The sequence below is a fragment of the Thioalkalivibrio sp. ALE17 genome (assembly GCF_000425605.1).
GTDB lineage: Bacteria > Pseudomonadota > Gammaproteobacteria > Ectothiorhodospirales > Ectothiorhodospiraceae > Thioalkalivibrio.
Map to the genome: position 1 here is coordinate 1 of NZ_AUDT01000013.1, position 55,675 is coordinate 55,675.

At 66.3% G+C, this 55,675-nt stretch carries 55 protein-coding genes, 2 tRNA genes and 1 pseudogene (1 of these 58 cut by a window edge); 32 read left to right on the plus strand and 26 right to left on the minus strand.

The window, feature by feature from the left end:
* Positions 1–313: 313 nt before the first annotated feature.
* The 9 genes from H609_RS0109090 to H609_RS0109130 form a co-directional block, all read right to left on the minus strand.
* Positions 314–919: a DsrE family protein gene (locus tag H609_RS0109090; RefSeq protein WP_028484797.1), complete on the minus strand. Its 606-nt coding sequence runs from the start codon at positions 917–919 to the stop codon at positions 314–316.
* Positions 920–986: 67 nt separating this feature from the next.
* A complete protein-coding gene (gene phoU / locus H609_RS0109095; RefSeq protein WP_018867282.1) occupies positions 987–1,709 on the minus strand; it encodes a phosphate signaling complex protein PhoU in 723 nt (240 codons plus the stop codon).
* A 26-nt stretch (positions 1,710–1,735) separates the two neighbouring features.
* Entirely contained in the window at positions 1,736–2,566 is an 831-nt protein-coding gene (pstB, locus tag H609_RS0109100; protein ID WP_018867283.1) for a phosphate ABC transporter ATP-binding protein PstB, read from the minus strand.
* Between the two features lie 420 nt (positions 2,567–2,986).
* Entirely contained in the window at positions 2,987–4,654 is a 1,668-nt protein-coding gene (pstA, locus tag H609_RS0109105; protein ID WP_028484798.1) for a phosphate ABC transporter permease PstA, read from the minus strand.
* Positions 4,655–4,681: 27 nt separating this feature from the next.
* The gene (locus H609_RS0109110) at positions 4,682–6,952 is read right to left on the minus strand and encodes an ABC transporter permease subunit (RefSeq protein ID WP_028484799.1); all 2,271 of its coding nucleotides are present in this window, start codon (positions 6,950–6,952) and stop codon (positions 4,682–4,684) included.
* A gap of 238 nt (positions 6,953–7,190) precedes the next feature.
* Complete coding sequence (locus tag H609_RS0109115; RefSeq protein ID WP_028484800.1) at positions 7,191–8,159, minus strand: PstS family phosphate ABC transporter substrate-binding protein; 969 nt, start codon at positions 8,157–8,159, stop codon at positions 7,191–7,193.
* 302 nt (positions 8,160–8,461) lie between these two features.
* Positions 8,462–9,805: a phosphate regulon sensor histidine kinase PhoR gene (phoR, locus tag H609_RS0109120; protein WP_018867287.1), complete on the minus strand. Its 1,344-nt coding sequence runs from the start codon at positions 9,803–9,805 to the stop codon at positions 8,462–8,464.
* Between the two features lie 15 nt (positions 9,806–9,820).
* Positions 9,821–10,510: a phosphate regulon transcriptional regulator PhoB gene (gene phoB, locus H609_RS0109125; RefSeq protein ID WP_018867288.1), complete on the minus strand. Its 690-nt coding sequence runs from the start codon at positions 10,508–10,510 to the stop codon at positions 9,821–9,823.
* A gap of 132 nt (positions 10,511–10,642) precedes the next feature.
* The gene (locus H609_RS0109130) at positions 10,643–11,422 is read right to left on the minus strand and encodes a 3',5'-cyclic-nucleotide phosphodiesterase (protein WP_028484801.1); all 780 of its coding nucleotides are present in this window, start codon (positions 11,420–11,422) and stop codon (positions 10,643–10,645) included.
* A 548-nt stretch (positions 11,423–11,970) separates the two neighbouring features.
* On the opposite strand from H609_RS0109130, the gene H609_RS0109135 reads away from it, so the two are divergent.
* Positions 11,971–12,046: transfer RNA gene (locus H609_RS0109135), tRNA-Ala, on the plus strand.
* A 49-nt stretch (positions 12,047–12,095) separates the two neighbouring features.
* Here H609_RS0109135 and H609_RS13395 read toward each other — a convergent pair.
* The 9 genes and pseudogenes from H609_RS13395 to H609_RS0109180 form a co-directional block, all read right to left on the minus strand.
* Positions 12,096–14,561, minus strand: a pseudogene (locus tag H609_RS13395) (putative bifunctional diguanylate cyclase/phosphodiesterase).
* Between the two features lie 130 nt (positions 14,562–14,691).
* Positions 14,692–15,138: a cyanase gene (gene cynS, locus H609_RS0109145; RefSeq protein WP_018867291.1), complete on the minus strand. Its 447-nt coding sequence runs from the start codon at positions 15,136–15,138 to the stop codon at positions 14,692–14,694.
* A 36-nt stretch (positions 15,139–15,174) separates the two neighbouring features.
* Positions 15,175–16,086, minus strand: a complete 912-nt coding sequence (locus H609_RS0109150; RefSeq protein WP_019558879.1) for an ABC transporter ATP-binding protein — start codon at positions 16,084–16,086, stop codon at positions 15,175–15,177.
* 29 nt (positions 16,087–16,115) lie between these two features.
* Positions 16,116–16,964, minus strand: a complete 849-nt coding sequence (gene ntrB / locus H609_RS0109155) for a nitrate ABC transporter permease (protein WP_028484802.1) — start codon at positions 16,962–16,964, stop codon at positions 16,116–16,118.
* Between the two features lie 3 nt (positions 16,965–16,967).
* Positions 16,968–18,422: an ABC transporter substrate-binding protein gene (locus tag H609_RS0109160; RefSeq protein WP_018877848.1), complete on the minus strand. Its 1,455-nt coding sequence runs from the start codon at positions 18,420–18,422 to the stop codon at positions 16,968–16,970.
* 185 nt (positions 18,423–18,607) lie between these two features.
* Positions 18,608–20,251, minus strand: a complete 1,644-nt coding sequence (locus H609_RS0109165; RefSeq protein ID WP_018867295.1) for a sigma-54-dependent Fis family transcriptional regulator — start codon at positions 20,249–20,251, stop codon at positions 18,608–18,610.
* Between the two features lie 199 nt (positions 20,252–20,450).
* Complete coding sequence (locus H609_RS0109170) at positions 20,451–21,290, minus strand: ABC transporter permease (RefSeq protein WP_028484803.1); 840 nt, start codon at positions 21,288–21,290, stop codon at positions 20,451–20,453.
* Complete coding sequence (locus H609_RS0109175; protein ID WP_028484804.1) at positions 21,287–22,570, minus strand: ABC transporter substrate-binding protein; 1,284 nt, start codon at positions 22,568–22,570, stop codon at positions 21,287–21,289. Before H609_RS0109175 ends, H609_RS0109170 begins: the two co-directional genes overlap by 4 nt.
* Positions 22,571–22,613: 43 nt before the next feature.
* Positions 22,614–23,474, minus strand: a complete 861-nt coding sequence (locus H609_RS0109180) for an ABC transporter ATP-binding protein (protein ID WP_028484805.1) — start codon at positions 23,472–23,474, stop codon at positions 22,614–22,616.
* A gap of 414 nt (positions 23,475–23,888) precedes the next feature.
* Here H609_RS0109180 and H609_RS0109185 point away from each other — a divergent pair, with 414 nt between their 5' ends.
* From H609_RS0109185 to H609_RS0109200, 4 genes are read left to right on the plus strand one after another with little or no spacing between them, the layout of a single operon-like run.
* Positions 23,889–24,437, plus strand: a complete 549-nt coding sequence (locus H609_RS0109185; protein ID WP_018867299.1) for an OsmC family protein — start codon at positions 23,889–23,891, stop codon at positions 24,435–24,437.
* Positions 24,438–24,471: 34 nt separating this feature from the next.
* Positions 24,472–25,611 carry an acyl-CoA dehydrogenase family protein gene (locus H609_RS0109190; RefSeq protein ID WP_028484806.1) on the plus strand — a complete coding sequence of 380 codons (1,140 nt, stop codon included), beginning with the start codon at positions 24,472–24,474 and terminating at the stop codon, positions 25,609–25,611.
* Positions 25,612–25,665: 54 nt separating this feature from the next.
* On the plus strand, positions 25,666–26,046 hold the full coding sequence (locus H609_RS0109195) for a DUF302 domain-containing protein (protein WP_018876837.1): 381 nt from the start codon (positions 25,666–25,668) through the stop codon (positions 26,044–26,046).
* Complete coding sequence (locus H609_RS0109200) at positions 26,046–27,479, plus strand: FAD-dependent oxidoreductase (protein WP_019558883.1); 1,434 nt, start codon at positions 26,046–26,048, stop codon at positions 27,477–27,479. The genes H609_RS0109195 and H609_RS0109200 overlap by 1 nt, the downstream gene beginning before the upstream one ends.
* A gap of 37 nt (positions 27,480–27,516) precedes the next feature.
* Here the strand turns inward: H609_RS0109200 and H609_RS14250 are convergent, their stop codons facing one another.
* Together H609_RS14250 and H609_RS0109210 are read right to left on the minus strand one after the other, a co-directional pair.
* Positions 27,517–27,681 (minus strand): hypothetical protein, encoded by a 165-nt coding sequence (locus H609_RS14250; protein WP_012983248.1) that lies wholly within the window; start codon positions 27,679–27,681, stop codon positions 27,517–27,519.
* A 3-nt stretch (positions 27,682–27,684) separates the two neighbouring features.
* On the minus strand, positions 27,685–28,731 hold the full coding sequence (locus H609_RS0109210; protein WP_019558884.1) for a folate-binding protein YgfZ: 1,047 nt from the start codon (positions 28,729–28,731) through the stop codon (positions 27,685–27,687).
* Positions 28,732–28,919: 188 nt separating this feature from the next.
* Between H609_RS0109210 and sdhC the strand changes: the two genes are divergently transcribed.
* From sdhC to H609_RS0109240, 6 genes are all read left to right on the plus strand, one after another.
* On the plus strand, positions 28,920–29,300 hold the full coding sequence (gene sdhC, locus H609_RS0109215) for a succinate dehydrogenase, cytochrome b556 subunit (protein WP_019558885.1): 381 nt from the start codon (positions 28,920–28,922) through the stop codon (positions 29,298–29,300).
* Positions 29,297–29,635 (plus strand): succinate dehydrogenase, hydrophobic membrane anchor protein, encoded by a 339-nt coding sequence (gene sdhD / locus H609_RS0109220; RefSeq protein WP_018867305.1) that lies wholly within the window; start codon positions 29,297–29,299, stop codon positions 29,633–29,635. Before sdhC ends, sdhD begins: the two co-directional genes overlap by 4 nt.
* A gap of 10 nt (positions 29,636–29,645) precedes the next feature.
* Positions 29,646–31,421: a succinate dehydrogenase flavoprotein subunit gene (gene sdhA / locus H609_RS0109225; RefSeq protein ID WP_028484807.1), complete on the plus strand. Its 1,776-nt coding sequence runs from the start codon at positions 29,646–29,648 to the stop codon at positions 31,419–31,421.
* Between the two features lie 80 nt (positions 31,422–31,501).
* Entirely contained in the window at positions 31,502–32,203 is a 702-nt protein-coding gene (locus tag H609_RS0109230; RefSeq protein ID WP_018882387.1) for a succinate dehydrogenase iron-sulfur subunit, read from the plus strand.
* Positions 32,204–32,339: 136 nt separating this feature from the next.
* A complete protein-coding gene (locus H609_RS0109235) occupies positions 32,340–32,594 on the plus strand; it encodes a succinate dehydrogenase assembly factor 2 (RefSeq protein WP_028484808.1) in 255 nt (84 codons plus the stop codon).
* On the plus strand, positions 32,548–33,504 hold the full coding sequence (locus tag H609_RS0109240; RefSeq protein WP_081659436.1) for a NifU family protein: 957 nt from the start codon (positions 32,548–32,550) through the stop codon (positions 33,502–33,504). The genes H609_RS0109235 and H609_RS0109240 overlap by 47 nt, the downstream gene beginning before the upstream one ends.
* Positions 33,505–33,513: 9 nt before the next feature.
* On the opposite strand, the gene H609_RS0109245 is transcribed toward H609_RS0109240, so the two are convergent.
* Positions 33,514–34,446 carry an AraC family transcriptional regulator gene (locus H609_RS0109245; RefSeq protein WP_019583601.1) on the minus strand — a complete coding sequence of 311 codons (933 nt, stop codon included), beginning with the start codon at positions 34,444–34,446 and terminating at the stop codon, positions 33,514–33,516.
* A 171-nt stretch (positions 34,447–34,617) separates the two neighbouring features.
* Between H609_RS0109245 and H609_RS0109250 the strand changes: the two genes are divergently transcribed.
* From H609_RS0109250 to H609_RS0109270, 5 genes are all read left to right on the plus strand, one after another.
* On the plus strand, positions 34,618–35,253 hold the full coding sequence (locus H609_RS0109250; RefSeq protein WP_018867311.1) for a DoxX family protein: 636 nt from the start codon (positions 34,618–34,620) through the stop codon (positions 35,251–35,253).
* A gap of 117 nt (positions 35,254–35,370) precedes the next feature.
* Entirely contained in the window at positions 35,371–35,664 is a 294-nt protein-coding gene (locus tag H609_RS0109255) for a hypothetical protein (protein ID WP_018867312.1), read from the plus strand.
* Positions 35,654–36,538, plus strand: coding sequence for a DUF692 domain-containing protein (locus H609_RS0109260; protein WP_026279281.1), 885 nt, complete (start codon positions 35,654–35,656; stop codon positions 36,536–36,538). The genes H609_RS0109255 and H609_RS0109260 overlap by 11 nt, the downstream gene beginning before the upstream one ends.
* Positions 36,531–37,301, plus strand: a complete 771-nt coding sequence (locus H609_RS0109265; protein ID WP_028484810.1) for a DUF2063 domain-containing protein — start codon at positions 36,531–36,533, stop codon at positions 37,299–37,301. The genes H609_RS0109260 and H609_RS0109265 overlap by 8 nt, the downstream gene beginning before the upstream one ends.
* Before the next feature lie 272 nt (positions 37,302–37,573).
* Positions 37,574–37,996, plus strand: coding sequence for a hypothetical protein (locus H609_RS0109270; protein WP_028484811.1), 423 nt, complete (start codon positions 37,574–37,576; stop codon positions 37,994–37,996).
* Positions 37,997–38,012: 16 nt separating this feature from the next.
* Here the strand turns inward: H609_RS0109270 and H609_RS0109275 are convergent, their stop codons facing one another.
* Positions 38,013–39,008, minus strand: a complete 996-nt coding sequence (locus H609_RS0109275; RefSeq protein ID WP_028484812.1) for a serine/threonine protein kinase — start codon at positions 39,006–39,008, stop codon at positions 38,013–38,015.
* Positions 39,009–39,068: 60 nt separating this feature from the next.
* On the opposite strand from H609_RS0109275, the gene H609_RS0109280 reads away from it, so the two are divergent.
* From H609_RS0109280 to H609_RS0109335, 12 genes are all read left to right on the plus strand, one after another.
* On the plus strand, positions 39,069–39,764 hold the full coding sequence (locus tag H609_RS0109280) for a TVP38/TMEM64 family protein (RefSeq protein WP_028484813.1): 696 nt from the start codon (positions 39,069–39,071) through the stop codon (positions 39,762–39,764).
* 152 nt (positions 39,765–39,916) lie between these two features.
* Positions 39,917–40,900, plus strand: coding sequence for an MBL fold metallo-hydrolase (locus H609_RS0109285; RefSeq protein ID WP_028484814.1), 984 nt, complete (start codon positions 39,917–39,919; stop codon positions 40,898–40,900).
* Between the two features lie 96 nt (positions 40,901–40,996).
* Positions 40,997–41,947, plus strand: a complete 951-nt coding sequence (locus H609_RS13400) for an IS481 family transposase (RefSeq protein WP_081659437.1) — start codon at positions 40,997–40,999, stop codon at positions 41,945–41,947.
* Between the two features lie 423 nt (positions 41,948–42,370).
* Positions 42,371–44,287, plus strand: a complete 1,917-nt coding sequence (gene thrS / locus H609_RS0109295) for a threonine--tRNA ligase (protein WP_028484816.1) — start codon at positions 42,371–42,373, stop codon at positions 44,285–44,287.
* Positions 44,288–44,309: 22 nt separating this feature from the next.
* Positions 44,310–44,828: a translation initiation factor IF-3 gene (gene infC, locus H609_RS0109300; protein ID WP_081618407.1), complete on the plus strand. Its 519-nt coding sequence runs from the start codon at positions 44,310–44,312 to the stop codon at positions 44,826–44,828.
* 102 nt (positions 44,829–44,930) lie between these two features.
* Positions 44,931–45,128, plus strand: a complete 198-nt coding sequence (gene rpmI / locus H609_RS0109305) for a 50S ribosomal protein L35 (protein ID WP_017942014.1) — start codon at positions 44,931–44,933, stop codon at positions 45,126–45,128.
* 20 nt (positions 45,129–45,148) lie between these two features.
* Complete coding sequence (rplT, locus tag H609_RS0109310; RefSeq protein ID WP_017925358.1) at positions 45,149–45,508, plus strand: 50S ribosomal protein L20; 360 nt, start codon at positions 45,149–45,151, stop codon at positions 45,506–45,508.
* Positions 45,509–45,651: 143 nt separating this feature from the next.
* Positions 45,652–46,680 (plus strand): phenylalanine--tRNA ligase subunit alpha, encoded by a 1,029-nt coding sequence (gene pheS, locus H609_RS0109315; RefSeq protein ID WP_018876827.1) that lies wholly within the window; start codon positions 45,652–45,654, stop codon positions 46,678–46,680.
* On the plus strand, positions 46,680–49,040 hold the full coding sequence (gene pheT, locus H609_RS0109320; RefSeq protein WP_028484817.1) for a phenylalanine--tRNA ligase subunit beta: 2,361 nt from the start codon (positions 46,680–46,682) through the stop codon (positions 49,038–49,040). Before pheS ends, pheT begins: the two co-directional genes overlap by 1 nt.
* A gap of 4 nt (positions 49,041–49,044) precedes the next feature.
* Positions 49,045–49,344 carry an integration host factor subunit alpha gene (locus H609_RS0109325; protein WP_018867323.1) on the plus strand — a complete coding sequence of 100 codons (300 nt, stop codon included), beginning with the start codon at positions 49,045–49,047 and terminating at the stop codon, positions 49,342–49,344.
* A complete protein-coding gene (locus H609_RS0109330; protein WP_018867324.1) occupies positions 49,328–49,684 on the plus strand; it encodes a MerR family transcriptional regulator in 357 nt (118 codons plus the stop codon). The genes H609_RS0109325 and H609_RS0109330 overlap by 17 nt, the downstream gene beginning before the upstream one ends.
* A gap of 287 nt (positions 49,685–49,971) precedes the next feature.
* Positions 49,972–50,048: transfer RNA gene (locus H609_RS0109335), tRNA-Pro, on the plus strand.
* A 72-nt stretch (positions 50,049–50,120) separates the two neighbouring features.
* On the opposite strand, the gene H609_RS0109340 is transcribed toward H609_RS0109335, so the two are convergent.
* The 4 genes from H609_RS0109340 to flgA form a co-directional block, all read right to left on the minus strand.
* Positions 50,121–50,837, minus strand: a complete 717-nt coding sequence (locus H609_RS0109340) for a flagellar brake protein (RefSeq protein WP_028484818.1) — start codon at positions 50,835–50,837, stop codon at positions 50,121–50,123.
* An 83-nt stretch (positions 50,838–50,920) separates the two neighbouring features.
* Complete coding sequence (locus tag H609_RS0109345; protein WP_018867326.1) at positions 50,921–51,406, minus strand: flagella synthesis protein FlgN; 486 nt, start codon at positions 51,404–51,406, stop codon at positions 50,921–50,923.
* 15 nt (positions 51,407–51,421) lie between these two features.
* A complete protein-coding gene (gene flgM / locus H609_RS0109350; RefSeq protein WP_018867327.1) occupies positions 51,422–51,736 on the minus strand; it encodes a flagellar biosynthesis anti-sigma factor FlgM in 315 nt (104 codons plus the stop codon).
* Positions 51,737–51,842: 106 nt separating this feature from the next.
* Positions 51,843–52,532 (minus strand): flagellar basal body P-ring formation chaperone FlgA, encoded by a 690-nt coding sequence (flgA, locus tag H609_RS0109355; protein WP_028484819.1) that lies wholly within the window; start codon positions 52,530–52,532, stop codon positions 51,843–51,845.
* A 295-nt stretch (positions 52,533–52,827) separates the two neighbouring features.
* Here flgA and H609_RS0109360 point away from each other — a divergent pair, with 295 nt between their 5' ends.
* The 4 genes from H609_RS0109360 to flgC all read left to right on the plus strand — a co-directional run.
* On the plus strand, positions 52,828–53,766 hold the full coding sequence (locus H609_RS0109360) for a chemotaxis protein CheV (protein WP_018867329.1): 939 nt from the start codon (positions 52,828–52,830) through the stop codon (positions 53,764–53,766).
* Between the two features lie 205 nt (positions 53,767–53,971).
* The gene (locus H609_RS0109365) at positions 53,972–54,787 is read left to right on the plus strand and encodes a protein-glutamate O-methyltransferase CheR (RefSeq protein ID WP_026279283.1); all 816 of its coding nucleotides are present in this window, start codon (positions 53,972–53,974) and stop codon (positions 54,785–54,787) included.
* Positions 54,788–55,005: 218 nt separating this feature from the next.
* The gene (gene flgB / locus H609_RS0109370) at positions 55,006–55,413 is read left to right on the plus strand and encodes a flagellar basal body rod protein FlgB (protein ID WP_038028802.1); all 408 of its coding nucleotides are present in this window, start codon (positions 55,006–55,008) and stop codon (positions 55,411–55,413) included.
* A 27-nt stretch (positions 55,414–55,440) separates the two neighbouring features.
* A protein-coding gene (flgC, locus tag H609_RS0109375; RefSeq protein ID WP_028484820.1) for a flagellar basal body rod protein FlgC crosses the window boundary here: on the plus strand, positions 55,441–55,675 show its 5' portion. 185 nt of this gene lie beyond the right edge of the window; the window shows 235 of its 420 coding nt (coding positions 1–235); the start codon lies at positions 55,441–55,443; its stop codon lies beyond the right edge, outside the window.

Sequence of the window (55,675 nt, forward strand, 5' to 3'; positions counted from 1 at the left end):
CAGCAAAGCATCGGGAATCGTCTTCGAATCGGTCATCGCATACTCCTTGCTCAGGTCTGCTAAATGACCACTTACACAGTTCCTTGTACACCCTCGTTTTGAAGGCCGGTGGCTGAGTGGGCGCGGGCGGGGGCTTCGCGGGCAAGCCCGCTCCCACAGGGGGTTGCCCGGTGCGTTTGCCGGGTTCCGGCCGGTTCTGGCCGATCCATCCTTCGCATCTTCCAGCCTTCCTGTGAACTGCCTTTGACTTTGACCTGGCCCTTCTTCGTGCCTTCGTGCCCTTCGTGGTGAAAAAGGTCTTGCAAGCGGCAGGTCAGGGGGTGCCGAAGTCGAACTGCCAGGGGTCCTGTTCGGGGGCGTCGAGCAGGGAGGGGCGCAGGCGGATGATCTCGAAGCCGAGCGCGCGGTAGTCGTCGAGGCGATCCGGGGCCAGATCGGCGACCTCCACGAAGTCGGCGAAGGCGTCGGCCTCGATGCCGCGCCAGTCTGCGAAGGTGCCACAGACGGCGACGCTTACGTCTTCGTCGCGCACCAGTGCCTCGACCTCGGCGTGCAGGCCGGGGTGCTGGCCGGCCTCGCCGCGGGTGAGGGTGAACTGCTCCGCGCCGTGGGCGACGATGGCCACCGGGAAATCCGGGTCGTCTTCGCGCAGCCGGGCGATGTTCGCGCGGATCTCGGGAAGCAGCGCGGCGAGTGCCGCGCGGTCATTCTCGATGATCTCGAAGACCACGCCGGCGGGGCGTTCGTCGCGCTCTAGCAGCTCGAGTACGGCGGCCGAGGGTTCTCCCGCGGGCGCCGCTTCGGGTGCGCCGAGCGGGCTCGCGGCCAGCGCCGGCATCGCGCTCAGGATGCACAGGCACAGAGCGACAAGCCCCCCGGAGCGGGACGCGAACGACTTGAGGAGGCTGTAGATGCGCATGCCCCCATTGAAGCGGGCACCGGACCGGGACGCAAACGACCGTGTCCCGGGTGCGACGGGACCTGGCTCAGTGGCGGTCGCCGGTGGCCTCTTCGGCCATCTGGTCGTAGCTGGTGTGGCGCACGTCCTTGCCCTTGACGAAGTAGACGACGTATTCGCAGATGTTGCGGGCGCGGTCGCCGATGCGTTCCAGGGAGCGCGTGGCCCAGATGATGTCCATCAGGCGCGGGACCGAATCGGGCGAGGCGGTCATCTGTTTCATCAGCTTTTGGGTGATGATCTCGTACAGGCTGTCGATCTGGATGTCCTGCTGCGCCACACGCACGGCCTGTTCAACATCCATACGGGCAAAGGCATCGAGAGCGCCGCGCGTCATCTCGCGGGCGTGTTCGCCCATGCTGGCGATGTCCGCCATCGGGGCGCTGTTGCGGTCCGCGTCCAGCAGGTGCAGGCCCATGCGGCCGACGCGCTCGGCCTCGTCGCCCATGCGTTCCAGGTCGGTGATGGTCTTGATCACCGCGATCACCAGGCGCAGGTCGGAGGCAGTGGGCTGGCGCCGCGCGAGGATGTGGGTGCATTCCTCGTCGATCTCGACCTCCTTGGCGTTGATCTGGTAGTCCGAGGTCATCACCTTTTCGGCGAGTTCGACATCCCCCTCGACCATCGCGTGGACAGCATCGGCGAGCTGCTGTTCGACCAGGCCGCCCATGGCCATCACCTGCTTGATGATGTCCTCCAGCTCGGCGTTGAACTGCTGCGAGATGTGCTGTTTGAAGAAGCTCTTGTCCATTGTGGTATCCCCTTGCGGTCGCGACGTCAGCCGAAGCGGCCGGTGATGTAGTCCTCGGTCTGCTTTTTCGCGGGCGAGGTGAACAGGGTGTCGGTGTCAGCGTATTCGATCAGCTCGCCCATATACATGAAGGCGGTGTAGTCGGATACGCGCGCGGCCTGCTGCATGTTGTGGGTGACGATGACCAGCGTGTAGTCCTTCTTCAGCTCGATCATCAGCTCCTCGATCTTCAGCGTGGCCAGCGGGTCCAGCGCGGAGCAGGGCTCGTCCAGCAGCAGAACCTCGGGGTCGATCGCGATGGCGCGGGCGATCACCAGGCGCTGCTGCTGGCCGCCGGACAGGCCGAAGGCGTTCTCGTGCAGGCGATCCTTGACCTCGTCCCACAGCGCCGCGCGCTTGAGCGATTTCTCGACTACCTCGTCCAGCCGGCGCCGGTTCTTGACCCCCTGCAGGCGCAGGCCGTAGGCCACGTTCTCGTAGATCGACTTGGGGAACGGGTTCGGCTTCTGGAACACCATGCCGACGCGCCGGCGCAGCTCGGGGATGTCCACGGTCTTGTCGTAGATGTCCGCGCCGTCGAGCCGGATGGTGCCCTCGATGCGGGCTGCGTCGATCAGGTCGTTCATGCGGTTGAAGCAGCGCAGGAACGTGGACTTGCCGCAGCCGGACGGTCCGATGAACGCGGTGATGCGGTTCTTCGGGATGCGGATGTCGATCCCCTTGAGTGCCTGGTCCTCGCCGTAATAGAGCTTGAGGTCCTCCGCGGTCAGGCAGATGTCCTCGCGGTCGAGGTTCAGGCCGCGCGGGGCCTGGTTGTTCTGGGCCACGTTCACGGCGTGGGTCTGGGTGTCACTCATTTCGGGTACTCCATGGGGAATAGGGTTCGACACATCGCGTCGACGCGAAGCGTGCGGCGCCGGTCCGGAAAAGCACCGTCATCGCGAGCGCCGCAGGCGCGTGGCGATCGGCGTGGTCGGCGCCGACGCGGCCCGGGGCAGGCATCGGGGTTGCGTCGGGAGATAACTCGCTGCGCTCGCCCTTCGGGCCGGCCTGCGGCCGTTCAACGCGCTTCGCGCTTTTGTGCCACGGGTCCTGCGGACCCTCGCAATGACGGGAGAAGCCAGGCGTCATGGGGAGGCGCGCAGCGCCGTGGCGATCTCTGTGACGGACGCCGCAGGCGACTGGAGCGAACGTCGGGGTTGCGTCGCGAGGTTGCCGCGGCCCCTGCGGGGCCTCGCAATGACCGTGCCTGAGAGAGACGTTGTGCATGGCGCGTCTCAGTCGCTGTCGGCGCGGTACTTTTCGCGCAGGTGGTTGCGGATGGAGATCGCCGTGAGGTTGAGCACGATGATCAGCAGCACCAGGACCAGCGCGGTCGCGTAGACCAGCGGCCGGCCGGCCTCGACATTCGGACTTTTGAAGCCGACGTCGTAGATGTGGTAGCCGAGGTGCATGAAGGCGCGGTCCAGGTGGAGGTACGGGAAGTTGCCGTCCACCGGGAGGTTGGGCGCCAGCTTGACCACGCCAACCAGCATCAGGGGGGCCACCTCGCCGGCTGCGCGCGCCACCGCCAGGATCAGGCCGGTCATCATGGCCGGGGCGGACAGCGGCACGATCAACCGCCATAGCGTCTCGGCCTTGGTGGCCCCGAGGGCCAGCGAGCCATGGCGAATGCTGCTGCCGATGCGGGTCAGGCCTTCCTCGGTGGACACGATCACCACGGGCAAGGTCAGCAGGGCGAGGGTCAGCGAGGCCCAGATGATCGCCGGCGAGCCGAAGGTCGGCGAGGGCAGGGCGTCCTGGAAGAAGACCTGGTCGATGTTGCCGCCGATCAGGTAGACGAAGAAGCCCAGGCCAAACACGCCGAACACGATGGAGGGGACCCCGGCGAGGTTGTTCACCGAGATGCGGATGGTGCGCACCAGCGGCCCCTGCTTGGCGTATTCGCGCAGGTAGATGGCGGCCAGCACGCCGAACGGGGTCACCACGATGGACATCAGCAGCACCATCAGCACGGTGCCGAAGATCGCCGGCAGGATGCCGCCCTCGGTGTTCGCCTCGCGCGGGAAGCCGGTCATGAAGTCCCAGAAGTTGACCACGTAGTGGCCGAGCTTCTGCACGGTGCCCATGTCGTTCGGCCACCAGGCGTTCACGATCTGGGACAGGCTGATGCTGGAGCGCTGGCCATCGGCGGTCTGCAGGGTGAGCGCGTAGCGGGCGACCTCCTGGCGCAGGCGGTTGCGCTCGGCCTCAAGCTCGCTGTACTCCGCATCCAGTGCCTCGCGCTCGGCCTGCAGGACCTCATGGCGTTCGGAACGTTCCGCGTCGGAAAGCGTGGTGTCGCGCTCCAGGCCGCGTTCGGCCAGGCGGACCTGTTCCAGCGCGTGGTTGATACGGCCGATCTCGATGCGCTCGATGCGCTCGATCTGCTGCACCAGGGAGCGGGTTTCCGGGATGCGCGCCTCGAAGGCCTCGCGGGCCGCGCTGCCCTCGGCCACCACCTCGTCGTCCACTCGGAACTCGCGGATGTAGCCGTAGAAGTTGCCCCACTGCAGGCGCTCCAGGGCCACGGCATCGCGCGGGCGTTCCCACTCGGACATGAAGTCTTCGATGTACCAGCGGAAGTCGCGCGAATCGAGGTCGCGGTTGCCGCGCTTGATCAGGTGGCGGACCACGATCTCCTGGCCTTCCGGGACATCGAAGCCGGTCTCGCGCATGGCCTGGGCGGTCATGGTCTCGGAGCGTGAAAGCTCGCCCATCACCCGAACGGGCTCGCTCTGTTCGGTGGTCTGGTACTCGAACTCGATGATATTCGAGGGCCAGAAGAACGACAGGCCGTTGACCGCGATCATCAGGATCAGCCCGAAGACCATCGTCAGCGACACCGCCACGGCGCCCGCGTTGAGCCAGATCCAGGGGGTGCCCGTTTTGAACCATTTATTCATCGGATCGGAGCCTGTCGTCGATGCGGTTTAGAGGGAGCTGTACTTGTTGCGCAGGCGCTGGCGCACGATCTCGGCGACCGTGTTCACGAAGAAGGTCAGCGCGAACAGCACCAGGGCGGCGAGGAACAGGATGCGGTAGTGCGTGCCACCCACCGCAGTCTCGGGCATCTCCACCGCGATGTTGGCGGAGAGCGTGCGCATGCCCTCGAAGATGTTGAAGTTCACGACCGGCGAGTTGCCGGTGGCCATCAGCACGATCATGGTCTCGCCCACGGCGCGGCCGAAGCCGATCATCACCGCGGAGAAGATCCCCGGGCTGGCGGTCAGCAGCACCACGCGAACCACCGTCTGCCAGGGCGTCGCGCCTAGCGCCAGCGAGCCCTGGGTCAGGTGCTTGGGTACGTTGAAGACCGCGTCCTCGGAGATCGAGTAGATGGTCGGGATCACTGCGAAGCCCATGGCGATACCGATGACCAGGGCGTTGCGCTGGTCGTAGGTGTATCCGGCGTCGGTCAGCCACTGGCGGGCGTCGCCGTTGAACAGCCAGACCTCGATCAGGGGGCTCATCGACGCGGAGAACCAGCCCACCAGGATCACCACCGGGATCAGCACGGCGGCCTCCCAGCCCGCCGGGATCATGCGGCGCACACCCTCCGGCAGCAGCCGTGTCCAGACGAAGGCGACCACCAGCATCATCAGCGGCATCAGGATCAGGATGCTGGCGACCGCCGGCAGGTTGGATTCGATGTACGGGGCCAGCCAGAGCCCGGCGAGGAAGCCGAGGATGACGGTCGGCAGGGCCTCCATCAGCTCGATGCTGGGCTTGGTCAGGCTGCGCATGCGACTGGACATGAAGTAGGCGCTGTAGATCGCCCCCATGATCGCCAGCGGGGTGGCGAACAGCATGGCGTAGAAGGCGGCCTTGACCGTGCCGAGGGTCAGCGGCACCAGCGAGAACTTCGGTTCGAACTCGTCGGTCGCGGAGGACGACTGCCAGACGTAGTCGCCGCTGGAGCGGCCCTCGTACCAGACCTTCTGCCACAGCACGTGGAGCGAGACCTCCGGGTGCGGGTTCGACAGGCGGTGCAGGGTCCAGGTCTCGGCGGTGTCGATCGCGACGAGGAGGCGGTTGCGCGGGTCCATGTAGACCCGGTGCAGGGGCGTGGTGCCCACCTGGTGCTGGACCAGCGTGCGCTGCGAGGTGGGGTAATGGATGGCCAGGGCGCCACTGGCATCCGCCGTGGCGAAGCCCTTGCGGATATATTCCGGTTGGGTGTTGGTCACCGGCGCCGCGTGACGGGGAAACTCGCGTACGCGGGTAATCCGGTTCACGTTGTCGGCGTCACGCACCAGCATGTACTGCGTCACGGAGCCGTCCGACCCGCCGACGATCACCGAGACCGTCCCCAGCAGGTACTCCAGCGAGGTGACCTCGGCGTCTTCGCCCTCGATCACCCGCTGGGTGTCGATACGCCGGGCATTGCGCGGGCTGGAGATGTCGTAGAAGTGGAGTCGGCCCTGGTTGTCGCCCACCAGCATGTTGCGCCCGGTGATGTCCAGCAGGATGCGCGACGGGGTGGCGCCATCCAGCAGGGACGGCAGGTCGTGGGCGGAGCGGCGAACTTCGACCTCGCCGGTCATCATCGAGGTGCGTTCCTCGAAGTTCACCAGGCGCAGGCGGCCATCGGCTGTGGCCGCGGCGACGCGGACGCCGCTGGAGCCGCGCTGAATGCCGACGACCTCGATGGCCTGGCCTTCGCCATCGACATCCAGCAGGGACGAGCTCTCGTCCCCCAGCGGGTAGACCAGGCCGGGCTCGTAGGCGCGGCCTTCGGGCGTGAAGCTTTCGTTGTACTCGTACTCGATGGCGAGGACCTGACCATTGTCCAGACCAATCGCGACCAGTCGGGTGCGCGGTTCGGCGGCGGTGAAACTGGTGACCCGGGCATCGTCGGGGATCGGCAGTGACTGTTCCTGCACGATCTCGCCGCTTTCCGGGCGGAAGAAGATGGCCCGCCGGTCCTCGGTCAGGCGCACGGCCATCTCCCGATGCCGGTTCACGGCCAGGTGGACGGTCCCCGTGTCGGCGCCGCCGGGGGCGCTGTACTGGGTCTGTTCCTCGAGCTCCGCGCCCAGGAACATGGGCAGCGTCTCGCTCAGCAGGTAGACGAACATCAGGGTTAGCGCACCGACCACCGCGACGCCGAAAAAGCCGATCAGGTAGCGCGCCGAGGTGTCCTTGGCGCGGCGCCAGCGCTGGAAGCGGCCAAGGGTGGAGATCGCATGAGGTCCGGACATTCGGGATTCCCCTGAGGGTCGGCAGGCGGAAGGCTTGAGATGGCGTGCATGCTACGGGCGGTTCGTGACAGAACGGTGACAGCTACGTGACAGCCGTTTGAACGCCAATGGGAAGGGTTGGCGGCACAAAAAAGGCCCGGACGGTGTCCGGGCCTTGTGCGGTCTCGGCCGTGGCCGATGATCGCGGTGGGAGCGGCCTTGGGGGTGAAGCCCCGCCGGCAGGCTCCTGTGCCAGTGTTTATTCGAGGCCGAGGGCTTCGCGCTGGCGCTGGGCGACGGTCTCGGGCAGCGGCACGAAGCCGTCACGCACGACCACTTCCTGGCCTTCCTTGGACAGCACCATCTTCAGGAACTCGGCCTGGCGCGGGGCGAGGCCGTCTTCCGGATGCTTGTTGACCGCGACGTACAGGAAGCGCGAAAGCGGGTAGTCACCGGAGGCGGCGTTCTCGCCGGTCGGCTCGAAGTATTCACCCGGGTTCTGGCCCAGCGGCACAGTGCGCACGCCGGAGGTCAGGTAGCCGATGCCGGAATAGCCGATGCCGTTCAGGGACTCGGCGACCCCCTGGACCACGGAGGCGGAACCGGGCTGTTCGTTCACGGCGTTCTTGAAGTCGCCGTCACACAGGGCGTGCTGACGGAAGTAGCCGTAGGTACCGGAGACCGCGTTACGCCCGTAGATGGTGATGTCGCGGTTGGCCCAGGAGCCTTCCAGGCCGAGCTGGCCCCAGCGGTTGATGTCTTCGGCACCACCGCAGCGGCGCGTGGAGGAGAACACGGCGTCCACGTCGGCGATGGACATGCCCTCGACCGGGTTGTCACGGTTGACGTAGACCGCGATGGAGTCGATGGCGACCGGCACCAGGGTCATCTCGTAGCCGTGACGCTCTTCGAACGCGGCCTGCTCGCTGTCGCGCGGCTGGCGGGACATCGGGCCGAAGTCTGCGGTGCCTTCGGTCAGGGCGGGCGGGGCGGTGGAGGTGCCGGCGCCCTGGATCTGGATGTTGACGTTCGGGTAGAAGTCCTGGAACTCCTCGGCCCACAGCGCCATCAGGTTGTTCAGGGTGTCCGAGCCTTCGCTGGACAGGTTGCCGGAGATCCCGCTGACAGCCTGATAGGCCGGCAGGTTGGGGTCGACATCGGCCATCGCCGGGGTGATGGCGAGGGCGGCGGCCGCGGCGGCGGCGAGAATCGTGCGCTTGAACAGCATGGGTGTACTCCCTGGTGCTTGCTTTGAGGTTTGTTCGGAGCCGATCGGTCGGTCCTTGATGCGGGATTATCGGGAGGCTTGCTTGCAGTTGCGTGACGGCAACATGACAGCGGTGTGACATGTGGCGGGCTACTGCGGCAGCGCGGCGATCGGGGATGTGGGTCCGGCCAGACCCGGGCTATGCCCGGTAGATTGCTTCGCTGCGCTCGCAATGACGGGTTGCTGTAGCGGTCATTGCGAGGAGCGCAGCGACGCGGCAATCGGTCCGGATGGCCCGGGACCGTGAACCTTGTGGATGCTCGTCAGGCGCCCGCCGGGTCTTCCTGGCTGGACCGGTCGGCGGCTTCGGCGTGGCGAATGCGGCTCAGAGGGAACAGGCAGGTGAAGCGGCTGCCCTGGCCGACCTGGCTCTCGATCGCGAGGTGGCCGTCGTGGCGGGCAAGGACGTGCTTGACGATGGCAAGCCCCAGTCCGGTGCCGCCGCGGGACTGAGTGCGTCCGGCGTCGACCCGGTAGAAGCGTTCGGTCAGCCGACCGAGGTGATGGCTGGCGATGCCGGGGCCGGTGTCGTCGACGATCAGGCGCGCACCGTCAGGATCGGCTCGCCATTTCAGGGTGATTGTGGTCCCGCCGGGGGTGTACTTGACCGCATTGAACATCAGGTTCGCGCAGGCGGAACGCAGCTCGTCCGAATTCCCCCGGAATTCCAGCGTGGGGTCGGCGTCAAGGACGATCCGATGGGCCTCCGTGCCCGACAGCAGCCGTGCCTCCTCGGTCAGTTTCTGCAGCATCGGTAGCGGGTTGAACCAGTCCTGCGGGCCGGTGGTTTCGCCGGTTTCCAGGCGCGAGAGCAGTAGCAGGTCGTCCACCAGCAGCTTCATGCGTTCCGACTGTTCGCGCAGCATCTGCACCGAGCGGGTCAGTTCCGGCTGGTCCTCCAGTGCGTCTTCCAGTGTCTCGGTAACGCCGTAGAGCACGGTCAGCGGCGTGCGCAGCTCGTGCGAGACATTCGCGATGAAGTCGCGGCGCATCACCTCCAGCCGGTGCAGGTGAGTGGTGTCGCGCGCCAGGAGGAGGTACTGCGCATCGCCGTAGGGGAGCATGCGCATCTCCAGCTGGCGCTCGTCATCCAGCGGCGACGGCACGGTGACCCGCGCCAGCGACTCGCGGGCGCGTTCCATGAAGGTGAGGAATTCCGGGTGGCGCAGCAGGTGGGTGATGCGCTGGCCCTCGTCACGCGGCCACTCGAGCCCGAGCAGCTGGCAAGCCATATCGTTGATCCACTCGATGCGCAGGTCGTCGTTGAGGACCACGACCGCGTCGGGCATCGCGCGGGCCGAGTCGCGGTAGCGTTCCAGGAGCTGGCGCAGCCGATGCACCCGATTCTCGTGGCGTTTGCGGCGGCGGTAGAGCTGATCGAAGATCACGCCCCAGAGCCCACGCACATCGGGGGGCTCGGCGCGCCCGCCACGGCGCAGCCAGGTCTCCAGCCACAGCAGGTTGGCGATATTCCAGGCCAGGGCCGCGCCCAGCAGGAAGGCCACCGTGGGCCAGAACTGGCCGGTTGCCCAGCCAAGCGCCAGGATCGGCAGCGCGATCAGCAGGCTGGTAATGAGGATGTCGGGCCAGGTCTTGCGGGGCTGCACGGGGACCGCCGAAGGTCAGGGGTGTTGCGAGAAACGGTACCCCGAACCGCGCACGGTCTGCACCAGGTGATCATGGCCGGTGTCGGCCAGCGCCTTGCGCAGGCGGCGGATGTGTACGTCTACCGTGCGTTCCTCGACGTACACGTTGGTGCCCCAGACTTTGTCCAGAAGCTGTTCGCGGCTGAACACGCGGTCCTGGTGGGTCATGAAGAAGTGCAGAAGGTTGTATTCCGTGGGGCCCATGCTGATGGGTTCGCCATTGCCGGTGATGCGGTGCGAGACCGGATCCAGGCGCAGGCCCTCGATCTCGACCGGTTCCTCGCTGGTAGTGGGCGAGGTGCGTCGCAGCACCGCCTTCATGCGCGCGACCAGCTCGCGCGGCGAGAACGGCTTGGTCACGTAGTCGTCGGCGCCGACATCCAGGCCGCGCACGCGGTCTTCCTCTTCGCCGCGCGCGGTCAGCATGATCAGCGGGATGTCCTTGGTGACCGGGCTTGCCTTCAGGGTGCGCGCCCAGTCGATGCCGCTGATGTCGGGCAGCATCCAGTCCAGCAGGATCAGGTCCGGCGGGTCCTCCAGCAGCAGGGACTTGGCGCTGCGCACGTCGCCGGCCTCGCGTACCTCGTAGCCCGCCTTCTGGAACGGCAGCTGCAGCATTTCGCGAATGGCGGTGTCATCCTCCACCAGCAGAATTCGAGTGGCCATGGCCCCGTCTCGTGATTGCCTGGTCGGCATTAGATAACAGCCATGTTACAGACATGTGAACCTGCGGATCGTGAATGGTCCCGAAGGTGCAGGTTTGGAGGCCCGTTGGCCTGCGCGCTGGCGGCCACGCTTTCAGGTGCCGAGTACGAAGCGCTCGTCGCCGTGCAGGAAGATCATGCCGTCGTGGTGAGGGGAGCGGGCCAGTTGCTTGCGGATCGCCTGCTCATGGCCGGGCTTGAGGTGGGTGATGGCGATACGCGGGCGGTGTTCCAGCATGGCCAGATCCTCGCCCAGATGCTGCGGGGTGTAGTGCTTGGCCAAGTCGGCCATGCCCTCCATCTCGTCCGGGAGACCGGTCTCGATCATCAGCAGGTCGAGGTTGGGCAGGGCGTTGAGAGCCGGCCAGAGCTGATGCGAGGAGGTGGTGTCGCCGCTGAAGGCGAAGGCCGCGCCGTCGCGATTGGTGACGCTGTAGCCAACCGCGGGAACGGTGTGACGCGCCGGCAGCACGCAAATCTCGCGCTGGTCCACCGCGATGGTCTGCCCCGGCTGCACGGTCTCCAGCCGGATCAGGGGCTGGTCGGGCCGGGGCAGTCGGGTGAAGTCCGGCCAGATCACCCAGTTGAACACGTGGTCGCACAGGGCCTTCAGCGTGGCGGGCAGTCCATGCACATGAATGGGTGCGGCATCCGGGCCGTAGACCATGTCGGCCAGCATCGGGAGGAAGGCGATGTGGTCCAGATGCGAGTGGGTCAGGAACACGTGGCGAATGCGGCGGAGTTCGTCCAGGCTCAGGTCCCCGACGCCGCTGCCGGCATCGATCAGGACATCGTCATCGATAAGGATCGACGTGGTGCGCCGGCCCGGGCCGATCCCGCCACTGGCGCCCAGGATGCGAACGGTCAAGCTCATGCGGCGTAGTATATCCAGCCGGCGGCGGGCCGTCCCGCGGCTGGATTGGGGGAGTGCGAGCCGACGCCGGACACCCCTAGGGAAACACGGATCCATGTACACGCTCGCGCTCGAGTCGCTTTTGCGTGCGAACAAGGCGCGGTGACTGCGGTGCAGTCATTCTGCACAAGGGAGCCGCAACGCCGTGCGCGCGCCCGTTTTTGGTCACAACGGGCGGCCGAGCCCCTTCGGGGTTGGCACCCCAGGTTCCCCGATCCTGCGTTGCGGCCCGCATCCATCAAAAACGGGCCGGTAGAACCATTACCGGCTGCGCACCGCGCCTTGTCTCGGAAAACCTGGGGTGCCAACGCGAGCGTGTACATGGATCCGTGTTTCCCTGGGTGCTGGAGGTGGCTGACGGACATGCCTCAATGCTAGACCCAGTCCAGCCCCGGCTTCCGTGACGTGTCGCTCGAAAAGGCGATTTCGCGGGCGATATGCGCAGACGAAAGTTGCACCGACGGGTCTTCCCGCCACCCGGTGGAGTTGCTAGAATGCGCGACCTGTTTGGGGCGGTAGCTCAGCTGGGAGAGCGTCGCGTTCGCAATGCGAAGGTCGGGAGTTCGATCCTCCTCCGCTCCACCAAACACCTGAAAAAGGCCTGCTTTCGCAGGCCTTTTTCTTTTTGGGCGGGTTACGGGCCCGCGTGGCGCCGGGGCAATGTTCGTCTGCGCGGTGCGGTCCGGCGGGCGAAGGGCTCGGGCTCGTGCTGGCGCACGAGTGCGGCGAGGGCATCGGCCGGCAGGGGGTGGCTGCACAGGTAGCCCTGCCAGGCATCGCAGCCCTGGGTGGCGAGAAAGCCGAGTTGCGCGGCGTTTTCCACCCCCTCGGCGAGAACATCCAGCCCGAGGTTGTGCGCCATGCCGATGATGGTCACGGCCAGTTCGGCGTCGCTGCGATCCTCGGGCAGGTCGCGCACAAAGGTCTGGTCGATCTTCAGGATGTCGATGGCGAATTCCTTCAGGTAGGCCAGCGACGAATAGCCCGTGCCGAAATCGTCGATGGCCAGTGCCACGCCCAGTTGCTTGAGCTGTTGCAGGGTGCCGCGGGTCGTCTCGGCCTGTTCCATCAGCGTGCTTTCGGTCAGCTCGAGGGTCAGGCGTCGGGCCGGGAGACCGGTTTCCTGCAGGACCTGTCGGACCTGGTGAAGCAGGCCCGGTGCGGCGACCTGGCGGGCCGACAGGTTGACCGAGATCTCCAGCGGCGGCAGTCCGGCCCGGTCCCAGTCAACGACCTGACGACAGGCCTCGCGCAGGACGAACGCGCCGACATCCACGATCAGCCCGGTCTCCTCGGCTAGCGGGATGAAGGTATCCGGTGCGATCAGACCTCGTTCCGGATCGCGCCAGCGTACCAGGGCCTCGATGCCGGTGATCACGCCGGATGTCATCTGGATCTGGGGCTGGTAGTACACCTCCAGTTCGCCCTGTGCCAGCGCGCGGCGCAGGCGGTTCTCGATCTCCAGGCGCTGGCTGGCCGCATCGGTTAGGGCGGTGCGGTAGAAGCGGAAGGTATTGCGTCCCGCGTCCTTGGCCTCGTACATCGCGGCGTCGGCCTGGGTGATCAGTTCGCCGGCCTCGGTGGCGTCGTCGGGATACAGGGCGATGCCAATGCTTGCGCCCACCTGGAGGTCGCTCCAGCCCCCGACGGCGAAGGGTTCCGCGATCAGCGCCAGCAACTGGCGGGCGCGCGCCTCGAGTTCCCGGTGATCGGCCGCGTCTTCGATGATCACAACGAACTCGTCGCCGCCGATGCGCGCGTTGGTGCGCGCCTCGAAACGCGTCTTCAGGCGCTCGCCGAGGATTTGCAGCAGGTCATCGCCGACCCGGTGACCCAGGCTGTCGTTGACGGTCTTGAAGCGGTCGAGATCGACGAACAGGATGGCCAGGCATCCGTTCGCCTCACGGGCCTGCTGCATGGCATCGTGCAGGCACTCCTGCAGCAGCGTGCGGTTGGGCAGGCCGGTAAGCGGGTCGTGGCCGGCCTGGTAGGCAAGTTCGGCCTCGTGCGTGCGCAGTCGGGCCTCGGCCGCCCGGCGCTGCTCGACCTCCAGCGACAGCCGGGTGGTGAGACGCCGGTAATAAAGCGCGGCGAGGCCGCTCAGCAGCAACAGGCCCGCCAGTAACCCCAGCAGGACCTCGGGTCGGGCCTCCCAGTAGGCGCGCAGGTCGACCACCACCGGACGGTCGTAGGGCGGACGGCCGAGTTCTTCCAGCAGGGTGTGAACCGAGGCATAGGACAACGGCGCCGACCAGCCGTGGTAGCCGCCGGCGCGCACCGCGGGATGGTCGGACGGCAGGCTCAGCAGGGCGATGCTCACCGCCTCCGCCAGCGGATCCGGCGTGTGTTCCAGGCGCGAGAAGGGCCATTCCGGATACAGACGGGTGGAGTGGGCGAACGGGAAGTCCGCGGTCTCCCGGGCCCCCAGCACGCGCAGTGTCCCCGGGGCGAGGGTGCCGGCCCGGAGCTGGCCCTCCAGTACGCCGGTGCGCACGATGCCGGCATCGGCGTCTCCGGCGAGCAGCCCCTCGATTACGCGGTGGTGTGGCATGCCGGTGAATCCAAGGGCGGCGAGATCGTCCTCTGGCTCCACGCCCGCGTTACGCAGCGCCTCGTGGCCCGCCAGCCAGCCGCCCAGGGAGTCCGCGTCCACGGCGAGCAGTCGCTGGCCTCTCAGGTCGTCCAGGGACTGAAGATCCGCGCGGTCGTCACGCACCAGGATGGTCCCGCCGAACTGGCGGATAGGCTGGCCCTGTTCCTCGGCGATCAGGGTGGCCAGGCGGGTAATGCCCTGTCCGGCCTCCAGGCGTACGTAATGTCCGGTGTTGGTCAGGACGAAATCGATGTCGCGCGCGGCGACGGCCCGATCCAGCTCCGGGTAGTTCAGGGCCTGGATACGGAATTCGGCCGAGTCGATCTGCGCGCTCAGGTAGTCGGCGGTGGGCTGTTACTGGGCGGCGGTCTGGCCGGCATCGCGGAAGGCCAGCACGCCAATGGTGTACACCTCGGCACCGTCATGATCTCCCGCCATCGCCGGCGCGGCGCCGTACAGCGTGGAGAGCAGGGCCAGCAGACGGAAGAGGGGGGACCGGAGGCGCATCGGCAAGAGCCTACTATGAGAAGGGACTTGCCGTACACGCTCCCGGCTGGAGGGCCGTACTTGACCGGCCTGTGGATGAGGGGCGATCACGCGGCAAGCAAGGTCGCCGCCGCGTGACCGGAGGGGTGGACTACCAGCTCTTGTAGGGCAGGAACTTGCCGTTCCAGGTGATCTTCACACGGTCGCCCTTGGGGTCCTCGACCTTGTCGATGTCCATGGTGAAGTCGATCGCGCTCATGATGCCGTCGCCGAACTTCTCGTGGATCAGGGCCTTCATGGTGTCGCCGTAGACGTTGATGGCCTCGTAGAAGCGGTAGAGCACCGGGTCGGTCGGGATGGTCTTGTCCCAGTCCTTGTGCGGGAAGACCTGCAGGGCCTGGGCGACCTCCGGGCCAAGCCCCAGGAAAGTGGCCAGTTTGTCGGCCTGGTCGCTTTCCAGGTGATTCATGCCGTAGCAGGCGGAGGTCACATAGACCTCGTGCAACCCGGTGGCCTCGGCGATCGCGGCCCAGGTGGTGCCGCGGTTCTCTTTCGCCTCGAGGATGGTGGTGGTCATGGCGCTCTTGCTGAGACTCATCGTGTGCTCCTTGAATGGAATGGAAGGGGAAGGGTTTCAGACCGCGCGGACCATGCGCGGGCCGGGTTCGGGATCGGCCTCGGGCCGGGCCGGGTTGACGATGCGCGGACGGTGGCGCGGATTTTCGCCGCGGGCGGCCGCCTCCTGCGCCTTCGCGGACATCGCCTTGGCGCCGTCCACCAGGAAGTCCACCAGATGGTTGCGGATCGGGTAGTAGGCCTCCTCCTGATGCAGGGTGGCCCGTTTCCGCGGGCGCGGGATGTCGATCTTGACCGACTCGGCGACCTGGGCATGCGGACCGTTGGTCATCAGCAGCACGCGGTCGGCCAGCAGGATCGCCTCGTCCACGTCGTGGGTGATCATGAACACGGTCTGGTGGGTCTCCGACCAGATCTTCAGGAGTTCTTCCTGGATGACGCCGCGGGTCAGGGCGTCCAGGGCCCCGAACGGCTCGTCCATCAGCAGCAGTTTGGGTTCGATGGCAAAGGCGCGGGCAATCCCCACGCGCTGGCGCATGCCCCCGGAGAGCTGCGAGGGCTTGCGGTCCATCGCGTGATCCAGCCCGACCATGTGCAGATACTTCTCCGCGTGTTCGCGGCGCTTGGCCTTGCTCCAGTGCGGCCAGCGGGCGCGCACCGCGAACATCACGTTGTCGCGGGCCGACAGCCAGGGCAGCAGGCTGTGGTTCTGGAAGATCACGCCCTGGTCGAGGCTCGGGCCCTTGATCTCCTTGTTGTCCATGATCACGTTGCCGTCGGTGGGGGTGGCCAGGCCGGCGAGCACGTTGAGGATGGTGGACTTGCCGCAGCCGGAGTGGCCGATCAGGCAGACGAATTCGCCCTTTTCGATGTTCAGGTCGACCCCCTCGAACACCGTCATGAGGTCGTTCGAATCGGGTTGCGGGAAACGCTGGCTCAGGTTCTCGATTTCGAGGAATCCCTTGCTCATGGTTGTACTCCTGGTTGGGCTGCGCCGACTCAGTCGGCGTAGCGCACGAGTTTGGTGGCCTGGGCGAGGGAGGCATCCAGCAGGAAGCCAACAATGCCGATCATGATGATCGCGAAGATCACGCTGGCGAGATCGAGGTTGTTCCACTCGTTCCAGATGTAGTAGCCGATGCCGGTGCCGCCCACGAGCATCTCGGCGGCGACGATGACCAGCCAGGCAATGCCGATGGAGATGCGCATGCCGGTCAGGATGGTCGGGGCCGCGGCGGGCAGGATCACCGTGAAGGCCGTACGCAGGTTGGATAGCTCGTGGGTCTTCGCCACGTTCAGCCAGTCATTGCGCACCGAGGCGACGCCGTAGGCCGTGTTGACCAGCATTGGCCAGATCGAGCAGATGAAGATCACGAAGATCGCCGACATGTTGGAATCGCGAATCACGAACAGGGCGAGCGGCATCCAGGCGAGCGGCGAGATCGGCTTGAGGATCTGGATGTAGGGATCGAACGCCTTGTTCAGCAGCGGCGACATGCCGATCACGAAGCCCAGCGGGATGGCGATCAGCGCGGCCAGGGCAAAGCCCAGCAGGACGCGGTAGATCGAGTAGGCCAGCTGGATCCCGATGCCCTTGTCGTTCGGCCCCGCGTCGTAGAACGGGTTGCTCAGTTCGCTGAATGCATGGCTGAACACCTGTGTCGGGGCGGGGATGCCGCTGCTGGAACTGCGGTCCGTGCCAGCTCCCATCAGTTGTTCGTATTCGCTCAGCTCGCCCTGCTGAGGCGCGAGGACCTCCGGGGCGGTGGCGAGCTGCCACACACCCAGGAAGACCACGAGCATCACCAGCGACAGGACGGTCGCCCGGAAGTTGAGATTGCTCAACATGGCTTAGCTCCTGCGGATTTCGAAGCTGTCGAGATAGCCTTCCGGGTCGGTGTAGTCGAACACCTTGCCCATGATCTCGAAGTTCTTGTACGTGTCGCTGGGGGCCTCGTAGCCCAGCTCGGTCATCACCTCGGCACATTCGCTGGCCAGGAAGACGTCTTCGGCCAGGCGGTTGTAGTCGAAGTCGCGATCCACGTAGCCCCAGCGCTTCATCTGGGTGAGGATCCAGGTCGCCATCGAGTGCCAGGGGAAGGGGTCGAAGTCGATCCGGTGCGGGTCGTTCTGCACGTTGCCCAGGCCGTCGGCGTAGCGACCGGTGAGCACCTGTTCGACCACCGACTGCGGCTGGTTGAGGTAGGCGCGCGGGGAGATGGCCTCGGCGATCTCGGCGCGGTTGTTGATGTCCGAGCTGTACTGCGTGGCCTCGATCAGCGAGCGGAACAGGGCCCCGAACGTGTTGGGATGCTCGTCGGCCCAGGCCGCGGAGCAGGCGAAGGCGCAGCACGGGTGCCCATCCCAGATATCCTTGGTCAGCATGTGAATGAAGCCGATGCCGTCCCAGACCGCGCGCTGGTTGAACGGGTCGGGGGCCAGGTAGCCGTCGACGTTCTCGGCGCGCAGGTTGGCCACCATCTCCGGCGGCGGGACGACGCGGATGCTGATATCGCGATCCGGGTCCAGCCCGTGTTCGGCGACCAGGTAGCGCAGCAGGAAGTTGTGCATGGAGTACTCGAAGGGCACGGCGAAGGTGAAGCCCTTCCAGTCCTTCGGGTCCCGCTTGTCCTTGTGCTTGTTGTGCAGGGTGATGGCCTGACCGTTGATGTTCTCGACCGCCGGCATGATGTAGTGCTCGCGCGAGGAGCCCGAGCCCAGGGTCATGGACAGCGGCATCGGCGAGAGCATGTGCGAGGCGTCGTATTCACCCGACAGCGACATGTCGCGGGCGACGGCCCAGCCGGCGGTCTTGATCACGTCCACGTCGAGGCCGTGGCGCTCGTAGAAGCCCATCGGGTGGGCCATGATGATCGGGGTGGCGCAGGTGATCGGCACGAAGCCGACGCGCAGCTTGGTCTTCTCCAGCGGCCCGCCGTCCTTGATCGCGGCCTTCACCTTGTCGAGCGGCAGTATGGAACCCAGAGCCGCGGCCAAGGTGCCGCCGCCCAGCATCTGCAGGAAGCGGCGACGGTTGATCTCGTTGTGGCCGAACATGCCGCGGACGATGGCGCTTTCCACGGCGCGGTCGATCATGCCCTCGTCGCTCAGGTCCTCGCCAGTCTGGTGGGCGTCGGCCTGCACGGGGTCATGGGTGGCGCGGTGCTCCAGTTTTTCTTCCAGGTCCGGGGACGCGGTGTCGAAGCAACTGCAGCTCCCGGGGCCGGTATGGCCGTGGCGGCAGCTGGAGCCATGGCGCAGGTCGGCATTGGCGTCAAAGGGATCGTGAAGACTCTTGGTCGGCATGGTCGGCTCTCCTCGTGGCTCGAATCGATGCGGGCATCGTTGCCGCGCATGTCGAGGGTCTGTGCAGGTGCCATGCCAACGGGTGGAAATGGTTGCGCCGGGGCCCCCACAGGGGCAAGACGGTCCGACACTTTGACGTCATTTCGGGCAATGCGGACGAATCGTCCATTGGCGCCGGGGCGGCGCTAAGTCGTTTCGATACCGAGCTTTTTCAGGCGGTAGCGCAGCTGGCGCGGGGTCAGTCCGAGTTCCAGGGCGGCGCGGGTCTTGTTCCCGCGCGCCCGCTCGATCGCCCGCGCCAGGCGCTCTGCCTCGGAGGCGTGCACACGCTGGTAGGGGCGCACCGCGCTGGTGCAGTCTGCGCCGTAAGGGGGCGCCGGCGCGGCTTCGCGGGGCGCTGCCGACGAGGGCTCGGTGTGCGAGCCCAGGGGCTCACGCTCGAACGGACTGATGCGGGACTCTTCGTGGAGGATCTCGTCAATCAGCGGTGTGCCGATGCGGCCGTCGGTGGACAGCAGCACGGCCCGCTCGAGTACGTTCTCCAGTTGCCGGATATTGCCCGGCCAGTCGAAGGCCTCCAGGCGCTCCAGGACGCCGTCATCCACGACCACGTTCCAGCCGTGCAGGTGGGTGTAGCGGTCGAGGAAATGACGGGTGAGCAGGCGGATGTCGCTGGCGCGGTCGCGCAACGCCGGCATGTGCAGCGGGATGACGTTCAGGCGGTAGAACAGGTCGAGCCGGAACTCCCCGGCATTCACCGCGGCCTGCAGGTTCTGGTGGGTCGCGGCGATGATGCGCACGTCCACCGGGATATCGCGCGAACCGCCGATCGGCTGGACCACGCGCTCCTGCAGCACGCGCAGGATCTTCGATTGCAATGCCTCCGGCATGTCGCCGATCTCGTCCAGGAACAGCGTGCCGCCGTCGGCCAGGGCGATCTTGCCGGTCTTGGCGCTGGAGGCACCGGTGAAGGCGCCCTTTTCGTGGCCGAACAGTTCGGACTCCAGCAGGTCGGCCGGGATCGCGGCGCAGTTGATGGAGATGAACGGCTTGGCGCTGCGCTGGCTGATCCGGTGGATCATGCGCGCGATCTTTTCCTTCCCGGTGCCGGAGGCCCCGGTGACGAGCACGGTGGCCTGGGTGTCCGCGATGCGGTGGACCTGCTTCAGGACATGGCGCAGGGCCGGGCTCTCGCCGAGGATGCCGTACTGCCCGCCCTGGGTGTCCAGGGCGCTCTTCAGATAGCGATTCTCGGACACCAGTTCGGCGGTGCGTTCGGCGATGAGCTGGTGAATGCGCAGGACCTGACCGATCATGCTGGCGACGACCCGCAGCAGGTTCAGGTCGTCCTGGAACTGGCGCGAACGGCGGCGCAGGCGATGCACCCCGAGGACGCCGATGGCGTGTTCGTCCTGCACGATGGGGACGGCGATATAGGCGACGGTCTCCTGCGGCAGGGTGGAGCGGTCGATGGCGCGCGCGAGATATTCGGGCTCGTTGTCGATATCCTGGATCAGGGCGATCTGGCCGGTCTTCATCACGCGCCCGGTGACGCCTTCGCCCAGGCTGTAGCTGCCGCGGTCGCGCTCGGCGTCGGTCAGGCCGTAGGCGTGGCGGATGCGTAGCTGTCCGCTGTTCGGGTCCGGCAGCAGGACACGGCCGCGGTTGAGGCCCAGCAGCTGCGACATCATCCCGAGGATGCGGTAGATCGCGGCGTCCGGGTCGCCGGAGCGTCCCATGAGTTTGGCGACCTCCAGAAGCAGGGTGATCTCCTGCTCCCGCGTGGCGAGGTCGGGCGGGGTCGAATCGGATGCGTGTTGCGAGGCCATGGGTGGGGATATGCAGAAACCCTGCCAGTGCGCTCAAGGCGGTTTGTACAGGTCTGGCGCAGCAGCGGCGCGGTCCGTTTTGGTGCTGGTGCCTCGTGATGGGGCGGGGCGGCGCACCGTTGGCTTGCACGCGCCTTGCCGGGTGAGGGAAAGAGGCCCGGCCGGGGTGGCCGGGCCCATGGGGTCCCGCTTGTGGGGATTATCCCTCGGCGTGGTAGCTGCTGCGCTTGATCAGGCGCACGCAGATGGCGTCCAGCATGTAGCCGATGATGCCGATCACCAGCACGAAGGCGGCGAGCTTGTCGTACTCCAGGGTGTCGCGGGCATCGTTGATCGCGTAGCCCAGCCCCGAGGTGACGCCGAGGTACTCGGCCGGCACCAGCACGATCCAGGCGACCCCCACGGCCAGGCGAATCCCGGCGAACACGTCCTGGGCGATCGCGGGCATCACGATGTAGCGCAGGGTGTGGTACGGGTTGGCCCCCAGGTTGTTGCCCACCTTCAGCCACATCGGGTCGATGCGCTGTACCCCGTGTGCGGTGGCATAGGTGATCGGCCAGACGGCGGCAATGGCAATCAGGAAGATGATGGCCGCGTCCCAGGTGGCGAAGGCCAGCACCGCGATCGGCATCCAGGCCAGCGGCGAGATCATCCGCAGGAACTGGAACGGCACGTGGGTGACCTGCTTCAGGGTCAGGAAGTAGCCGATCATCACCCCCAGCGGGACGCCGATGGCGATCGCATAGGCCAGGCCCCAGCCCACACGGTACAGGCTGGATTCGATCGGCTTCCAGACGTTGCCGGAGATGACCAGGTCCCAGAACGCCGCCAGCGTCGGCCCGGGGGCGAAGCTGGCAAAGGCCATCATGTCCTCGTCGTTGGCGATGGCCCAACCGCCCCAGTACCACAGGGCGAACAGGCCGGCGATACCCAGTGCCGGGTATTGCAGAGCCCGGCGGACCCGGTCCGCGAACCGCAGCAGCGGCATCAGCCGCTCCACGGTCGCGGGGTTGACGGAGAGCGTGGCTTCGCGGTTCATAGGACCACCACCTCCTCGCGGGCGAACGGCGAATCCATGTCCACGCCCGGGGCGCCCTGCCACGCGGTATGGGTCTCCATCGCCTTGCGCACGAAGTCGTAGTTCACCAGGTCATCCTTCACGAAGTCCGGGTCCAGGCCGTCCAGGAAGGTGGTGTCGCCACCGACCAGGGTCTCGTTCATCGCGCCCACCAGCATTTTTGTCGCGGACGGGTAGGGCCAGGGCGAGAAGTCGATGCGGCCGTTCTCCCATTCGGGGTGACGGATCGCGCCGCTGTCGGCGTAGGTGCTGTCGTCGTGGTAGTTCGTCATCGCGCGTTCCACCACGTTGGCGGGCATCGGCAGATAACCCTTGCCATCACGCGAGAGCATCGTGGCGATGGTCTTCTTGTCCTCCTGGATGGTGCCCTGGGCGCGAACCACGGCATTCATGACCTTCTGCGTCCACTCCGGTTCGCGGTTGGTCAGGCGTTCGTTCATACAGACCACGCAGCAGGGATGGTTCTTCCAGATATCGCCGGTGAAGCGCAGCACGTTGCCGCGGGCCAGCAGCTCGCCGGCCGCGTTGAACGGCTCGGCGACGATGTAGGCGTCGATGGAGCGCGCGGCCAGGGCCGGCGGCATGTCCGGCGGCGGCATCAGCATCAGATTGACCTCGTGCGACTCCAGGGCCGAACCCTGGTCGCGGATTACCGGGGTCAGGCCGGCGTCGCGCAGGGCCATCTGCATGACCACGTTGTGCATCGAATACCAGTAGGGGACGGCCACGCTCTTGCCGCCCAGGTCGGAGAACGACTGCACGTCGACGTGGCGCCCGGTGACCACGGCAGAGCCGTTGGTGTGGGCCCAGGACATGATCTTGACCGGAAAGTCGTTCTGGTAGCGCATCCACAGCGGGATCGGCTTGAGCAGATGCACCAGGTTGAAACGGTTGGCGGCGAAGGACTCGATCAGCGGCGACCAGCCGCGGATCAGGGTCGGGTCGGCGACCTCCAGGCCTTCGTCCTCGAAATAGCCCTCGGAGTGGGCGACCAGCAGCGCGGCGGCATCGGTGATCGGGATGTAACCGATACGCACGACGCCGTCGAAGTCACTGACGACGCCCTCGGGGTCCTCCAGGCTGCCCGGTTCGGCACCGAACAGCGAGCCGGGCAGGGCCAGCCCGGTGCCGGCAAGGCCGCCGACGGCGGCGGTGCGCAGGAAGTTGCGACGGGAAAAGCTGCGGTCCAGCAGGCTGTCCAGCTCGCGGTCGATGTCATGGTGATTGTCGCAGTTGCACATGGTGGTGGTTCCTCGGTCAGGGTCGGGCAGTGGCGGCGGTGGATCAGGCAGCGCGTACGCGTGCCCGGGATTCGGGTGTGGTCGGTTCGGTCGCCTGGCTTTCGTCTTCCGTGTCAGGCGAAGCGGTCTCGGACTCGGCGGCTTCCGGAGCGGTGCTGGGGCTTCGAGTGGCTCCGAAGTAGCCCATCAGTTCGGCCTTGCGGTCGACGAAGGCCTGGCTGTTGCGGTCGCGGGGGTGGTCGATTTCGATGCTCAGCTCGGCGGTGATCGTGCCGGGGTTGGAGCCCATGACCAGCACGCGGTCGGCCATGGCCACGGCCTCCTCGATGTCGTGGGTGACGAACACCACGGAGATGCCGCGCTCGCGGGCCAGGCGGGTGACCTCGTCCTGCAGGGCGACCCGGGTGAAGGCATCCAGAGCCGAGAACGGTTCATCGAGCAGCAGCAACTCGGGGTCGGTGGCCAGGCTGCGCGCCAGGGCGACACGCTGTTGCTGGCCGCCGGAGAGCGACTGCACGTTGACCTCGGCCTTGTCGGTCAGGCCGACGGTCTCCAGCAGTTGGTCGATGCGCTCGCGCATGTCGCGCTTGCGGCCCTGGAAGATCAGGCCCAGCGAGGCGTTCTTGCGCACGGTCATCCAGGGGTAGAGCGAGGGCTTCTGAAACATCATGTTCCAGCGCGGACTCGGCTTGATCACCTGGTGGCCGTTGATGCGCACGCAGCCATCGCTGGGCATCAGCAACCCCGCGAGCATGTGCAGCAGGGTGGACTTGCCGCAGCCACTCTGGCCGATCAGGGCCACGGTCTCGCCCGGCGCGATGTTGACCTGGATGTCCTTCAGCGTGGGGGCTTCCTGCCCGGGATAGTGATGGGTGATGTAGTCGATGGAGATGGCGGCGCCCATGGCGTTTCCCTCTTGATCCTTCGTTCATGAGCCGCCGGGCGGATCGCTTCGGCGGCGCGTTCAGAAGGTTCCTTACAAGGGACGTGCCAAACCCGTCCTGATCCCCGGGATTTTCATCGTTGGCGGGTTCGAAACGGCGTGCTGACGCGAAATACCGGGAGGCAGGGTGGGTGCGCCGGCAAGCCGGGGCGATCCGGCGCGGGGCATGCGCAATGGACAATCCGGACAAAGCGGCCGATTCCGGGTGGACAAAGTGGACGAAATGGTCGTCGGGTGACGGGGCGATTCCGGAGCGACGTCCCGAAAACGGCCTTGTGGTGCGGTGTGCGCGATGTTGGCACGGCTTCTGCACCGGGATGGGCGACCCGGTCGAACGCCGGGGAACCACGAATCCCAACTGCGAGGAGTATCACCATGTCCGTAGCCGAAGCCACCACCTCCCTGACCGTCAACGGCCTGGAGCCGATCGACCAGGACGGCCTGAACGGCCTGGCCGCCAAGGGCAAGGCCAACCCCGAAAGCATCGTGACCCTGAAGGCCACCACGGTCTGCGAGGGCAAGTTCCGCAACCTGACCTACGTGCGCGATCTGGATGCCCACGTAATCGACGAGCCGCCGCACCTGCTCGGTGACGACACCGCGCCGAATCCCTCCGAGGCCGTTCTCGCCAGCCTGGGCGCCTGCCTGTCGGTGGGCATGCACGCCAACGCGATCGACCGCGGCATCACGCTGACCAAGCTCGAACTCACTCTGGAAGGGGATATCAACGTGACCGCCGTATGGGGCGTGGGCGACACCGACGTCAACAAGCACCTCGGTTTCTCCGACATCCGCGTGAAGGCGCACCTGGAAGGCGATGCCAGCGAGGAGCAGCTCAAGGACCTGGTGGCGCATGCCGACTTCTGGTCGCCGGTCGCCAACACCATGCGCAACCCGGTCAACGTCAGCGTCGAGCTGGCCTGAACCGGTTACTGGATCTTTACGGGAGTAAAACCCAATGCTCGAAACCCGCACTCAAGACGTGACGGGGGTGTCGCCGGCCGCAGGGCCGGCGGATGCCGACGCCGCGCTGCAGGCGCTGGTGGAACGCGACCTCGCGCCACTGACCGCCCGTATCGACCGCGAAGGCCTGTACCCCGAGGATTTCCTGCGCGAGGCTGGCCGCCTCGGCGCCTTCAATCGCCATCTGGCCAGCCAGAACGCCAGTGGCACCACCGACATTGCCAGCGCGATCCGCGCCACCGAGGTGATCTCGGCCGAATGCATGACCACCGGGTTCGTGGCCTGGTGCCAGAACGCCTGCGCCTGGTACGTGGAGAACAGCAGCTCGGACACACTCAAGCGCGAGGCGCTGCCGAAGCTGGCCAATGCCGAGGCGCTGGGCGCCACCGCGCTGTCCAACCCGATGAAATGGTTCGCCAACATCGAGGACCTGAAACTCTCCGCCGAACGCGTGGACGGGGGCTATGTGGTCTCCGGGTCGCTGCCCTGGGTGTCCAACCTGGGCGAGGATCACTACTTCGGCGCGATCTTCCGGACCACCGACGCGAACCCGCGCCCGGTGATGGCGCTGATCAACTGCGCCGACCCCGGCTTCAGCCTGACGGCCTGCCCCGAGTTCACGGCCCTGGAGGGGTCGCGCACCTTCGGTTGCCACTTCGACCGCGTATTCGTGCCCGATGCCCACGTGCTGGCCGACTCGCTCCCCGAGTACATCCGCCGGATCCGTCCGGGCTTCGTGCTGCTGCAGATGGGCATGGGGCTGGGGCTCATCGACGGCTGCCTGCGCACGATGCGCGAGGCCAACGAGACCCTGGCGCACGTAAACGGCTATCTCGACGACCAGGTCGGCGAACTGGAAGAGGCCCTGGAGGACGGGCGCGCGGCCTGTTATGCGCTGGCCGAGACGCCGTTCGACGAATCCGAGCGGTTCTTCGCGGACGTGCTGCAGATGCGCCTGACCGGGTCCGAGCTGTCCCTGCGCGCGTCGCAGTCGGCCCTGCTGCACTGCGGGGCGCGCGGATACAAGGCGGATGCGGCGGCCCAGCGCAAGCTGCGCGAGTCGTACTTTGTGGCCATCGTGACACCGGCCATCAAGCACCTGCGCAAGGAGCTTGCGCGCATCCACGCGCACTGAAACCACCACCCACGGTCGGGGCCCCCGGGCCCCGGGCCGAATCAAGGAATCGCCATGCTGGAAATTACTACCCGAATGGATCCCGAGGCGGCCGTCGACACCCTGAAGGCGGCGATCGATGCCCAGGGCCTGAAGCTGGTCTCGCATATCAATGGTCAGGCCAATGCCGCGAAGATCGGGGTCGAGGTGCCGACGGATCAGATCCTCGAGGTCTTTCACCCGAGCTACGCGGTGCGTGTCTGGGAGGCCTGCAAGCCTGCGGGCATCGACATCCCGTTGCGTATCCATGTGTCCGGTGATGGCGACATCCTGCGTATCAGCACGCGTTCCGCGCGGGAGGTGTTCGCGCCGTGGGCCAACCCCGACCTGGAGGCCATCGGATCCGAACTGGACCCGAAACTGCAGGCCATTCTCGACGCCGTGGAGGCCGCGTGATGAGTACCGAAACCGACGCATTCAAGCGCTATATCTGCAAGGTCTGCGGCTATATCTACGACGAGGCCAAGGGCGATCCGGATTCCGGCCTGGCGCCGGGGACCCGCTTCGAGGATATCCCCGACGACTGGTACTGCCCCGACTGCAACGTGACCAAGGCCGACTTCACCGCGCTGGAACCGCGCGCCGAAACGGCGGACGCGGGCGCCGCCGCGATGGCCTGGAGTGCCGGGAGCGGTATGGCCGACCCGGATGCGGTGGTGATCGTCGGTGGCGGTATGGCCGGCTGGGCCCTGGCCGAGGCCCTGCGCGAGCGGGATCCGCGGCGGACCATCCGCCTGCTGACGGCCGATTCGGGCGATTACTACACCAAGCCGCGGATCTCCAACGCCTTCGCTCGTGGCACCGCGATCGAGGACCTGGTCGAAGAGACCGGATCGGCGCGGGCGGCGCGGCTCGGGATCGACCTGATGCCCTTCGTGCGGGTGCTGGATATTCACCGTGCGCAGCAGCGCCTTATCACAGCGCGCGGGGGTGTGCCGTACGGCCAGCTGGTGCTGGCCACTGGCGCCCGGCCGCGCAGGATGGCGTTCCCGGGCGGCGCCGCGCCCCCCCTGGCCGTGAACACGCTGGAGGACTATCGGGCCCTGCGCGGGGCGCTGGAGGCCGGTGGCGGCGCGCCTGCTCATACCCGGGTGGCCATCATCGGGGCAGGTCTGGTGGGCTGCGAACTGGCGGACGACCTGGCGGCCGGTGGCCACCCCGTGCACCTCGTCGAATGTGCGTCGCAGCCGCTTGCCGGGCTGTTGCCCCGGTCGCTGGGCGATGACCTGCAGCAGGCACTCGCGAATCATGGCGTGCAGTGGCACACCGAGGCCACCGTCGAGCGCATCGAACCGGTAACGGATGCAACACGGCGCCTCGTGCTGGATGACGGAGCGACACTGGAGGCCGAGGTGGTGATCACCGCGCTGGGCCTGGAGCCCCAGCGCGACCTGGCGGAGCGCGTGGGCCTGTCCTGCGACCGCGGGATCGAGGTGGATGCGCTGTTGCGCACGACCGATCCGGCGATCTTCGCCCTGGGCGATGGCTGCGAGTTCGAGGGGCGGCTGCGCCCGTACGTGGAGTCCCTGCGTGGCCAGGCGGCGGCGCTGGCGCGGACCCTGTCGGGCGAGGCGACGGTCTACCGACCGGATGCCGGTGTCGTACAGGTCAAGACGGGGAGCCTGCCGTTGAATGTCTGCCCGCCGCCGGTGGATACCGGGGAATGGGTGGAGATCAGCGCCGATGGGGCCGGGCGCCACCTGGAATATCACGCCGACGGACGGCTCGCCGGCTTCGCCCTGTCGGGGCGGCACGCGCGGCGGGCGCGCGAACTGGAGACCTGCCTGGGCAAACCAGTGGCGGATCCCCGGGCGCGCCTGGCGTCGTGATGCGCTACCGGGCCGGCGTGGCCGGCCCGGAGCGGACTCATATGACCCCGTCGAGCCGCAGGTAGCCGATCAAGAACAGCACGGCCAGTACACCGGCCAGCACGTAGAGCCAGTTGGACAGCGTGGGGTTGTTGGGGCGGCTGAAGAAGGCCGCCCACAGCGCCAGCAGGATGAGGACGAAAAAGAAGAACAGGAAGCGCATGCGTCAGGCTCCTTCCGGGACGGCGTAGGGGAGATCGACCACCTCGGCCGTTGCACCATCCGGTGCACCCCAGCGCAGCTCGCCTTCCGCGGCGGCCACCTGCACGACCGCAAGGGCGGAATAGAGCCCGTCCGGGTGGAGTTCGGCCGCGACGATCTCGCCATCCGACTGCTCCGGCTGGCCGTCCGCGCGAAAGACGGGCGAGCCGGGTTGCGGCGGGGTCTGGGTATGGATGGCCAGGCGGAACATACGCCGCTTGAGCTTGCCGAGGTAGTGCATGCGCGCCACCACCTCCTGCCCCGGGTAGCAGCCCTTCTCGAAACTGATCGCGCCGAGGGCGTGCAGGTTCAGCATCTGCGGGACGAACATCTCGGTGGTTTCCTCCACCACCGTCGGGACGCCGGCAAGGATGTCCAGCAGCGCCCAGTCACGCGGGCCCACCGGGGCCGCGTGGACGTTCAGGCTGTCCCAGGCGCGGCGCATGGCGTCAATCTCGCCGAACAGTTCGAAGCGCGGGTGCAGTCCGGGTACCCGGACGACGGTAACGCCATTCTTCTCGACCACCTCTTCCGGCGCGCCGGGACACACGCCCAGAGCGTTGGTCAGCTCCTTCTCGGCATCCGGTCCGGAAAAGCCGAAGTGGATGCGGGAGTCCCCGGCGTGCTCGATGATCACGTTCGCGCGCAGCACGAACATCTGCAGGCGCTTGGCGACGGGCTCGATCCGGTCCGCCGGCATCTCGAGCAGGTAGCCGTCCGTCGTGCGCAGCACGCGGAACACGGCATAGGCCCGCCCCTTGGGGCTGGAGTAGCTGGAGAGCTGGCTGTGCTGGGCGTCCACCGCATGGATGTCATTGCCGAACTGCCCCTGCAGGAAGTCGGTGGCGTCATCGCCGCGCACCTCCAGCAGACCGCGGTGGGAGAGGTCGCAGATCACCTCGCCGTTGACGGCCATACGGCGCTCGCGCTCCGGGTTGCCGTAGTGCAGGAGGTCGTCCTCCTCGAACTCGGCGCCGGCGTCGATCAAGTGGTGTTTCCAGTCTTCGCGCATCGGGATTCTCCTGTGGCAGTGCTCGTCGCCGCGCGCCGCCGGACCGATTCGCCATCGGTGGCCGGGACGCCCGGAAAGGCAGCGCTGCACTGGATTGAGGTGGTAAGCTGAACCAAGCGGCTCGATAGTAGACGAACCTTTCACAGGGTGTCAGCCCTGGATTCTTTATCTTTGTTCAAGGGGGTGGCATGACTCGGCAGGGACGTCCCGTCTTTCTGGATTTGCGCAAGATCCGACTGCCGCTGAATGCCGTGGTCTCCATTCTGCACCGGATTACCGGTGTCTTCCTGATTCTGTCGATTCCCGTGGTGCTTTGGCTGCTGGATCGCTCCCTGGCCAGCCCCGCGGGCTTCGCACAGGTGATCGCGATCATCCACCATCCGCTCGGCCTGGCGGCGCTGGCGCTCGGGCTGTGGTGGCTGCTGCATCACCTCTTCGCCGGCATTCGCTACCTGCTGATGGAATTCGGTATCGGGGAGGATCGCGAGAGCTCGCTGCGCACGGCGCGTGATGCGCTGTACGCCGGCCTTCTGGCCACCGCGCTGGTTTGGCTGGGGCTGGTGCTGTGAAGTTGTTGAGCGGACAGCGCGCCTGGCTGCTGCAGCGCATCACGGCGGTCTATGTGGGCGTGTACGTGATTCTCGCCCTGGGGTTCTTCGTGCTGGCCGCGCCGGCGGACCATGCGGCCTGGCTGGCGGTGATGGGACACCCGGTGGTGGGGCTGCTGACAGCCGTGTTCGTATTGCTGCTCTGGCTGCATGCGTGGATCGGCCTGCGCGACGTGGCGATGGACTACGTGCACGCCCCCGGTGCACGGCTTGTGGTGTTCGTGCTCGGTGGCGGCGGGTTGCTCCTGACGGGCCTGTGGGCGTTATTCATTCTGATTCGAGCGGGGCTTGCATGAAGGGACTGGCATGAACGTGGCACGGCGCAAATTCGACGCCCTGATCATCGGCGCCGGTGGCGCGGGCCTGCGCGCCGCGCTGCAGCTGTCCAACGGCGATGCCCAGGTCGCGGTGGTCTCCAAGGTGTTTCCCACACGCTCGCACACGGTGGCCGCGCAGGGCGGGGTGAACGCCGCGCTGGCCAACGTGCTGCCGGACTCCTGGCACTGGCACATGTTCGACACCGTGAAGGGGTCGGACTACCTGGGCGATCAGGACGCAATCGAATACATGTGCCGCGCCGCGCCCAAGGTGGTCTACGAGCTGGACCACTTCGGCGTGCCGTTCTCGCGCCTGGACAACGGCAATATCTACCAGCGTGCCTTCGGCGGGCAGAGCCAGAACTTCGGTCAGGACCAGGCGGCGCGCACCTGTGCGGCGGCCGACCGTACCGGGCACGCCATTCTGCACTCGCTGTACCAGCAGAACCTGCGCGCGCGTACGCACTTTTTTGACGAGTACTTCGCGGTGGACCTGCTGCGCGACGAGCAGGGCTTCGTGCTCGGTGTGCTGGCCTTCGAGATCCTGACCGGCGAGCCGATCGTGATCGAGGCGAAGACCACGCTGATCGCCACCGGCGGGGCGGGGCAGTTGTTCCGCACCACCACCAACGCCCTGATCAATACCGGCGACGGCATGGCGATGGCCCTGCGCGCCGGGGTGCCGCTGGAGGACATGGAGTTCGTGCAGTTCCACCCGACCGGGATCGCCGGGCGCGGCATGCTGATTACCGAGGGCGCGCGCGGCGAGGGCGGGTTCCTGATCAACTCCGAGGGCGAGCGCTTTATGGAGCGCTACGCCCCGCGGGCCAAGGACCTGGCCTCGCGCGACGTGGTCAGCCGCTCCATCGCCACCGAGGTGCGCGAGGGCCGCGGCTGCGGGCGCAACGCGGACCATGTGCTGCTGGATCTGCGCCATCTGGGCGCGGACACGATCATGCAGCGTCTGCCGGGCATCCGCGAGACGAGCATTACCTTCCTCGGGGTGGATCCGATCGAGGCGCCGATCCCGATCTTTCCGACCTGTCACTACAGCATGGGCGGGATCCCGACCAACCGCTTTGGCCAGGTGGTGGCGCCGGTCAAGGACACCCCGGAGGACCCGGTGCCGGGGCTGTACGCGGCCGGGGAGGCCGCCTGTGTCTCGGTGCATGGCGCCAACCGCCTGGGCGGTAACTCGCTGCTGGATATCCTGGTGTTCGGGCGCGCGGCCGCGAACCACATCCTCGAGTACCTGGCCGAGAACCGCCACCACCGGCCGCTGGACGAGACGGCCGTGGATCAGGCGATGGCGCGACTGACGCGCTGGGATCGCAAGGACCCGGGCGACGGCTCCGCCGAGCAGGTCGAACCGCTCAAGCGCGAACTGCGCAAGGTGATGGAGGACCACTGCTCGGTATTCCGCAGCGACGAGGTGATGCGCGAGGGGGTGGAAAAGGTCCGCGCCCTGCGCGAGCGCCTGAACCATGCAGTGATCGCGGACCACTCGGCCACCTTCAACACCGCACGGGTGGAGGCGATGGAGCTGGAGAACCTGATGGACTGCGCGATCGCGACCATCCGCTCCGCGCTGGGGCGCGAGGAGAGCCGCGGGGCACATTCGCGCATCGACTTCCCCGAGCGCGACGACCAGCACTGGCTCAAGCACAGCCTGTACTCGCTGGCGGACGACAGCCTCGACTACAAGCCGGTGCGCACCCAGCCGAACACCGTGGCCTCGTTCCCGCCGAAGGAGCGCGTGTACTGATGGCCTGTCGGGAATGCAACGCTCTGCGGGATGCGGTTCGCGCCGCGAACCGCATCAGCAGGCGCTGAAGGAAGGTACGGATGGAATTCTCGATCTACCGCTTCAACCCGGAGACGGATACGCTGCCGAAGATGCAGCGCTTCACCCTGCCCGACGACCAGGTCGAGCCGGGGATGATGCTGCTGGATGCGCTGCTGTTGCTGAAGGAGCAGGACGATTCCCTGGGCTTTCGCCGCTCCTGTCAGCACGGGGTCTGCGGCTCGGACGGCATGAACATCAACGGCACGAACGGTCTAGCCTGCATCACGCCGCTGGCGGATCTGGAAGCGCCGGTCACGCTGCGCCCGTTCCCGGGGATGCCGGTGATCCGCGACCTGATCGTGGACATGGGCAACTTCTGGGACCAGTACCGCAAGGCCGAGCCCTGGCTGGTCAACGACAGCCCGGAGCCCGAGGTCGAGCGCAAGCAGAGCCCCGAGGATCGTGAAGAACTGGACGGGCTGTACGAGTGCATCCTGTGCGGCTGCTGTTCTGCCGCCTGCCCGTCGTACTGGTGGAATCCGGACAAATTCCTCGGCCCGGCCGCACTGCTGCAGGCCGCGCGCTTCATCCAGGACAGCCGCGACGAGGCCACCGATCACCGCCTGGCCCAGCTGGACGATGCCTGGAAGCTCTACCGCTGCCACACCATCATGAACTGCACCCAGGTCTGCCCGAAGGGCCTGAACCCGAGCCGGGCCATCAGCGACATCCGCCGCACCATGCTGAAAAAGTCGCTGTGAGTGGATGGATGCCCAAAGGTGGTTTAGCCCCCGTGGGAGCCTGCTTGCAGGCGAATGCCCCTGCCAAAGCCAGACGCGGGCAGGGGCTTCGCCTGCAAGCAGGCTCCTACGGGGGGGCTGGACGGGCGTTTTGGTGATGGAACCCGACAGCCGTACTCGCTGGCGCTGCCGCCGCGGGATGCTGGAGAACGACTGGCTGCTCGGGCAGTTTCTCGCGCAGGGATATGCGCAACTGGACCAGGAGGGTCGCGATGCCTTCGAGCGCCTGCTCGACTACCCCGACAACGTGCTGCTGGACGTGGTCATGGGTCGCCAGACCACGGTGGACGAGGGGATAGCCCGCCTTGTCCCGGCGATCCGCGCCGCCGCTGCGGCTGCACCTTCGGCCTGACCTGGTTCTTCCCCGGCTCGCGCTCGCGGGCCAGATCCTTCTGCTGCTGGCGGTCGTGGGGTACGCGCTCGCATACAGTCCGTTGTGGACATTGATGCCCGCGTTCGGGCTGGCGGTGGCCGGGTGGGTATGGCAAGGACGGACACGGCCGCCGCCCTGGGACTGGCTGGGCCAGACGCCCGATGGCGCGACGTGGCTGGCCACGGCCGAAAGACTGCGCCAGGAGCGGGTGGACTGGGTGGAGATCCTGCCCGATACCCGGGTGCTGCGCGGGATGGTGATCCTGGTGGTCCGGCTCCCGGAGACCGGTCGGGTCCGGCGTCTCTGGCTGCATGCGGGCCGGTTGCACCCGGAGGACCTGCGCCGCTTGCGCATGCGCCTGCGCTGGCCTCCGGGGCGCGAGGAAGCGGATCCCGGCTGGCGGGTGCGGCTTCGCGCTGGGCTGGAGCGGGGCGTTGCTATACTGGCCAAAAGCCGAGTACCCGGAGGCCCGAGCATGGCTGGACCCGACAATGCGCAGGTGATGGTGGACGTCTCGCATCTGCTGAGCGACGAGCCCGATCACGTCTACAGTGAAGAAGAACTCGACGCGATCGAGGAGCTGGACCCGGAACTCGCGCTGCGTCTGGACCGTGCCCAGACCCATGCGCAGCGCGAGGCGGCGGACGTGCCCGCCGACGGTCCGATCGACGAGGACGCCGTGCGCGCCGCGATCGAGGAGGCGCGGCGAATCCTGATGCAGGACGGGGGCGATATCGAGTTCGTCGAACTCGATGGGCGCACCGTGCGGGTTCGGTTGAAGGGAGCCTGTGTCGGCTGCCCGCGTTCCACGCTGGATCTCAAGAATGTCGTCGAACGCCTGGTCCGCTCGCGGGCACCGGGCGTGGCCAGCGTCGCGAATACCTTCTGACGACTGCCTTCAGGCCGGGCCGGAGCCCAGACGGCGCAGCAGTTGCCGGAGGCGTCCCGGCCCGAACCCGTGTATCCGCTTGAAGGCCTTGCGAAAGGCCGCCTCCGAGGTATAGCCCACCGCGTCCATCACGCTGGCGACCGACTCGCGGCCATCGCGCAGCAGCCGCTCGGCCAGGACCATGCGCCACTGCGTCAGGTAGTCGATGGGGGTCTGCCCGACCAGGGTGTGGAAGCGCTCGGCGAAGCTGCTGCGCGACATGGCCGCCTCGCTGGCGAGGCCTTCCAGGGTCCAGCTCGCCTCGGGCCGGGCGTGCAGGGCATCCAGCGCGCGACGGATGCGGTCATCCGCCAGGGCCGCGATCAGGGATCCCTCCGAGTGCTCGCGCTGGGTGCAGATGTGATGGCGCACGGCCATCACGAACAGCGTATCCGCCAGACGATCCAGCACCGGCCGGTAGCCCGAGGAACGCTCCGCGAGTTCGATGTTCATGAGATCCGCCAGATGCGCCAGGCGTTCGCCCGATTCGCGACGGCGGATGATGATGTGGTCGGGGAGAGCGGCCAGGATCGGGTTGCGCCGGCCGGAATCGAACTCGAAGTGCCCGCACAGGAGCTGCGTGACCGGGGTGTCCGGCGGATCCGCACCCTCGACCAGCGTCAGGTGGTTGTCCCGATCGGGCACGGTGTCGCGGCTGGCCATCAGGTGCCAGTCGTCGTGGGGCAGCAACAGCAGATCGCCGGCCTCCATCCAGACCGGGGCCATATCCTCCATGTGCAGATAGCAGCCGCCTTCGCCGACCAGGTGAAAGCTGGCATTCCCCGAACCCGCGGTGCTGAGCTGCCATTCCCCGCACAGCCGCGGGTTGGTGTCGATGCGCGCGCGCAGGTTGTAGGCCGCCAGTACCGTCGACAGCACATCTTCGTGCGGGCTGATATCCATTGAACGTCCTTTTCCCTTGTGGTTGGGATTCACCTTAGACCGTTGTGCCCCGGGTTTCCGCCGTTCTGTGGTCATAAGGGGGGGATCTGGACGCTCGAACATAAACGCCGGCGTCTGACCCCGCGTACTGGCGACGCGGTCGGTCTAGGCTTTCATCCAGTAGCAGACGAAATGGAGAAGGGCATCATGGGCGCGACGGGAAACTTGATGGTACGGATACAGGGCTGGCTTGACTGGACGCGCGGCGCGGATTTCCTGGCGCCCTTGCTGTTGCGGCTTTACCTCGCCCCCATCTTCTGGATGGCGGGGACCAACAAGCTGGACGGGCTGCTGCCGAAGGAAAGCGTGGTGATGTGGTTCGGCAACGCGGACTGGGGCCTGGGCATGCCGTTCCCGTATCTGATGGTGTTGTTGTCGGCCTATGCCGAGGTGCTGGGCGCGATCGCGCTGCTGCTTGGGCTGGCCACGCGCTGGTTCTCCATCCCGCTGATGATCACGATGGTCGTGGCGGCGGTCACGGTACATCTCGAACACGGCTGGCAGCGCATCTCCGACCCGATGATGTGTCTGTTCAACTGTTCCGGGATCGAGCAGGCGCAGATGCGCCTGGACCGGGCCAAGTCCATCCTGCAGGAACACGGCAACTATAACTGGCTGACCGAGACCGGGAACTTTGCCATCGTCAACAACGGGATCGAGATGGCCGCGACCTTTTTCGTGATGCTGCTGGTCCTGTTCTTCTGGGGGGCGGGGCGCTATGTCAGCATCGACTACTACATCCGTCGGAGGATGATGAGCAGGGGATAACACCAAGAGCTGTGCGAGCAGCCATTACTGAACGGGGCCGGGTTCTATAGCTCAAGGGTCTATAACCCAAGGATCTATAAGCCAAGGGCCCATAATCGCAAGACGAGGAGAGAAATCATGAAGAACGATCTGTTTTCCACCAAGACCCTCGCCGGGGCCGTCGGTAGCGCGGCGATCGGTATGGCCATGGCCACCAGCCCGGTGTTCGCATCGGCCGACCTGAACCACGGCTATCAGCAGGGTGGCCAGTCGCCGCTGATGCTGGCCGAAGGGGCCTGCGGAGAAGGTACCTGCGGCGGTGCCGGAGAACCCAAGGACAGCGAAGGTAGCTGTGGCGAAGGCACCTGCGGCGGATCCGGCGACGACAAGGATTCCGAAGGGGCCTGTGGCGAGGGGACCTGTGGCGGCTAGGAGCGTCAGGCCCGTCAACCCGGCCCGCGTCAGCGGTGCCGGGCTCGGTTTGCGGCGGGCCCTTCTGGGCCCGCTGGCCGAGGCCCCGGAGGCGACGGAACGCCTGGGCTTCTTCGAGGCGGCGCCGGAGAACTGGATGCACCTGGGCGGACGCCTGGGGCGCATCTTTCGCGAATATACCGAGGCCCAGCCCTTTGTCTGCCACGGGCTGTCCCTCGACATCGGCGGGCCGCGCCCGCTGGACCGAACCTTCCTGCAGGACCTGCGGACCTTCCTGGATACTCACGGGATCGAGGATTACAGCGAGCATCTCTCGGCCTGTGGCGATGGCCAGGGGCATCTGTATGACCTGATGCCGATCCCGTTTACCGAGGCGGCGGTGCACTACGTGGCCGACCGCGTACGTCAGGTACAGGACATCCTCGGGCGCCGGATGGCCCTGGAGAACGTCTCGTATTACACCCCGGTGGGGGCCGAACTCGACGAGATCACGTTTGTTCGCGCGGTGCTGGAGGAGGCCGACTGCGACCTGCTGCTGGACGTGAACAACGTGGTCGTCAACAGCATCAACCACGGCTACGCGCCGACCGAGTTTCTCGACGCGATGCCCCTGGAGCGGGTGCGCTATCTGCATATCGCGGGGCACGAGGCCGAGGCGCCGGATCTGCGCGTCGATACCCATGGCCAGCCGATCTGCAGCGATGTCTGGGATCTGCTGGGCGAGACCTACGCGCGCATCGGCCCGGTGCCGACGCTGCTCGAGCGTGATTTCAATTTCCCGCCGCTGGAGGAGCTCCTGGCGGAGACCAACCGCATCCGCGATATGCAGCTCCAGGCGCGGGCAGGGCAGGAAGAGCGTATCCTGCATGCCTGAGACCGACTTCCAGCAGATCCAGGCGGCATTCGCGCGGCATCTGCGCGACCCCGAACGCTACCCGGCGCCGGAAGGCATCGAGAGCCGGCGCCTGGAGATCTACCGGCGGCTGTTCTTCAACAACGTGGCGAACCTGCTGGCCAGGGGGTTTCCGGTCTTGCGCGGGTTGCTGGAAGCCGCCGCATGGGAACAGCTGGTACGCGATTTCTACCGTGATCATGGCAGCGAGACGCCGTACTTCCCGCAACTGGCGGCGGAGTTCGTGCGCTACCTGGCGGACGAGCGTTCGGGGCAGCCCGGTGATCCGCCGTTTCTGGCGGAGCTGGCCCATTACGAGCGGGTCGAGACGGAACTGGTCTACGCCGAGGATACGCGCCCTGCGGACCTCGACCGCACGGGCGACCTGATGACCGGGGTCCCGGTGTTCTCCGCCACCGCGCGTCTGCTCGCCTACGAGTATCCGGTGCATCGCATCGGGGCGGAGTTCCAGCCGGAACAGCCGGGTGAGGTCCCGACCTATCTGCTGGCCTATCGCTCGGGCGAGGAGCGGGTGCGCTTCGCCGAGCTGAATCCGCTCGGTGCCCGCCTGCTGTGGCGTGTGCTCGAGGCGCCGGCGACGGGCGCCGAACAGATCCGTCGGGTGGCTGGCGATTTCGAACTGGAGGTCACCGATGACCTGGTCGCCAGTGGCCGCCAGCTCCTGGAGCACTACCGTGGCCTGGGCGCCATTGTGGGGACGCGGCCGGAAGGCGTTTCCGGCTGAGGGAGAGGGACTGGACGCCGGCACCGCAGACCCGGACGCCCGGGCATGGGAAAGGCCGGTGAAAGACGCTAGATACTGAAACAGAAAGCCTTGGGGAAACATTGATCAGTGTTTCCCCGGTTTCAGTGAGGCGAGCGTCAATGGGCGGCAAGCTGAGGGGCTGGTTCAGGTATCTGATAGCCGGAGTCGGGCGTCGAGTGCCGAGGGCTGATGTCCTCCGGGTTCCTCGGCGGCACCGGATACGGGCCCAACTGCGCCGGCACAGCGTCGCCATGATCTCGCTGATGGTCGCGATCTCCTCCCTCGGCTACAACACCTGGCGCAACGAGACATCGGAACTGCACCGCAACTGGCGCCAGGCGTCCTTCGAACTGACGCGCGAGATCAACGAACTCCAGCAGGTAGTTCTTTACCGGCGTTATTTCCATCCGGTCGAGAGCGATGTGCCAGCCGGGATTGGCGATGCGGAAACCTGGATACGGGGCTGGGGCCGCGCGGCCAGCGTACGGGATCTGACCTCCGTCCTACCGGATCCACTGCCGGCGCATGGGCTCCATCTGCACACTACCTGGGCGCAGCATGCGCGGCACCTGCACGGGGACGACGAATTGGCCCGCGAGGCGGAGGAGGCGCTGCTGACGGCTCTGGACGACACCCCCGACTCGGTTCTGGAGCTCATCCGGAATCTGCGGTGAGGCCGGGGCCGGTGGTTCAGTAACCCAGCTCGAGCGCGGGCTCGTCGAGGGCGGCGGCCTGCTCGCGGAGGGTGAGGATGTGGTCTTCCCAGTAGCGCGGGGTGTAGAAGACCGGGAAGCCGTCGATGAAGGCCGGGTCGTCGGCGCGGCGGGCCAGCCAGGCGGCATGCCGCAGGATGCGCAGGGTGCGCAACGGCGCGATCAGGCCAAGCTCGCGCCGATCCAGCGGCACGAAGGTCTCGTAGCCCTCCAGCAGGGCCTGCATCTGCCAGGCCATCTCCGGGGGGTCGCCGGACAGGAACATCCACAGATCCTGCATTGCCGGGCCGGTGCAGGCATCGTCCAGGTCCACGAAGTGCGGCCCGTCCTCGGTCCACAGGATGTTGCCGGGGTGGGTGTCGCCGTGCAGACGCAGTTGCGGGACCGGGCCAATGCTGTCGAGTGTGCGCTGGATACGCTGGAGCAGGTCGGCGCTGAGGTCGCGGTAGACGGACTCCAGCTCCAGGGGCAGATAGCCGGAGGCGAGCACGGCCTGGCGTGCCTCCTCGCCACGCGGCACGGGATCCAGTTCCGGGCGCTCGCGAAAACGGTCGGCGCGCCCGACCTCGTGGATACGCGCGATGAAGCGGCCAATGCGCACCAGCGTCTCGCGCTGTTCCAGATCCGGCGCGCGGCCACCGCAGCGCGGGTAGACGGCGAACAGGAAGCCCGCGTGTTCGTGCAGCGTTTCGCCCCGGTCGTCCGCCAGCGGGGCGACCACCGGGACCTCGCGCGTGGCCAGTTCCTGGCTGAAGGCATGTTCCTCGCGGATGGCATCCGGTGACCAGCGCCCGGGCCGGTAGAACTTGGCGATTACCGGCGTGGCGTCCTCGATGCCGACCTGATAGACCCGGTTCTCGTAGCTGTTCAGCGCCAGCAGGCGCCCGTCGCAGCGCAGCCCGGTGGTCTCGACCGCGTCGAGGATGACCCCGGGCTTGAGTGCGTCGTACGGATGCGGTTGCGATGTGCTCATCCTTGCAGTGTACGGGTTTGCCGCGCATGGTTTCGCCGAGATGCACGCGAGGAACCGCGCTTGAACCGTTACTACTGGGGGCTGCTGGCTGCACTGATGGCTCTGGTCGGCGTCTGGCTGCTGGCCGGAGTGGGAACGGGGCTGGACCTCGAGAGCCTGAGGGCCGCGCGCGGGGAGATGGAGGCGTGGTGGGATGCACGGCCCCTGTCCACGGCCGCGTTGTTCTTTGTCGCGTATGCGGTGGTCGCCGCGTTTTCGGTGCCGGGCATCGTGGTGATGACCCTGGCGGGCGGTGCCCTGTTCGGGGTGGTCTGGGGGACCTTGCTGTCGTCACTGGCCTCCACGCTGGGTGCAACGCTGACCTTCCTGGGGGCCCGCGCGCTGGCGCGCGATGCGGTGCAGCGGCGTTACGGGCGGCAGCTGGGGCGGATCAATGAAGGCTTCGTCCGCGAGGGTGCGTTCTATCTTTTCGCGTTGCGGATGATTCCGGTGTTCCCGTTTCTGCTGGTGAATGCCGGGATGGGGCTCCTGCCGATCCGGACCTGGACCTATTTCTGGGTGTCGCTGGTGGGCATGCTGCCGGCCACGGTCGTTTTCGCCAATGCCGGTACGCAACTGGGACAGCTACAGGGGCTGGACGGGCTGCTTTCGCCGGTGCTGCTGCTGTCCCTGGTCGCCACGGGTGTGTTTCCGCTCCTGGCGCGCTGGGGCGTGACCGCGGTTCGCTCGCGGCGCCGGCATGCCGGCAGGGGCTGATCCGACTGCTGTATCTGCAGGTGCGTATATACTCCTGTTGTCCGTTAAGCTGCGCGTTTGGAACGAGAGTCGCGGGATTCAAGTCTCAAGGCTTTCGGGATCGATTCGCCTGTCTGCCGAGTGCGCTGCCAGGCCCAAGGAGAGTTAATTACATGACATTGAATGTTCTTCTGCGCCAGGGTCAGGCGGCGCTTCTCGCGCTGGGTCTGATGGGGCTCGGCATGGCGGTGCAGGCGGAAGACGAGCCGCTGGATCGACCGATCGAAAAGGTGCTGGAGCCGATCCAGCTGACCGACCGGGTCTACTACTTCTATGGCTCGCTCGAGAACCGCACGCCGGTCAATCTGGGGTTCACCAACAACACCGGTTTTGTGGTCACGGACGAGGGCGTGGTGCTGATCGATTCGGGCCCGAGCTACAAGGTAGCCCAGCGGATGGAAGAGGCGATCGCCGGCGTGACCGACAAGCCGATCACGCACGTGATCTCCGTAGGCTCGCAGGACCATCGCTGGCTGGGGAACGGGTACTTCCACGAGCAGGGCGCGGAACTGGTGGCACTCCAGCGGACCGCGAGTACCCAGGCCGAACGGGGCGAGGGGCAAATCGCCTCGCTGGCCAACTCCGTGGGTGAGGAGGCGATGGAGGGCACCGAGCCGGTTCCGGCACCGAACCCCGTGGATGCCGATGCGTACACCCTGAGCGTGGGCGGCGTGGACTTCGAGCTGATCTATGCCGGGGATGCCCATTTCCCGGGTGACATCATGGTCCATCTGCCGGGCGAGGATGTCGTCTTTACCGGCGATATCGTCTACACCGAGCGCATGCTGGGGATTCATCCGTTCAGCAACCCGGTGGAAAAGCTGGAGGCCTTCCGGCACCTGGAGTCCATCGATCCGGAGATCGTGGTGCCGGGTCATGGCCGCGCGACGGATATGGCCGAGGCGCGCCAGGATACCGGTGATTACCTCGAGTTGCTGGTGCGCGAAGTGCGCGCGGGGATCGAAGACTGGGAATCCCTGAGCGAGGTGGTGGACCGACTCGCGGATCTGGAAGAGTTCAAGCATCTGCGTCATTACGATGACTGGCACCGCCCGAACGTGAACCGGACCTACCTGTTTATCGAAGGCAACATGTAAGCCACCCCTAGGTGTGATCTCTCAATAGGTTGTCCACGGGACGACTCCGAAGGATGCTGAGTTTGCGGACTGAGCCATTCCCAAGGAGGACGCCCCGTGAACCTTCATCAAAATGCCTTAATGGGTCCCCGCGGTCGAGAGCGGATGGCTCGCTTGGTCGTGGATCACGGCCTGAGCCTTCGTGCAGCGGCCCGCGCCTTTGACGTGGATCCGAAGACCGTGCAGCGCTGGGTCCAGCGGTTCCAGGAGGCCGGCCCTTCCGGACTTGTGGACCGTTCGTCCCGGCCGCGGAGCCAGCCGCGGCGAACCCCGCGGCGGATCCAGCGCCAGGTCGCCGCCTTGCGGCGCCAGCGCTGGACCATGGATCGCATCGCGACCTTCACAAGGATCTCGAGGGCCAGCGTCAGCCGCATCCTGCGGCGCGAGGGCCTGAACCGCCTGAGCGCACTGGAGCCGGCCGAGCCACCCCGGCGCTACGAACACGAACACCCCGGCGATCTGCTCCACCTCGACATCAAGAAGCTGGCGCGCTTTTACCACCCAGGCCACCGCGTGACCGGCGTGCGCGCCAAGGACTCGATCGGCGCGGGCTACGAGTACGTGCATGTGGCCATCGATGATCGCTCGCGTGTCGCCTACAGCGAGATCCATCCCGCCGAGCGCACCCAGGACGCCATCGCGCACCTGGAAGCAGCCGTGCGCTACTACGCGACCCTGGGGATCACCATCCGACGGGTCCTGACCGACAACGGACCCTGCTACCACGCCCGGGCGTTCAGTCAGGCCTGTCGCCGGCTGGGCATCCGCCATCGCCGCACCCGGCCCTACACGCCGCGAACCAACGGCAAGGCCGAGCGCTTCATCCAGACCGCCCTACGCGAGTGGGCCTACGCCTTCACCTACGCCACGTCAGAGGAGCGCAAACGCCATCTTCCCCGGTGGATCCACGACTACAACTGGCACCGCCCACACGGTAGCCTGAACAAGCAGCCACCCATCAGCGTCCTCGGTCTACCTGAGGACAACCTTGTGAGACTCCACACCTAGGGAGACGCTGATTGAATCGCGCGTCCGCGCTCGATTCGCTTTTGCGTGCGAACAAGGCGCGGTGACCGCCGTGCAGTCATTCTGCACAAGGGAGCCGTAACGCCGTGCGCGCGCAAAAGCGGCCGAGCCCCGGCTTTCAATGGCTTGTGGGGTTGGTGCCCCCTGTTCCCCGATCCTGCGTTGCGCCGCTTGCGGGTAGAACCACTACCCGCTGCACGACGCGCCTTGTCTCGGAAAACAGGGGGCGCCAACGCGGACGTGCGATTCAATCAGCGTCTCCCTTGGGAATCCCGGCAGCTGGCCGGGAAACCTGCCGACGGCGCGGGGCGTGTGATACGCTTCGCGCCGTTGTCGTTTCCGGCAATTCCAATCTTTTACACGCGACGTTCGACCCCGCGTATGGGTCGGCGAAGGAGCCTCGCAATGCCCGCAGTAACCCTCCCCGACGGCAGCCGCCGCGAGTTCGATCATCCGGTCACCGTGCTGGATGTGGCCAAGGACATCGGTCCGGGCCTCGCCAAGGCGACCCTGGCCGGCAAGGTGAATGGCCAGCTGGTCGATGCCCGCCACGAGATCGACGATGACGCCGAACTCGCGATCGTGACCGACCGCGACCCCGAGGGGGTGGAGATCATCCGGCATTCGACCGCGCACCTGATGGCGCAGGCGGTCAAGCAGCTCTTTCCCGAGGCCCAGGTCACCATCGGCCCGACCATCGAGAACGGCTTCTACTACGACTTTGCCTATGACCGCGGCTTCACGCCGGAGGATCTGGAGAAGATCGAGAAGCGGATGAAGGAGCTGGCCAAGCAGGACCTGCCGGTGGAGCGCTCGCTGATGGATCGCGACGAGGCGGTGAAGTACTTCCGCGACATGGGCGAGGAGTACAAGGCCGAGATCATTGCCAGCATCCCGCAGGGTGAAAACATCTCGCTGTACAAGCAGGGCGACTTTGTCGATCTCTGCCGCGGCCCGCATATCCCTTCCACCGGCAAGCTGAAGGCCTTCAAGCTGACCAAGGTGGCCGGCGCCTACTGGCGCGGCGACTCCGACAACGAGATGCTGCAGCGCATCTACGGCACCGCCTGGCCGAACAAGGACCAGCTGAAGGAATACCTGGAACGCCTGAAAGAGGCCGAGCGCCGTGATCATCGCAAGATCGGCCAGGAGCTGGATCTCTTCTCGATCCAGGACGAGGCCGGTGGCGGCCTGGTGTTCTGGCACCCGAAGGGCGCGCGCATTCGCCGCGAGATCGAGAAGTACTGGTACGACATGCACGAGAAGGCGGGTTACGACTTCGTCGTGTCGCCGCACATCGCGAACCTCGAGCTGTGGAAGACCTCCGGCCACGCGGACTTCTACGCCGAGTCCATGTACGAGCCGATGGAGGATGAGCATCAGGCCTTCCAGCTCAAGCCGATGAACTGCCCGTTCCATGTGCTGATGTACAAGGACCGGTTGCACTCCTACCGCGACCTGCCGCTGCGCTGGGCGGAGATGGGCACGGTGTACCGCCGCGAGATGTCCGGTGCGCTGCACGGGCTGATGCGTGTGCGCGGCTTCACCCAAGATGATGCGCATATCTTTTGCCGCGAGGACCAGATCGAGTCCGAGGTGATGGCGGTGATCGACCTGACGCTGGAGGTCCTGCAGACCTTCGGCTTCGAGAAGTTCGACGTGAACCTCTCGACCAAGCCCGAGGACGCGGTCGGCTCCGACGCGATCTGGGAGCACGCGACCGCTTCGCTGCGCTCGGCGATCGAGAAGAAGGGGCTGAAGTATTCGGTGGACGAGGGCGGTGGTGCGTTCTACGGACCGAAGATCGATATCAAGATCCACGACGCGATCGGCCGCGAATGGCAGTGCTCCACGGTACAGCTGGACTTCAACCTGCCCGAGCGCTTCGACATGGAGTACGTGGCCGAGGACAACGAGCGCCGTCGCCCGATCATGATCCACCGCGCGCTGCTGGGGTCGGTGGAGCGCTTCTTCGGCGTGCTGATCGAGCACTACGCCGGGCACTTCCCGACCTGGCTGGCGCCGGTGCAGGCCGAGGTGCTGACCATTACCGAGCGCCAGGACGACTACGCCCGCGAGGTCACCAAGACGCTGCGGGACAAGGGTTTCCGGGTCGAGTCCGACTTGAGAAACGAGAAGATCGGCTTTAAGATTCGCGAGCACACGCTCAAGCGCGTGCCGTATCTGCTGGTCCTTGGAGACAAGGAAATGGAAAACGGGCAGGTCGCGGTACGCACGCGAAGCGGAGAAGACCTCGGCGTGATGAGTCTCGAGGCCTTCGGCGAGCGCCTCCGGGAGGAGGTCGCGAGTCGCCAACACTGAACCTTGAACTGGAGAGAAGGCTATTAGCGCAGCGAAAACGGTCCGCCTGAACGATCAGATCACCAGCCCGCAAATCCGACTGATCGACGCCGAGGGCGAGAATCGCGGCGTCTGCAGTACTGCAGAGGCCCTGGAAATGGCCGCGGAAAGCGGTCTGGACCTGGTCGAAATCTCGCCGAATGCCGAGCCGCCCGTGGCCCGGATCATGGACTACGGCAAGTACAAGTTCGAGCAGGCGAAGAAGGCGCAGGAAGCCAAGAAGAAGCAGAAGCAGATCCAGATCAAGGAAGTGAAGTTTCGTCCGGGTACGGACGAGGGCGACTACAACGTCAAGCTTCGCAACCTGCGCCGGTTCATCGAGGCCGGCGACAAGGGTAAGGTCACCATCCGCTTTCGCGGGCGCGAGATGCGCCACCAGGAACTCGGTGGCGAGCTGCTCGACAAGATCGAGCAGGACATGGCCGATATTGCGGTCGTGGAACAGCGCCCGAAGATGGAAGGGCGCCAGATGATCATGGTGCTGACCGGCAAGAAGAAGTAGGCCGGTCAGACAACAAGGGCGGTCGGGTCTCCGCATACCCGTATCGCCTTTTCACAAACGGCCGGCCCGAATCGGGTACGGCCCCAAATGCCGGAGAGAGTAATGCCGAAGATCAAGACCAATCGGGGTGCGGCCAAGCGCTTCACCCGTACCGGGTCGGGGAAGTTCAAGCGGTTCCAGTCGCACCGCAGCCACATCCTGACCAAGAAGCCTACCAAGCGTAAGCGTCACCTGCGCAGTCCGGCGATGGTGCACGAGTCGGATGCCCCGGCCGTGCGCAAGCTGCTGCCGTACCGTTGAACTGACCGAGGAATCGAGACATGCCACGAGTCAAGCGCGGTGTAACCGCTCACGCCCGTCACAAGAAGGTCCTGAAGCAGGCCAAGGGCTACTACGGCGCCCGGAAGAACGTCTTCCGCGTTGCCAACCAGGCCGTCATCAAGGCCGGCCAGTACGCCTACCGTGACCGTCGCCAGAAGAAGCGCCAGTTCCGGTCGCTGTGGATCGTCCGCATCAATGCGGCGGCCCGTCAGTTCGATCTCTCCTACAGCCGCCTGATGGCGGGTCTGAAGAAGGCCGAGATCGAGATCGACCGCAAGAGCCTGGCCGATCTGGCCGTGCACGACCTGACCGCCTTCGGCAAGATCGCCGAAAAGGCCAAGGCCGCACTGCCGGCCTGAGCAGGATCCTGCAGGATTACCCGCCGGGCACTGCCTGGCGGGTCCCGGAAAGGGGAGGGTCGACGCCCTCCCTTTTTTGTTTCGGGAACAGGGAACACCGGGACGGCGGGTAAGCCGTCGCCCATCATTTTCGGGGAACGCACGTGGAGCAACTGCAACAGCTCGTCGCCGAGGCGCGCGACCGCATCGAGGCGGCCACCGACCTGAAGGCGCTGGATGAGGTCCGGGTGCAGTACCTGGGCAAGAAGGGGTCGATTACCGCCCAGTTGAAGGAACTCGGCAAGCTGACGGCGGAGGAACGCCCCGCCGCGGGCCAGAAGGTGAACGAAGCCAAGGCCGAGGTCGCCGGTCTGATCGAGGCGCGCAAGGAAGCGCTGGCGCAGGCGGCCCTGGCGGATCAGCTGGCCAGCGAGCGGGTGGACGTGACGCTGCCGGGGCGCCGGCCGGGGCCGGGTGCCCTGCACCCGATCACGCAGACGCTTGAACGAATCGAGACCTTCTTTGCCGGTCTCGGGTTCCGCGTGGCCGAGGGACCGGAGGTGGAGGACGACTTCCACAACTTCGAGGCCCTGAATATCCCCGAGCATCACCCCGCGCGGGCGATGCACGACACGTTCTACTTCGACGCCCACCGGGTGCTGCGTACGCATACCTCGCCGGTGCAGATCCGGACCATGGAGCAGCAGAAGCCCCCGCTGCGGGTCATCGCGCCCGGGAGGGTGTATCGCTGTGATTCCGATCTGACCCACAGCCCGATGTTCCATCAGGTGGAAGGGCTGTGCGTGGATACGGATATCACCTTCGCGGATCTGCGCGGTGTGCTGAGCGCCTTCCTGCAGGCCTTTTTCGACCGTGATGATCTGGCCACCCGGTTTCGGCCCTCCTACTTCCCGTTCACCGAACCCTCGGCGGAGGTCGACATCCAGTGCGTGCACTGCGGCGGTGAGGGGTGTCGGGTGTGCAGCCATACCGGCTGGCTGGAGGTGATGGGCTGCGGGATGGTGCATCCGAACGTGCTGGGGCACGTCGGGATCGACGCCGAGCAGTACACGGGCTTTGCCTTCGGGCTGGGGGTGGAGCGCATGGCGATGTTGCGCCACGGCGTGAATGATCTCCGGCTGTTCTTCGACAACGATATCCGCTTTATCGGGCAATTCGGGCAGACAGGCTAATGCGTATCAGTGTGCAGTGGCTGCAGGAATGGCTGCAGATCGACGAAACCCCGGAGGCGCTGGGGCATCGCCTGACCATGGCAGGGCTGGAGCTGGACGCCCTGGAGCCCGCGGCCCCGGATTTCAGCGGCGTGCGGGTGGGGCATGTCCTTTCGGTGGAGCCGCATCCGGATGCCGATCGCCTGCGCGTGTGCCGGGTCGCGGCCGGCGCGGCGGAGCCGCTGACCATCGTGTGCGGGGCGCCCAATGTGCACGAGGGCATGCGTGCGCCTGTGGCCGTGGTGGGGGCGGTTTTGCCCGGCGATTTCCGGATCAAGCGCTCGAAGCTGCGCGGGGTGGCCTCCGAGGGGATGCTCTGCTCGGCGCGCGAGCTGGGCCTGTCCGAGGATGCGGCGGGACTGATGGCGCTGCCATCGGACCTGGAGGCCGGCCTGGACCTGCGCGAGGCCCTGGGGCTGGACGACATCATCCTCGAGGTGGACCTGACCCCGAATCGGGCGGATTGCCTGGGGATGCGGGGTATTGCCCGCGAATGTTCGGCCTTGCTGGATCGCCCGCTGCACGCCCCGGACATGCCGGGCGTGCAGGTGGCCAGCGAAGCCCGTGTGGCCATCGAGGTCCGCGATGCGGAGGCCTGCCCGCTGTATGCGGCGCGGGTGCTGGAGGGGCTGGACGCGAAGGCTGCCACACCGGTCTGGATGACGGAACGCCTGCGGCGTGCCGGGGTGCGTCCGCTAAGCGCCATCGTGGATGTGACCAACTACGTCATGCTGGAGCTGGGCCAGCCCCTGCATGCCTTTGATGCCGGGCGCGCCGGTGAACGGATCATCGTGCGCCGCGGGGAAGAGGGTGAATCCCTGACCCTGCTGGGTGGGGAGCAGACGGTGAAACTGTCGCCCAGGGATGTGGTGATTGCTGGAGAGGATGGGCCGCTGGCGCTCGCCGGCGTGATGGGCGGGGCCGCCAGTGCGGTCGACGAGGCCACCACGCGGGTAATCCTCGAGTGCGCGCATTTCACCCCGCGTGCCCTGGCCGGCCGCGCCCGGGCCCACGGGTTGCACACCGATGCCTCGCACCGCTTCGAGCGCGGGGTCGATCCCACCCTGGTCCCCCGGGCCATGGAGCGCGCCACTGAGCTTCTTCTTGCGATCTGCGGAGGGCAGTGCGGCCCGGTCGAGCAGACCGGCGAGACGCCGGCTCCGCACCGGGAGAACGCGATCACCCTGCGCCCGGAGCGAGTCCAGCGCCTGCTGGGGGTCACACTCGATGCCGCCGAGATCGAACGCATCCTGCGGGCGCTGGACTGCGAGGTGGAGACGGTCGGTAACGGCTGGTCGGTGCGGGGGCCGCGCGCGCGGTTCGATCTGGAACGCGAAGAGGACCTGATCGAGGAGCTGGCGCGGGTGCACGGCTACGATGCCCTGCCGCAGACCCTGCCGACGCCCGTAGCGCCGGTGACCCCGGACAATGCCCTGCGGTCACTGCGCGACGGGCTCGCGCGCCGCGGGTTTCACGAGATCATCAGCTTCAGCTTTGTTGCGGCGGACACGGCCCGGGCGTTCTATCCGGACGTCGAACCCCTGGCCCTGGCCAATCCCATCTCGTCCGACCTGGCGGTGATGCGTCCCGGGCTGTGGCCGGGACTGGTGACTGCCGCAGCGTACAACCAGGCGCGCCAGCAACCGGATCTGCGGCTGTTAGAGCACGGTCTGCGGTTTGTTCCGGACGCCTCGGGTTTGCGCCAGGAGGCACGCCTGGCCGGCCTGCTCGGTGGCCGGGCGGCACCGGAGCACTGGGAAGGGGCCCCAAGGAAGATCGATTTCTTTGACGCGAAGGGGGTGGTGGAGACCCTCTGCGAGCGAGTCTCCGGGGAGCTGGGCTTCCGTATGGAACGGCACCCGGCGCTGCATGATGGTCAGTCGGCGCGCGTCCTGGTGGATGGCCAGGCGATTGGCTGGGTCGGGCGGTTGCACCCCTCCCTGTGCGAGCGATTCGACGTGGAGCCCGTCTACTTGTTCGACCTGGACGCGGTCGCCGTGGCCCGTGCGCCGGTGGCCCAGTTCAGCCCGCTGTCGCCCTATCCGTCGATCCGGCGCGATCTGGCGGTGGTGGTCGGCGAATCGGTCGCCGCCGGCGACGTGCTGGCGGCCATCCGGGAGCTGGACCTGGAGCTGGTGCAGGATGTCCGCCTGTTTGATCTGTACCAGGGCAAGGGCTTGAATCCGGACGAGAAGAGCCTGGCTTTGGGCTTGATTTTACGGGCTTTTGATCGCACCCTAGGCGAACAGGATGTGGCTGGCGTCACCGACGCGGTGATGCAGCATCTCCAGGCCCGGTTCAACGCAACCCTGAGACAATAAGGCGATGGCAGCTGTTACCAAGGCGGATCTTGCCGCCGTGCTAAACGAGGAACTGGGTCTCAACAAGCGGGAGGCCAAGGAATTCGTCGAGATGTTCTTCGAGGAAATGCGCCAGTCGCTGGAAGCAGGCGAGGGCGTAAAACTCTCGGGCTTCGGCAACTTCATCCTGCGCGACAAGAACCAGCGTCCGGGACGCAATCCGAAGACGGGCGAGGAGATCCCGGTATCCGCGCGACGCGTGGTTACCTTCCGCCCGGGGCAAAAACTGCGCGAGCGGGTAGAGAGCTATGCTGGAGGCGAGTAACCACCAGGAACTGCCCGCGATCCCGGGCAAGCGCTACTTCACGATCGGCGAGGTGGCGGAGCTGTGCCAGGTCAAGCCGCACGTGCTGCGCTACTGGGAGCAGGAATTCCCGATGCTGGCGCCGGTGAAGCGCCGCGGGAACCGCCGCTACTATCAGCGCCAGGACGTGATCCTGATCCGCCAGATCCGGGCTCTGCTGTACGAGGAGGGCTACACGATCAATGGGGCCCGCCAGAAGCTCTCCGGTGATGAGGCGAAGGGCGATCGCCAGCAGGCCCAGCAGATCATCCAGGACACCATCTCCGAGCTCGAGTCCGTACTGCGCACGCTCCGCGCCTGACCTTCCTTGTGCCCGCGTTCAGAAAGTCTTTTTGAAGCACAGAGGGCACGAAGTTCACGAAGAAGGTCTTTCGGGTCTGGTCGCGGGTTAAAGGGCCGCATCCATTGGGGCGCATCCCGTCTCCGAATCCGCGAGCCATCGATGCCTTCCGTTTTCACGCGTTTCTCTGTGTCCTCCGTGCACTCTGTGGTGAACTAAACACTCGTGTGCCGTGATGGGCGCTCGGTTCGCTTTGACGGTGTTGGGTGCTTTCGTGACGGCGGGGAATCGGATATAGTTCGCGGCTTCGGGGCGTGGCGCAGTCTGGTAGCGCATCTGCATGGGGTGCAGAGGGTCGCAGGTTCAAATCCTGCCGTCCCGACCAAACGGGAAGCATCAAAAAGGCCGCTTGTAGCGGCCTTTTTTGTGTCTGACGTCCGAGTTTGTCCGGGCGGGTCTATTCCATCGAGCGGCGACGCGCCTCGCGCTGGTAATGCAGCAAGGCGAGGTTGGTCTGGCGCTCCAGCCACTGGGTCATCCCGACAATCTCGAAGCCGGCGTATTCGTAGCCCTCCCGCGTACTGCGCCGCCGGTTGGCCAGGCGCAGGTCGCCCGATAGCCGCTCACTGACGTCGGGGAGCAGCAGATTGGTGAACGCTAGGGTAGTGCCGGTCTCCAGCGTGTCGAGCGTGGACGTGGCCAGCTCGATACACATGCCCTGGCCGGAAAGGTCGACGAGCTCGCCGATGGCCGGGTCCTTCCAGCCGGGCGCGCGCAGTTCGATCTGCGGGCGCTGGGCCATGGGGATGTGAACGCGGAAGGTTTCGCGGCGCTGGAGATGCTCCAGTGTTTCCGGGTAGGGGCAGGCGTACAGGGCGCCGCCCTTTTCCTGTTCGATCCGGGCCACGGTGGTGGAGAAGCGCACCGCCACGCCGCGCAGCGCCGCGAATACCCGAAGGGGCATGCCGGGGGTGACCTGCTGGTGCGCGCGCGGCGGATTCAGCTCATCCAGAAAGACTTCCTTCGCGGCGGCGTTCAGCCGGACCAGGGCCGAGGTGTACAGCGGGCCGTCGGCGTCGAGCCGGACGCTGACCAGGGTGAGCTTGTGGTCCAGGTCCTTGAGAATGCCGGCGATCCGGTCCGGCTTGTCGACCGTGTAGTCGGTTTCGTCCATGCGTTCGTGACGTTAGCTGGGTGTGAGGACGCAAGGTACTGGTCGAGCATCCGAAATGCCAGCATCGGTGCGAATAAGCTGCATCAGGCTTGTGTGATACGGCGTCCGCCACGGGTGTTGGGGCGGGTGCGCCCGTAGGGGTCGTAGGTCGCCGCCGGGCCGGCCTCTTCGCCGCGCAGGATCTGCATGGAGAGCTCCACGCGCTGGCGATCGCGATCGATCAGGCGTGCGTTGCCCTGGTTGAGGGTGTTGCAGCGCTCGATGGACTGGCGCAGGGCCTGCCAGTGATCGTTGAGGACGGCACCGTCGTCCATGCGCGAGAGCAGGCGGGCCATGCCCTCGGGCGTGAATGACTCGCTCGCGGCCTCGGCGATAGCGCGCTGCTGGCGGGTCTCGGTCTCGAGTTCCTGCAGCAGCCCCTGCTTGGTCGCCACGACTTCCTGCAGGGTCTCCGGGGTGCGCGCCTCGACCGCGCGGGTCTCCTGGATCAGGGCCTCTTCCAGTTGGTGGGCCAGCCGGATCGAGGTTTCCAGGGAGCGCAGCAGGCGATGGCGCGTGTCGGTGTTCATCGGTGAGGTCCGTGATTAGCGCAGCAGGCGCTCGAGGTCGATCATGCGGTCGGCCAGCTGTTCGTTGTCCACCGGGTAGTTGCCGCTGGCGATCGCCTCGCGCAGCTCGGCCACACGCGCCGCGTCGAACGGGGCGTTCTCGCCGGCGCTGGCGGCCGAACTCATCGCCTGGGCGGCGCCGGTCAGGGTGAGCGAATCGTTACCGGTGGTCACGGCGCTATCCGACCCTTGCGCCCGGTTGGGCGCGCCGCTGGAGTCCTCGCGGCCCTTGACCGTGGAGCTCTGGCCGTCGGGGCGCAGACTGTTCGTATTGAGGCCCTTGATATCCATTGTGCCGTCCTGTCGTTGTAACTGTGCTGCAAGTGTTTACGGCCGCGTGTGCTGAAACTGTAGCCCTGTGGCGGTGGTTTTTGTAACACCAATCACAGAGTCGGCATCAAAGTGTCACCCGGACGTGCCCGGAGGGCTGGATTTCGCCCTCGACCACGCGCCCGGACGAGGTGTTCCTGACCCGGATGCGGTCCCCGAGGGTGCCGTTTTCCAGGGCCTCGCCCTGCATGCGGATGGCGATCGAGCCGTTTTCGGCAAGGATCGTGACCCGCTGGCCGCGGCTGACGATCTCGCGCTGGGTGACGTGCTGTGTGCCGATGATCTGGCCCGGACGAATGCTGCGCCGGGTCTGCTGACCGATGAGGGCCGACTTGTCTTCATGATAACTGCCCGCGTGGCGTGACGTCTCGATGCGCTGGAAGCGCAGATCGCCGCTGGTCAGCGTGTGCTGGCGAGGGAGGTTGCGACTGGCCACCAGCACCTGAGCGTAACGTTCCACCGTGGCCGGGACATACAGCTGCCAGGTGACCGGGCCCGCACACTGAAGGTGGATCGCGGTATTGCCGTCGCGGCGGCCGCCGGGCGGGAAACGGGCGTTGAGTCCGTCATGGCAGTAGGCCAGCCGGAGCCGGTTGTCGAGCTGGCCGATCTCGATATTGATGTCGTCGCTATGTTCGGCGTCCAGCTCCTGCAACAGAAACTGTTCCGCGGCCGCGCGGATCTCCGCAACGGGGTGGATCTCGGCGTGGGCCGGCACGGAGAGCGCGAACCACGCCACGAGAGCCATGAGCCCCATGGGGATGCAGCGTGATGTACAGGTTGTATGTGGATGCATATGCCGGTCCTCGCCGCCCGAGGGAATACCCCGGGTCTGCCGCGTCCGTTCGCGGACCCGAAGCTATGCAGGTTTGATGCCAGTTGTCCGGGCGGTGCCCGACTCAAGGCCCGGCGTTCAATGCCGTTATCCCTGGGAAGCGGCGCCAGAAGGCGCATACAGGCGATTGCAAATGACAGCCCGGGGGTGCGCGGTGCACACTGAGCTCCCGGGAGCGGCTCGCGGCAGATGGGCGCGGGACAAGGAGAGCAGCACCATGAGTCAATTCATTGACGATGTGAACCAGCGAACGCAGCTGGTGGGTCAGAACCGGATGGAACTGCTGCTGTTCCACCTGGGTGGATCACAGACCTTCGGAATCAACGTGTTCAAGGTGCGCGAGGTGATCCCGTCGCCGCCGCTGCGCCAGATCCCGGGGTCGATGAGTGTGGTGCGCGGTGTGGCTACGCTGCGGGGCGGCACGGTGCCGATCATTGATCTGGCGCGCGCCATGGGCCTGCGCAGCGCGGCCGGTGCCAGCGACAGCGGCGACCAGAAGGTGGTGGTCACCGAGTTCAACCGTTCGGTTCAGGGGTTCTGGGTATCGGCCGTGGACCGGATCGTGAATGTGAACTGGCAGGATGTGAAGTCGCCCCCGCGCGGAACCGGGCGCGAATCCTTTCTGGTCGCGGTCACCGAGATCGACAACAAGCTGGTCGAGATCATCGACGTGGAACGGGTGCTTTCGATCGTCAATCCTCTGCCGACCGAGGTCTCCGAGTCCATCCGAGCGGACGCCACGCCAGCGGGGGGGCGCAAGGTCGTGATCGTTGACGACTCGGTCGTGGCGCGCAAGCAGATCGAGGGGGCGATTCGCGGTCTCGGGTTCGAATACGAGGTTTTCAAGGATGGTCAGGAGGCGCTCGACTTCCTGGAGCAGAAGGCCGGGGAGGGCCCGGTTCGCGACCAGATCGAGCTGGTGATCTCGGACATCGAGATGCCACGCATGGACGGCTATACGCTGACGGCGCGGATCCGGGACAATCCCGCCCTGAAAGATCTGAAGGTGCTGCTGCATTCCTCGTTGAGCGGCGAGTTCAATACCGACATGGTCAAGCGCGCCGGGGCCGATGCGTTTCTCTCGAAATTCAACCCCGACGAACTGGCCAACGCGGTGCTCGACCAGACCGGGCGCGAGGATCAACAGGTCGAATGACCGCCGGGGGGAACGGGGTTGCCGCCCGGCAAGGCCGGGGCGGCGTCACATGGCCGACAAGGGCCCAGTGTCGTGTCCCGCCTGCGACACCGTATACTGAAACCCGCTACCGGGGATTCCCCCTGCGTTTCGTGGCGCGGGCGCCGCTGTCAAGGACTCGTCATCAGGATGCTAATCACCATGGACTGTGCTCGGGGATGAACCGGTGATCGATTCCCGCGATTACGAGGAGTTTTCCCGCTTCCTGCAGGACTGCTGCGGCCTGGTGCTGGGTGACAGCCGTCAGTATCTGGTGTCGAGCCGACTGTCCCGGCTGCTCGACGAGTTCGACTTCAAGAGCGTGCCGGAGCTCCTGCACGCGATGCGGCAAGCCCCGAATCCGCGGCTGCGCACCCGTGTGATCGACGCGATGACGACCAACGAAACCTCGTGGTTTCGCGATGGCTTTCCGTTCGAGATCCTCCGGCATGTGTTGTTGCCGGAGCTGGCTGCGAAGGGAAGCAGCATCAAGGTCTGGTCTTCCGGCTGTTCCAGTGGCCAGGAGGCCTACAGCATCTCCATGGTCGTCTCCGAGTGGGAGGAATCCCGCCCCCCGCGCAAGGTGCCGGTATCCATCCTGGGGACGGACCTGTCGGAGAAGATCCTGGATGACGCCCGGCGGGCGGTCTACGACGGCCTGAGTATTGTGCGCGGGTTGAGCGAGAGCCGCCGCGCGCGCTTCTTCGAGACCGTGACGGACGGCCACAAGGTCGTTCCCGAGGTGCAGCGGCGCTGTCGTTTTCAGAAGCTCAACCTGATCGACAGCTACGCGGCACTGGGCAAGTTCGACCTGGTGTTCTGCCGCAACGTGCTGATCTATTTCTCCGGCGAGACCAAGCGACAGGTTCTTGACGGTATTGCCCGGCAGATGAATCCGGGCGGCTATCTGTTTCTTGGCGCTTCGGAGACGGCCGGCCCGTACACCAAGGCCTTCGAGACGGTTCGCACCGACTACGGCTCGGTCCTCCGGCTCAAATCCTGACGCCCCTCCGTCGCAGGGCCGCCAGGTCCGAAACGCCCGCGCAATGCGGCCGCGACTCGAATTGCCCCCTTCCCACGTTTCCCGCTAAGGGCGTCCCCAGCCGAGACGGATTCCCGTCGCTGGCATAGCGATTGCATCGGTCTCCTCGCAAAGGGCCGCAATGGCTGCGTCCCGGTTCTGGTAGCGAGGGTCCGCCACGGGCGGACAGGACGGAAACGATGAGTCTCTCTCTCGACAAGGCGATGGGCATCCTGCCGCAGGCGGTCAACGTGCGCGCCCAGCGCATGGAGCTGCTGGCCTCCAACATCGCCAATGCGGACACCCCGAACTACAAGGCGCGCGATATCGACTTTCGCGCGGTGCTCGAGTCCGCGGCTGGGAGCGGCAATCACTTGCCCATGGCGCGTAGCCAGGCGGCGCATATCGACCCCAATGCCGGGGCGATGAACGGGCAGGCCGAGGCGCTTTATCGCGTCCCTTCGCAGGCGTCCCTGGATGGCAACACGGTGGATCCGCAGATGGAACGTGCCGCCTTTGCCGAGAACGCGATCCAGTACCAGAGCAGTCTGGAATTCCTTAACCGCCGGGTCTCCGGCATCCGCGAAGCCCTGAGGGGCGACCGTTAACGCGGGCCTGATCGGGAGATCGATGTCGTGAGCAATATGTTCAGTCTGTTCAATACCTCGGCTTCGGCGCTGTCGGCGCAGTCGGTGCGCCTGAATACCGTGGCCTCGAATCTGGCCAACGCGAACACCGCCGCCACCAACCCGGACGAGGCGTATCGCGCCAAGCAGGTGCTGTTCCAGAGCGTGATGGATCAGGCCAACCCCGATGGTGCGGCGACGTCCGTGCGGGTGGCCGGCGTGACCGAGTCGCAGGCCGCGCCAC

Coding starts and splice junctions, on each gene's coding strand:
- H609_RS0109090 (WP_028484797.1), bottom strand. CDS start 919: ATGCGCATCTACAGCCTCCTCAAGTCGTTCGCGTCCCGCTCCGGGGGG.
- phoU (WP_018867282.1), bottom strand. CDS start 1,709: ATGGACAAGAGCTTCTTCAAACAGCACATCTCGCAGCAGTTCAACGCC.
- pstB (WP_018867283.1), bottom strand. CDS start 2,566: ATGAGTGACACCCAGACCCACGCCGTGAACGTGGCCCAGAACAACCAG.
- pstA (WP_028484798.1), bottom strand. CDS start 4,654: ATGAATAAATGGTTCAAAACGGGCACCCCCTGGATCTGGCTCAACGCG.
- H609_RS0109110 (WP_028484799.1), bottom strand. CDS start 6,952: ATGTCCGGACCTCATGCGATCTCCACCCTTGGCCGCTTCCAGCGCTGG.
- H609_RS0109115 (WP_028484800.1), bottom strand. CDS start 8,159: ATGCTGTTCAAGCGCACGATTCTCGCCGCCGCCGCGGCCGCCGCCCTC.
- phoB (WP_018867288.1), bottom strand. CDS start 10,510: ATGGCCACTCGAATTCTGCTGGTGGAGGATGACACCGCCATTCGCGAA.
- H609_RS0109130 (WP_028484801.1), bottom strand. CDS start 11,422: ATGAGCTTGACCGTTCGCATCCTGGGCGCCAGTGGCGGGATCGGCCCG.
- cynS (WP_018867291.1), bottom strand. CDS start 15,138: ATGAGTCTCAGCAAGAGCGCCATGACCACCACCATCCTCGAGGCGAAA.
- H609_RS0109150 (WP_019558879.1), bottom strand. CDS start 16,086: ATGAGCAAGGGATTCCTCGAAATCGAGAACCTGAGCCAGCGTTTCCCG.
- ntrB (WP_028484802.1), bottom strand. CDS start 16,964: ATGTTGAGCAATCTCAACTTCCGGGCGACCGTCCTGTCGCTGGTGATG.
- H609_RS0109160 (WP_018877848.1), bottom strand. CDS start 18,422: ATGCCGACCAAGAGTCTTCACGATCCCTTTGACGCCAATGCCGACCTG.
- H609_RS0109165 (WP_018867295.1), bottom strand. CDS start 20,251: ATGGCCTCGCAACACGCATCCGATTCGACCCCGCCCGACCTCGCCACG.
- H609_RS0109170 (WP_028484803.1), bottom strand. CDS start 21,290: ATGAACCGCGAAGCCACGCTCTCCGTCAACCCCGCGACCGTGGAGCGG.
- H609_RS0109175 (WP_028484804.1), bottom strand. CDS start 22,570: ATGTGCAACTGCGACAATCACCATGACATCGACCGCGAGCTGGACAGC.
- H609_RS0109180 (WP_028484805.1), bottom strand. CDS start 23,474: ATGGGCGCCGCCATCTCCATCGACTACATCACCCATCACTATCCCGGG.
- H609_RS0109185 (WP_018867299.1), top strand. CDS start 23,889: ATGTCCGTAGCCGAAGCCACCACCTCCCTGACCGTCAACGGCCTGGAG.
- H609_RS0109190 (WP_028484806.1), top strand. CDS start 24,472: ATGCTCGAAACCCGCACTCAAGACGTGACGGGGGTGTCGCCGGCCGCA.
- H609_RS0109195 (WP_018876837.1), top strand. CDS start 25,666: ATGCTGGAAATTACTACCCGAATGGATCCCGAGGCGGCCGTCGACACC.
- H609_RS0109200 (WP_019558883.1), top strand. CDS start 26,046: ATGAGTACCGAAACCGACGCATTCAAGCGCTATATCTGCAAGGTCTGC.
- H609_RS14250 (WP_012983248.1), bottom strand. CDS start 27,681: ATGCGCTTCCTGTTCTTCTTTTTCGTCCTCATCCTGCTGGCGCTGTGG.
- H609_RS0109210 (WP_019558884.1), bottom strand. CDS start 28,731: ATGCGCGAAGACTGGAAACACCACTTGATCGACGCCGGCGCCGAGTTC.
- sdhC (WP_019558885.1), top strand. CDS start 28,920: ATGACTCGGCAGGGACGTCCCGTCTTTCTGGATTTGCGCAAGATCCGA.
- sdhA (WP_028484807.1), top strand. CDS start 29,646: ATGAACGTGGCACGGCGCAAATTCGACGCCCTGATCATCGGCGCCGGT.
- H609_RS0109230 (WP_018882387.1), top strand. CDS start 31,502: ATGGAATTCTCGATCTACCGCTTCAACCCGGAGACGGATACGCTGCCG.
- H609_RS0109235 (WP_028484808.1), top strand. CDS start 32,340: ATGGAACCCGACAGCCGTACTCGCTGGCGCTGCCGCCGCGGGATGCTG.
- H609_RS0109245 (WP_019583601.1), bottom strand. CDS start 34,446: ATGGATATCAGCCCGCACGAAGATGTGCTGTCGACGGTACTGGCGGCC.
- H609_RS0109250 (WP_018867311.1), top strand. CDS start 34,618: ATGGAGAAGGGCATCATGGGCGCGACGGGAAACTTGATGGTACGGATA.
- H609_RS0109255 (WP_018867312.1), top strand. CDS start 35,371: ATGAAGAACGATCTGTTTTCCACCAAGACCCTCGCCGGGGCCGTCGGT.
- H609_RS0109265 (WP_028484810.1), top strand. CDS start 36,531: ATGCCTGAGACCGACTTCCAGCAGATCCAGGCGGCATTCGCGCGGCAT.
- H609_RS0109270 (WP_028484811.1), top strand. CDS start 37,574: ATGATCTCGCTGATGGTCGCGATCTCCTCCCTCGGCTACAACACCTGG.
- H609_RS0109275 (WP_028484812.1), bottom strand. CDS start 39,008: ATGAGCACATCGCAACCGCATCCGTACGACGCACTCAAGCCCGGGGTC.
- H609_RS0109285 (WP_028484814.1), top strand. CDS start 39,917: ATGACATTGAATGTTCTTCTGCGCCAGGGTCAGGCGGCGCTTCTCGCG.
- thrS (WP_028484816.1), top strand. CDS start 42,371: ATGCCCGCAGTAACCCTCCCCGACGGCAGCCGCCGCGAGTTCGATCAT.
- rpmI (WP_017942014.1), top strand. CDS start 44,931: ATGCCGAAGATCAAGACCAATCGGGGTGCGGCCAAGCGCTTCACCCGT.
- rplT (WP_017925358.1), top strand. CDS start 45,149: ATGCCACGAGTCAAGCGCGGTGTAACCGCTCACGCCCGTCACAAGAAG.
- pheT (WP_028484817.1), top strand. CDS start 46,680: ATGCGTATCAGTGTGCAGTGGCTGCAGGAATGGCTGCAGATCGACGAA.
- H609_RS0109325 (WP_018867323.1), top strand. CDS start 49,045: ATGGCAGCTGTTACCAAGGCGGATCTTGCCGCCGTGCTAAACGAGGAA.
- H609_RS0109330 (WP_018867324.1), top strand. CDS start 49,328: ATGCTGGAGGCGAGTAACCACCAGGAACTGCCCGCGATCCCGGGCAAG.
- H609_RS0109340 (WP_028484818.1), bottom strand. CDS start 50,837: ATGGACGAAACCGACTACACGGTCGACAAGCCGGACCGGATCGCCGGC.
- H609_RS0109345 (WP_018867326.1), bottom strand. CDS start 51,406: ATGAACACCGACACGCGCCATCGCCTGCTGCGCTCCCTGGAAACCTCG.
- flgM (WP_018867327.1), bottom strand. CDS start 51,736: ATGGATATCAAGGGCCTCAATACGAACAGTCTGCGCCCCGACGGCCAG.
- flgA (WP_028484819.1), bottom strand. CDS start 52,532: ATGGGGCTCATGGCTCTCGTGGCGTGGTTCGCGCTCTCCGTGCCGGCC.
- H609_RS0109360 (WP_018867329.1), top strand. CDS start 52,828: ATGAGTCAATTCATTGACGATGTGAACCAGCGAACGCAGCTGGTGGGT.
- flgB (WP_038028802.1), top strand. CDS start 55,006: ATGAGTCTCTCTCTCGACAAGGCGATGGGCATCCTGCCGCAGGCGGTC.